At 63.1% G+C, this 56,489-nt stretch carries 57 protein-coding genes (2 of these 57 cut by a window edge); 26 read left to right on the plus strand and 31 right to left on the minus strand.

The window, feature by feature from the left end; all coding sequences use genetic code 11:
• From AB1555_04835 to AB1555_04850, 4 genes are all read left to right on the plus strand, one after another.
• Window positions 1-246, plus strand: the end of a protein-coding gene (locus AB1555_04835) for a hypothetical protein (protein ID MEW6246018.1). It extends 699 nt beyond the left edge of the window; 246 of the gene's 945 nt are visible here — the last part of the coding sequence; the start codon falls outside the window, past its left edge; its stop codon occupies window positions 244-246.
• 136 nt (window positions 247-382) lie between these two features.
• Window positions 383-1,177: an AAA family ATPase gene (locus AB1555_04840; GenBank protein MEW6246019.1), complete on the plus strand. Its 795-nt coding sequence runs from the start codon at window positions 383-385 to the stop codon at window positions 1,175-1,177.
• A gap of 28 nt (window positions 1,178-1,205) precedes the next feature.
• Window positions 1,206-3,410, plus strand: a complete 2,205-nt coding sequence (locus tag AB1555_04845; protein ID MEW6246020.1) for an HD domain-containing phosphohydrolase — start codon at window positions 1,206-1,208, stop codon at window positions 3,408-3,410.
• Between the two features lie 335 nt (window positions 3,411-3,745).
• Window positions 3,746-4,267: a hypothetical protein gene (locus AB1555_04850; GenBank protein ID MEW6246021.1), complete on the plus strand. Its 522-nt coding sequence runs from the start codon at window positions 3,746-3,748 to the stop codon at window positions 4,265-4,267.
• Window positions 4,268-4,296: 29 nt separating this feature from the next.
• Here the strand turns inward: AB1555_04850 and lpxD are convergent, their stop codons facing one another.
• From lpxD to lptF, 5 genes are all read right to left on the minus strand, one after another.
• Window positions 4,297-5,370, minus strand: a complete 1,074-nt coding sequence (gene lpxD, locus AB1555_04855; protein MEW6246022.1) for a UDP-3-O-(3-hydroxymyristoyl)glucosamine N-acyltransferase — start codon at window positions 5,368-5,370, stop codon at window positions 4,297-4,299.
• A 7-nt stretch (window positions 5,371-5,377) separates the two neighbouring features.
• Entirely contained in the window at window positions 5,378-5,683 is a 306-nt protein-coding gene (locus AB1555_04860; GenBank protein MEW6246023.1) for an acyl carrier protein, read from the minus strand.
• A 66-nt stretch (window positions 5,684-5,749) separates the two neighbouring features.
• Window positions 5,750-7,006, minus strand: a complete 1,257-nt coding sequence (gene fabF, locus AB1555_04865; protein MEW6246024.1) for a beta-ketoacyl-ACP synthase II — start codon at window positions 7,004-7,006, stop codon at window positions 5,750-5,752.
• Window positions 7,007-7,104: 98 nt separating this feature from the next.
• On the minus strand, window positions 7,105-8,199 hold the full coding sequence (gene lptG / locus AB1555_04870; protein ID MEW6246025.1) for an LPS export ABC transporter permease LptG: 1,095 nt from the start codon (window positions 8,197-8,199) through the stop codon (window positions 7,105-7,107).
• Between the two features lie 4 nt (window positions 8,200-8,203).
• Entirely contained in the window at window positions 8,204-9,292 is a 1,089-nt protein-coding gene (gene lptF / locus AB1555_04875) for an LPS export ABC transporter permease LptF (protein MEW6246026.1), read from the minus strand.
• Window positions 9,293-9,646: 354 nt separating this feature from the next.
• On the opposite strand from lptF, the gene AB1555_04880 reads away from it, so the two are divergent.
• The 3 genes from AB1555_04880 (at window position 9,647) to AB1555_04890 (ending at window position 13,337) form a co-directional block, all read left to right on the plus strand.
• Window positions 9,647-9,850 (plus strand): cold shock domain-containing protein, encoded by a 204-nt coding sequence (locus tag AB1555_04880; protein ID MEW6246027.1) that lies wholly within the window; start codon window positions 9,647-9,649, stop codon window positions 9,848-9,850.
• A 211-nt stretch (window positions 9,851-10,061) separates the two neighbouring features.
• On the plus strand, window positions 10,062-12,506 hold the full coding sequence (locus tag AB1555_04885) for a tetratricopeptide repeat protein (protein MEW6246028.1): 2,445 nt from the start codon (window positions 10,062-10,064) through the stop codon (window positions 12,504-12,506).
• A gap of 15 nt (window positions 12,507-12,521) precedes the next feature.
• Window positions 12,522-13,337, plus strand: coding sequence for an AAA family ATPase (locus tag AB1555_04890; GenBank protein MEW6246029.1), 816 nt, complete (start codon window positions 12,522-12,524; stop codon window positions 13,335-13,337).
• Window positions 13,338-13,345: 8 nt separating this feature from the next.
• Here AB1555_04890 and AB1555_04895 read toward each other — a convergent pair whose 3' ends face one another.
• Window positions 13,346-14,296 (minus strand): D-glycerate dehydrogenase, encoded by a 951-nt coding sequence (locus tag AB1555_04895; GenBank protein MEW6246030.1) that lies wholly within the window; start codon window positions 14,294-14,296, stop codon window positions 13,346-13,348.
• 95 nt (window positions 14,297-14,391) lie between these two features.
• On the opposite strand from AB1555_04895, the gene AB1555_04900 reads away from it, so the two are divergent.
• The 3 genes from AB1555_04900 to AB1555_04910 all read left to right on the plus strand — a co-directional run bounded on the left by AB1555_04900 (window position 14,392) and on the right by AB1555_04910 (window position 17,903).
• Window positions 14,392-17,226, plus strand: a complete 2,835-nt coding sequence (locus AB1555_04900) for an FAD-binding and (Fe-S)-binding domain-containing protein (protein MEW6246031.1) — start codon at window positions 14,392-14,394, stop codon at window positions 17,224-17,226.
• Entirely contained in the window at window positions 17,226-17,459 is a 234-nt protein-coding gene (locus AB1555_04905) for a hypothetical protein (protein MEW6246032.1), read from the plus strand. The genes AB1555_04900 and AB1555_04905 overlap by 1 nt, the downstream gene beginning before the upstream one ends.
• A gap of 165 nt (window positions 17,460-17,624) precedes the next feature.
• A complete protein-coding gene (locus AB1555_04910; GenBank protein ID MEW6246033.1) occupies window positions 17,625-17,903 on the plus strand; it encodes a MoaD/ThiS family protein in 279 nt (92 codons plus the stop codon).
• A 48-nt stretch (window positions 17,904-17,951) separates the two neighbouring features.
• On the opposite strand, the gene hrpB is transcribed toward AB1555_04910, so the two are convergent.
• From hrpB to AB1555_04955, 9 genes are all read right to left on the minus strand, one after another.
• The gene (hrpB, locus tag AB1555_04915; GenBank protein MEW6246034.1) at window positions 17,952-20,501 is read right to left on the minus strand and encodes an ATP-dependent helicase HrpB; all 2,550 of its coding nucleotides are present in this window, start codon (window positions 20,499-20,501) and stop codon (window positions 17,952-17,954) included.
• Window positions 20,502-20,713: 212 nt separating this feature from the next.
• Window positions 20,714-21,202: a peptidoglycan-binding domain-containing protein gene (locus AB1555_04920; GenBank protein ID MEW6246035.1), complete on the minus strand. Its 489-nt coding sequence runs from the start codon at window positions 21,200-21,202 to the stop codon at window positions 20,714-20,716.
• A gap of 145 nt (window positions 21,203-21,347) precedes the next feature.
• Window positions 21,348-21,668: a hypothetical protein gene (locus AB1555_04925; GenBank protein MEW6246036.1), complete on the minus strand. Its 321-nt coding sequence runs from the start codon at window positions 21,666-21,668 to the stop codon at window positions 21,348-21,350.
• Window positions 21,669-21,851: 183 nt separating this feature from the next.
• Window positions 21,852-22,337 (minus strand): FKBP-type peptidyl-prolyl cis-trans isomerase, encoded by a 486-nt coding sequence (locus AB1555_04930; protein ID MEW6246037.1) that lies wholly within the window; start codon window positions 22,335-22,337, stop codon window positions 21,852-21,854.
• 66 nt (window positions 22,338-22,403) lie between these two features.
• Window positions 22,404-22,625 carry a hypothetical protein gene (locus AB1555_04935; GenBank protein MEW6246038.1) on the minus strand — a complete coding sequence of 74 codons (222 nt, stop codon included), beginning with the start codon at window positions 22,623-22,625 and terminating at the stop codon, window positions 22,404-22,406.
• Between the two features lie 130 nt (window positions 22,626-22,755).
• Entirely contained in the window at window positions 22,756-23,382 is a 627-nt protein-coding gene (locus tag AB1555_04940; protein ID MEW6246039.1) for a response regulator transcription factor, read from the minus strand.
• A 126-nt stretch (window positions 23,383-23,508) separates the two neighbouring features.
• Window positions 23,509-24,150, minus strand: coding sequence for a response regulator transcription factor (locus tag AB1555_04945; GenBank protein MEW6246040.1), 642 nt, complete (start codon window positions 24,148-24,150; stop codon window positions 23,509-23,511).
• A complete protein-coding gene (locus AB1555_04950) occupies window positions 24,147-25,235 on the minus strand; it encodes an ATP-binding protein (protein ID MEW6246041.1) in 1,089 nt (362 codons plus the stop codon). The genes AB1555_04945 and AB1555_04950 overlap by 4 nt, the downstream gene beginning before the upstream one ends.
• 161 nt (window positions 25,236-25,396) lie before the next feature.
• Window positions 25,397-26,227 (minus strand): substrate-binding domain-containing protein, encoded by an 831-nt coding sequence (locus AB1555_04955; GenBank protein ID MEW6246042.1) that lies wholly within the window; start codon window positions 26,225-26,227, stop codon window positions 25,397-25,399.
• Between the two features lie 300 nt (window positions 26,228-26,527).
• On the opposite strand from AB1555_04955, the gene AB1555_04960 reads away from it, so the two are divergent.
• The 5 genes from AB1555_04960 to AB1555_04980 all read left to right on the plus strand — a co-directional run bounded on the left by AB1555_04960 (window position 26,528) and on the right by AB1555_04980 (window position 30,032).
• A complete protein-coding gene (locus AB1555_04960) occupies window positions 26,528-26,728 on the plus strand; it encodes a hypothetical protein (protein MEW6246043.1) in 201 nt (66 codons plus the stop codon).
• An 80-nt stretch (window positions 26,729-26,808) separates the two neighbouring features.
• Entirely contained in the window at window positions 26,809-28,095 is a 1,287-nt protein-coding gene (locus tag AB1555_04965; GenBank protein MEW6246044.1) for an MFS transporter, read from the plus strand.
• A 141-nt stretch (window positions 28,096-28,236) separates the two neighbouring features.
• Window positions 28,237-28,776: a cytochrome c gene (locus AB1555_04970; protein ID MEW6246045.1), complete on the plus strand. Its 540-nt coding sequence runs from the start codon at window positions 28,237-28,239 to the stop codon at window positions 28,774-28,776.
• An 18-nt stretch (window positions 28,777-28,794) separates the two neighbouring features.
• A complete protein-coding gene (locus AB1555_04975) occupies window positions 28,795-29,454 on the plus strand; it encodes a PIG-L family deacetylase (protein ID MEW6246046.1) in 660 nt (219 codons plus the stop codon).
• Window positions 29,455-29,627: 173 nt separating this feature from the next.
• Complete coding sequence (locus AB1555_04980; GenBank protein MEW6246047.1) at window positions 29,628-30,032, plus strand: hypothetical protein; 405 nt, start codon at window positions 29,628-29,630, stop codon at window positions 30,030-30,032.
• 58 nt (window positions 30,033-30,090) lie between these two features.
• Here AB1555_04980 and AB1555_04985 read toward each other — a convergent pair whose 3' ends face one another.
• Together AB1555_04985 and AB1555_04990 are read right to left on the minus strand one after the other, a co-directional pair.
• Window positions 30,091-30,762, minus strand: a complete 672-nt coding sequence (locus tag AB1555_04985) for a CPBP family intramembrane glutamic endopeptidase (protein ID MEW6246048.1) — start codon at window positions 30,760-30,762, stop codon at window positions 30,091-30,093.
• A gap of 149 nt (window positions 30,763-30,911) precedes the next feature.
• Window positions 30,912-31,520, minus strand: a complete 609-nt coding sequence (locus AB1555_04990) for a hypothetical protein (GenBank protein MEW6246049.1) — start codon at window positions 31,518-31,520, stop codon at window positions 30,912-30,914.
• Between the two features lie 355 nt (window positions 31,521-31,875).
• Between AB1555_04990 and AB1555_04995 the strand changes: the two genes are divergently transcribed.
• Both AB1555_04995 and AB1555_05000 read left to right on the plus strand, forming a co-directional pair.
• The gene (locus AB1555_04995) at window positions 31,876-32,037 is read left to right on the plus strand and encodes a hypothetical protein (GenBank protein ID MEW6246050.1); all 162 of its coding nucleotides are present in this window, start codon (window positions 31,876-31,878) and stop codon (window positions 32,035-32,037) included.
• Between the two features lie 43 nt (window positions 32,038-32,080).
• The gene (locus tag AB1555_05000; GenBank protein ID MEW6246051.1) at window positions 32,081-32,221 is read left to right on the plus strand and encodes a hypothetical protein; all 141 of its coding nucleotides are present in this window, start codon (window positions 32,081-32,083) and stop codon (window positions 32,219-32,221) included.
• Between the two features lie 532 nt (window positions 32,222-32,753).
• Here AB1555_05000 and AB1555_05005 read toward each other — a convergent pair.
• Complete coding sequence (locus tag AB1555_05005) at window positions 32,754-32,915, minus strand: hypothetical protein (protein MEW6246052.1); 162 nt, start codon at window positions 32,913-32,915, stop codon at window positions 32,754-32,756.
• A 96-nt stretch (window positions 32,916-33,011) separates the two neighbouring features.
• Window positions 33,012-33,422 (minus strand): hypothetical protein, encoded by a 411-nt coding sequence (locus AB1555_05010; protein MEW6246053.1) that lies wholly within the window; start codon window positions 33,420-33,422, stop codon window positions 33,012-33,014.
• Between the two features lie 376 nt (window positions 33,423-33,798).
• Here AB1555_05010 and AB1555_05015 point away from each other — a divergent pair, with 376 nt between their 5' ends.
• From AB1555_05015 to smbP, 3 genes are all read left to right on the plus strand, one after another.
• Complete coding sequence (locus AB1555_05015) at window positions 33,799-34,560, plus strand: BON domain-containing protein (protein ID MEW6246054.1); 762 nt, start codon at window positions 33,799-33,801, stop codon at window positions 34,558-34,560.
• Between the two features lie 184 nt (window positions 34,561-34,744).
• On the plus strand, window positions 34,745-35,440 hold the full coding sequence (locus tag AB1555_05020) for an HAD family hydrolase (GenBank protein MEW6246055.1): 696 nt from the start codon (window positions 34,745-34,747) through the stop codon (window positions 35,438-35,440).
• An 83-nt stretch (window positions 35,441-35,523) separates the two neighbouring features.
• Entirely contained in the window at window positions 35,524-35,904 is a 381-nt protein-coding gene (smbP, locus tag AB1555_05025) for a small metal-binding protein SmbP (protein ID MEW6246056.1), read from the plus strand.
• Between the two features lie 391 nt (window positions 35,905-36,295).
• Here the strand turns inward: smbP and AB1555_05030 are convergent, their stop codons facing one another.
• Both AB1555_05030 and AB1555_05035 read right to left on the minus strand, forming a co-directional pair.
• The gene (locus AB1555_05030; protein ID MEW6246057.1) at window positions 36,296-36,724 is read right to left on the minus strand and encodes a hypothetical protein; all 429 of its coding nucleotides are present in this window, start codon (window positions 36,722-36,724) and stop codon (window positions 36,296-36,298) included.
• A 351-nt stretch (window positions 36,725-37,075) separates the two neighbouring features.
• Entirely contained in the window at window positions 37,076-37,723 is a 648-nt protein-coding gene (locus AB1555_05035) for an acyloxyacyl hydrolase (protein MEW6246058.1), read from the minus strand.
• A 341-nt stretch (window positions 37,724-38,064) separates the two neighbouring features.
• Between AB1555_05035 and AB1555_05040 the strand changes: the two genes are divergently transcribed.
• Window positions 38,065-41,148 (plus strand): aminotransferase class III-fold pyridoxal phosphate-dependent enzyme, encoded by a 3,084-nt coding sequence (locus AB1555_05040; GenBank protein MEW6246059.1) that lies wholly within the window; start codon window positions 38,065-38,067, stop codon window positions 41,146-41,148.
• A 23-nt stretch (window positions 41,149-41,171) separates the two neighbouring features.
• Here the strand turns inward: AB1555_05040 and AB1555_05045 are convergent, their stop codons facing one another.
• The 4 genes from AB1555_05045 to AB1555_05060 form a co-directional block, all read right to left on the minus strand.
• On the minus strand, window positions 41,172-41,804 hold the full coding sequence (locus AB1555_05045; protein ID MEW6246060.1) for a hypothetical protein: 633 nt from the start codon (window positions 41,802-41,804) through the stop codon (window positions 41,172-41,174).
• A 348-nt stretch (window positions 41,805-42,152) separates the two neighbouring features.
• A complete protein-coding gene (locus tag AB1555_05050; GenBank protein MEW6246061.1) occupies window positions 42,153-42,875 on the minus strand; it encodes an iron-containing redox enzyme family protein in 723 nt (240 codons plus the stop codon).
• A 268-nt stretch (window positions 42,876-43,143) separates the two neighbouring features.
• Entirely contained in the window at window positions 43,144-43,605 is a 462-nt protein-coding gene (locus AB1555_05055) for a hypothetical protein (GenBank protein ID MEW6246062.1), read from the minus strand.
• A 105-nt stretch (window positions 43,606-43,710) separates the two neighbouring features.
• Entirely contained in the window at window positions 43,711-44,007 is a 297-nt protein-coding gene (locus AB1555_05060) for a GYD domain-containing protein (GenBank protein MEW6246063.1), read from the minus strand.
• Window positions 44,008-44,375: 368 nt separating this feature from the next.
• On the opposite strand from AB1555_05060, the gene AB1555_05065 reads away from it, so the two are divergent.
• Window positions 44,376-44,897 (plus strand): hypothetical protein, encoded by a 522-nt coding sequence (locus AB1555_05065; protein ID MEW6246064.1) that lies wholly within the window; start codon window positions 44,376-44,378, stop codon window positions 44,895-44,897.
• Between the two features lie 21 nt (window positions 44,898-44,918).
• Here AB1555_05065 and AB1555_05070 read toward each other — a convergent pair whose 3' ends face one another.
• The 4 genes from AB1555_05070 to AB1555_05085 form a co-directional block, all read right to left on the minus strand.
• Window positions 44,919-45,887, minus strand: a complete 969-nt coding sequence (locus AB1555_05070; protein ID MEW6246065.1) for an acetyl-CoA carboxylase carboxyltransferase subunit alpha — start codon at window positions 45,885-45,887, stop codon at window positions 44,919-44,921.
• A gap of 47 nt (window positions 45,888-45,934) precedes the next feature.
• Complete coding sequence (locus AB1555_05075) at window positions 45,935-49,390, minus strand: DNA polymerase III subunit alpha (GenBank protein MEW6246066.1); 3,456 nt, start codon at window positions 49,388-49,390, stop codon at window positions 45,935-45,937.
• Window positions 49,391-49,768: 378 nt separating this feature from the next.
• On the minus strand, window positions 49,769-50,203 hold the full coding sequence (locus AB1555_05080; GenBank protein ID MEW6246067.1) for a putative toxin-antitoxin system toxin component, PIN family: 435 nt from the start codon (window positions 50,201-50,203) through the stop codon (window positions 49,769-49,771).
• 2 nt (window positions 50,204-50,205) lie between these two features.
• Window positions 50,206-50,451, minus strand: coding sequence for a ribbon-helix-helix protein, CopG family (locus tag AB1555_05085; GenBank protein ID MEW6246068.1), 246 nt, complete (start codon window positions 50,449-50,451; stop codon window positions 50,206-50,208).
• A gap of 304 nt (window positions 50,452-50,755) precedes the next feature.
• Here AB1555_05085 and purH point away from each other — a divergent pair, with 304 nt between their 5' ends.
• From purH to AB1555_05105, 4 genes are all read left to right on the plus strand, one after another.
• Window positions 50,756-52,309, plus strand: a complete 1,554-nt coding sequence (gene purH / locus AB1555_05090; GenBank protein ID MEW6246069.1) for a bifunctional phosphoribosylaminoimidazolecarboxamide formyltransferase/IMP cyclohydrolase — start codon at window positions 50,756-50,758, stop codon at window positions 52,307-52,309.
• Window positions 52,310-52,414: 105 nt separating this feature from the next.
• Window positions 52,415-53,692 (plus strand): phosphoribosylamine--glycine ligase, encoded by a 1,278-nt coding sequence (gene purD / locus AB1555_05095; protein MEW6246070.1) that lies wholly within the window; start codon window positions 52,415-52,417, stop codon window positions 53,690-53,692.
• 18 nt (window positions 53,693-53,710) lie between these two features.
• Window positions 53,711-54,367: an L-threonylcarbamoyladenylate synthase gene (locus tag AB1555_05100; GenBank protein MEW6246071.1), complete on the plus strand. Its 657-nt coding sequence runs from the start codon at window positions 53,711-53,713 to the stop codon at window positions 54,365-54,367.
• Window positions 54,368-54,434: 67 nt separating this feature from the next.
• Window positions 54,435-54,854 (plus strand): hypothetical protein, encoded by a 420-nt coding sequence (locus AB1555_05105; GenBank protein ID MEW6246072.1) that lies wholly within the window; start codon window positions 54,435-54,437, stop codon window positions 54,852-54,854.
• Between the two features lie 14 nt (window positions 54,855-54,868).
• Here AB1555_05105 and AB1555_05110 read toward each other — a convergent pair whose 3' ends face one another.
• Window positions 54,869-55,234, minus strand: coding sequence for an FmdB family zinc ribbon protein (locus AB1555_05110; GenBank protein MEW6246073.1), 366 nt, complete (start codon window positions 55,232-55,234; stop codon window positions 54,869-54,871).
• Between the two features lie 146 nt (window positions 55,235-55,380).
• A protein-coding gene (locus tag AB1555_05115; protein MEW6246074.1) for a pyridoxal phosphate-dependent aminotransferase crosses the window boundary here: on the minus strand, window positions 55,381-56,489 show its 3' portion. The gene runs 85 nt beyond the window's last position; the window shows 1,109 of its 1,194 coding nt (coding positions 86-1,194); the start codon falls outside the window, past its right edge — the gene reads right to left on this strand; its stop codon occupies window positions 55,381-55,383.

Genomic DNA, 56,489 nt, shown 5'->3' on the forward strand with positions numbered 1-56,489 from the left:
GAGACGATTCGCCAAGTCCAAGACCTGCGTGAGGCCGCCAAGACCGCCAACGCTGACCCCATCGTGACATTTTTGACCGGATTGCATAGCTTTTTGACCGTGGTGGCGCAACGCCGGGTCGTACTCGCCGCGGAAAGAATCGAAGCCGTGGCATCCCGCCTGCCTGTGGTAGTGTCCATGGCTCAACAGTGGGTCGCCGTCGGACAAAATGAGCGGGCGGCGATCGACAAACTTCTGCCCGCGTGAGACTTGCTTTCCGTTCCGTCGATGGCGGCATCGGATTCCATCCACCTCAACTTTCGCAAGTTCTTGACTAATCGTCGGATTCGGACTAAGTGTTGACCAAGGATTGCTGCACAAGCGCAGCATGGATGGGTGCAACATGCACTACGAAGAGTATTGGGGTTTGCGGGAGGCGCCCTTCGAAAACGTACCGGATCCCCGGTACTATTTCCCTTCGGTCAAGCACGAGTCGGCACGGCAACGGCTGCGATATGGGATTCAGGCGCGCAAAGGAGCGGTCATGTTGACCGGAGAGATCGGGTGTGGAAAGACGCTGCTGAGCCGGGAGCTGATTGTGAACCTCCCGAGATTCCAATATGACATTGGGTTGGTCGCGAATCCGGCGCTGCAGGCGGGAGAGTTTCTCTCCGAGGTGCTCTACCAATTCGGGATCGAACCCGCCGGAAGCAAAGTGGAGCAGGTCCGCGGTCTGAACGATAGGCTGTTGACCAATCACGAACAGGGGCTCGATACTGTGCTGATCGTCGATGAAGCGCAGGCCATCGAAGACGACCACGTTTTCGAGGACCTCAGGCTTCTGCTCAACTTCCAACTAAACCATCGCTTCCTGCTGACGCTGGTACTGATGGGGCAACCGGAACTGAAGGAACGGGTCGAACGAAACCCACAACTCAATCAACGGATCAGCATCCGATATCACCTTGCGCCCTTCAACGCCGAGGAGACACGCGACTATATCGTCACCCGCATGACCGCGGCCGGCTGTCAACATGAGGTGTTTACCAAGGACGCCGCTTGCCAGATCTTTGAGCACACCCGCGGCGTGTGTCGGCTGATCAATTCGCTTTGCGATCTCTGCCTCTTGCTGGGGGCGATGGACAAGGCCGAGCGCATCGACGCCGGCCTGGTCGATCATGCCTGCCAGATGGCGTAACCGATCGGGGACACAAGGCATTCCGGTGATGGAGAGGCACGGTCAGAAGGCGAACGAGCGGCCCGGTTTGATTCCTCCCGGCGGCGCGCGATCCGATCGCCATGACGGTCCCGCTCGGTCCGATCCGCTGTCGAGCGAAAACTGGTACGGGCGCGCCGAGCAAGAGCTCTTGCGGATCGCTGCCGCAGTTCGACAGGAACGGGACTTCAGCCTGGACGAACTGTCCATCATCGCAACCGGCATTGTGTCGTCGATCCGGGCGAGCGATCGGCTCGTCGTGCAAGCGCTTTCCAGTCCAGCCGGAGATCCCCTCATTACCAACCTTGTCAACGTCGGGATCCTGGCGACCAAAGTCGGGATGGGGTTGGCCTATTACGGAGCGGAGCTGGAACGACTTGCCTTGGCCGGACTTACGCACGACATCGGAATCTTTGCCGTGCCTCCATCATTAGTGACCAAATCCGGGCGACTGACGCAGGAGGAGCGGGCGCTGATTGAGCGTCATCCGGAGCTGGGATTCCGCCTCATGAAGAAACTCGACCGCGAGTACGACTGGCTGGCGCAACTTGTGCTGCAAGCTCATGAACGCCTGACCGGGCAGGGGTATCCCAACAAACTCAAAGGGCGGCAGATCAGCGAAATGGCGCAGATTATCGGCGTCGTCGACGTGTTTGATGCGCTAGTCAGCCCGCGGCCCTACCGACGACGGCTGCTGCCGCATGAAGCGATACGAGAACTGCTGGTGACGGAAAGGACCTCCTTCCCGAGAGAAATCATGAAGGCGCTCGTCGAGCAATTATCCGTCTATCCGCTCGGGACCATCGTCCGGCTGAATACCGGTGAGACCGGAGTGGTTGTCCGCATCAATCCGCGGTATCCCATGCGGCCGATTGTACGGGTCAATGAAAAGCAAGGACCGGGGGACTCTACCTATTCCGACGAGATCGACTTGAGTATCGCGCCGTTGGTTTCCATCGTGGAAACGCTCGATCCTCCGGCCGTCGACCGGGTCTCTTTTGCATCCGGACCTTTCACTCCGCCGCCGCCTTCGCTGAAAGCGGGGTCGGCGTCCGAGCAGTTTTCCGTTCTCCTTGAAAGTCTCGACGCCATTGCCTCAGCAATCCAGACGGTCGTGGAGACGAAAGCCAGGAACGGTGCCGATGTCGAGGCGTCGTCCGTTCAGATCGACCAGGCGATTTCCCTGACGCCGGTGAGCGACACCGGAGACGCGCTTTTCCATAAAGAGGTGTTGGGGCTCTTCGCCTTGGAGGCGCGGGAATGGCTTTCGCAAATCCAAGGCGCGTTGGAGAAATTGCAAGGGGAACCGTCGCTCCACTTGCGCGCCAAGTTGGCGGATGTGATCCTCCACGGCATCACCAATTTGGGTAAGTCGGCCGCCACTGTGCGGCTGCCCGACATCGAGCGCATGGCGTTCAGTCTGGTGCCCATCCTGCAGTCGGTCGGAGGCCAAGAAGTCGTCGCGACAAGCGAACAATTTGCTTCCTTGCAAGAGGGGATTGACCGTATTACCGCCGCCGTACGGGATTTGACGGCAGGCAGCAACATCGTCGGAAACATCGCGGCTACAGGCTGTCGGGCCCCTACCGTAACCGACTCGGGGCGCGCTGAGCGGGTCCATCCCGAGATGCCGAAGCAGGAGCCGTCGCAAGCCGATGTCGAATCACGGAGGGTGACGGGTTCCGCCCCGATCCTGGACGTCCTGCGTGACTGGCGTCATGCGAAGACCCGATCCGTCGAGCCGACACGCGATGTGTTGGATACGGTCATCCGGTTGGCCGAACAAGAGATCGAGTGCGGAACCGGGGCGGTCGATGCGCGGGTCATTGAACGAATCTTGCAAGAGCTTGAGGGAATGGATGAGCAGTTCCTGGGCGAGGTGCAGACACGCGTTCCTATCATCATGCGTGCAGTGTCGGCTCTGCGGAGAAGCAGCGACGAGACGGCGATTTCCAGTGAAAGCCTGGAGCCGATCATCGCGGAGGTAGAGTTTCTTCATGAAGCGGCCAGAAAGGTCAATGCCTCGGCCATTATGCTGTTTCTGCAAGGACTGCGAACCTTTCTGACGGTCGCGTCCTATCGGAAGGTGGCACTGGCTCTACAGCGGCTCGAAGCCATTGAAGCCCGGCTCGACGCGCTGATTCCCATGGCCCAACAATGGGTCGACGTCGGACGCATCGAACGAGCGTCGATCGGTGAGATCCTCCCGACCTGATCCGTGTCGGTGGGGTAGGCTGTCTTGTCTCAAATCCCTGCAGCGGTTCAGACAAGAGACTCGCCGAGTCTATTGAAATCTCGACGGATACGTCGCGTAAAATCCGGGTAGTTCGTGCGCGGCATCGACCAGACGTCGCAACGCCTCTTCATTCACATCCTTACCCACCATCAGCCCACAGAATTTGTGGACAGGGCTTCCTTTTGAACATGCCGGAATGAACAGCAGTGCCATCCGTGCCAAGCACGGGCGAAGCGCGATATAATTCAGCGCGAATGCGTGCCGGCTAGAACGTTTCACCGGGCCATGAGAGACCAACGACGCTGTTGACGACGATGCCGAAATTAGTGACAGTCCGTCGGCTGGAAGGGAACGTCGAGAAAGCCAGGGATTATGTCAAAACGCACATTCTCTTTCCGTCCGGCCTTCTCGGGTTGATCTTCATGGTCGCTGGAACCGCAGCCTTGGGCTACCAGTTGCTCGCGACGGATAGCTATACCTGGGCGACATTCGTGCAGAGTATGGGATTGCTGGTGCTCGGAGCCGTATTAGGCTGGGGGCAAACGAAATATCATCAATACCTATTGCGCGAGCATCCAGATGTGTTTGCGTCCCGAATGAAGACCTTCACGCAGGCGGCTCGCGGCCGTGCGAAAAAAGAACCGTCGCCGTCGCCGGTCGTTCACCGGGGGCGCGAATTCGTGCCGTTGGCCTATCTGGCCGGTATGCTTGTATTGCTCTCGGCTTCGGCCGTGAGCGCGGTGCTCGGCCACGTGTATTACGTAGCGGCTTATCTCATGCCCTGGGCGGGGTTTTTCTGGGCCAAGCTGTTTTTTTGGCGGAATGTGATCCGGTAATGAGGGTCGAGCAGTGGTGGTCCGGCCGCTCACGAGCGCCGCTTTTTCTTCTTCGTCTGTGTCCGCGCTTCCAGGAGTCGGATCCGTTCCTCCAATTCACGCACTTTCTGGCGCAGTTCGGGCAGCCGGGGAATGACGGCCTGCGCCTTGATGAATGTCTCATGGGGCATGGCAGGGGCTCCGGACACGATCTGATTCGGCTCCAGGTTCCGCGTGACTCCGGCGCGGGCCGCGATCATGACTTGGTCGCCGATGCGGATGTGGTCCGCCAACCCGGCCTGACCGCCGACCATCACATGACGACCCAACGTTGTGCTGCCCGCGATGCCGACTTGTGCCACCAGAATGTTATCTTCTCCGACCGTCACGTTGTGGGCGATCTGGACGAGGTTGTCCACCTTGGTCCCCCGTTTGATCACGGTCTGGCCGAACGTGGCCCGGTCCACCGTGACGTTGGCGCCGAGTTCCACGTCGTCCTCGATGATCACCCCGCCCAGTTGCGGAATCTTGTGATGCCGGCCTTGATGCTGCACATATCCGAAGCCGTCGCTTCCGATCACCGTCCCGCTGTGGATGATGACGCGGGCCCCGATGACGCATCTTTCCCGGACGACGACGTTGGGGTAGAGCACGGAGTCGTCACCGACCGTTGAATCCTCGCCGATGAATACGCCCGGAAAGAGCGTCACACGGGCTCCGATCCGCACGCGATCTCCCAACGTCACGAACGGCCAGATAGAGGCGTCGGGTCCGATCTGCACGGCGGCTCCTCGAACGAGATCGGCTGCAATGCCGCGCGGCCGGTACGGCTCGGTGAAGAACCGCTGCGCGACGCAGACGAAGCTGTACGAGGGATCGGGCACCACGAGTTGAGGGCCGGCCAATTGCGCGATCTTGCGCCCGACGATGAATGCGCCGGCTTTCGAGGCCAAGGCCGCTTTTACGAAGCGGTCTGAGGCCACGAAGGTCAAGTCCTGCGGCCCGGCGTCTTCCAGACTGGAAATTCCGAAGACCATCGCGTCGCCGGGACCGAACAGCTCTCCTCCGATGAAGTCGCGGATCCGGGAGAGCGGAATGGACGAAGTGGACGGCGGGGATGACATGGTGCGGTTATTTCCTCGCGCGGCTGCGCTTGACGGGGCTCTTGGCCGCCTGTTTGGCGGAGGCCGCCGGCTTCAGCCGGCGTTCCACATAGCCGATTACATCGCCCACGGTGACCAGCCCTTGCAAGTCTTGATCGGGAATTTGCAGATCGAACGCTTCTTCGATCTTGAACAACAGTTCGATCGTCGCCATGGAGTCCAACCCTAGGTCGTCTCGAAGGCTGTAGTCCGTTCCGATCGACCGTTTGTCTCGTTTCAGATATTCGGCCAGCGCCGTCAAAATGCGATCGGCGATCGCTGAATCAGCAGCCATGGTCACTCCGGTTGCGCGATCTGCGTTGCGTTCGTCGACGATGAAAGGACAACGCCGCCCCTGGACTCAACGGGATAGTTTCTTCAACACGACGGCCGCGTTGTTGCTGCCGAATCCGAAGGCGTTCATGAGGGCGACGCGAATCCGCCGTTCCTGAATCGACTTCGAAATCCCGGGAAGGGCGCAGGCTGGGTCCGGGTCGTCATAATTGATGGTCGGATGGATCTGCCCGGTTTCGATCGCGAGGGCGGAGACGATCGTACCGATGGCTCCGGCGGCGCCCAAAGTGTGTCCGATCAGCGACTTGGTCGCGTTAATGAGAAGCCGATTCGCCCATGATTTGAAGACGTCCTTGACGGCTTTGATCTCCACGGCGTCGCCGATCGGCGTCGCGGTCGCGTGCGCGTTGACGTAATCCACCTGCGCCGGCGTAATGCCCGCGTCTTTCAACGCCAACCTGATCGTCGTCGCGACTTCCATCCCGTCCTCGCGGGGGATCACCATGTGATACGCTTCGCTGGTCGCGGCGTAACCGGCCACTTCGGCGTACATGCGCGCCTTACGTTTTTTTGCGTGGCTCAGCGATTCCAGGATCAACGCTCCGGCTCCTTCGCCCATCACAAAGCCGTCGCGATTCCGATCGAAAGGACGTGACGCGCTGGCCGGCCGGTCGTTGAAACGCGTGGAGAGGGCGCGCAGGGAACAGAAGCCGGCGAAGACCAGGGGGGTGATGCTGGCGTCGGCGCCCACGGTAATCACGACGTCGGCCTGACCGTTGCGAATGCAGTTCAACGCCTGGCCGACGGCGTGCGCGCTCGACGAACAGGCGGTCGAGATCGTCAGGTTCGGGCCTTTGGCGCCGAAATGCATGGCCACGATACCGGAGGCCGAATTCAAGGTGATGACGGGGATGAAATTGGGATGCACGCGATGCGGTTTCCGTTGCTGGTAGAGTTGGGTGATCTCGCGCTCGCCCATCACCATGCCGCCCATACCGGCTCCGACGATCACGCCGACGCGGTGCGGGCGTTCCATCTCCATCCGCAGGCCAGAATCCGCCATCGCTTCCTTCGCGGCCACCAGGGCGAATTGCGCATACCGATCTACCCGCTCGGCCTGGGTGGGAGCGAGGAATTGCGCCGGATCGAAATGGAGCACCTGTCCCGCCACCCGCGAACGGTACCCATCGATCGGAAACGGATCGAACGATTCGATGGCGGAAACGCCCGAGCGGCCCTCCAACGCGGACTTCCAAAACTGCCCGGTGCCGATTCCGATCGGGGACACCACGCCGAGGCCTGTAATCACGACCCGTTGAGTCATACGTCCCGATCACCTTTTACCGGAAGGCTGCCGAGCAGTCAACTTCCCTTTCCTGGATCGAAGAGATCGGACAGGCCCAAGTCCGTCGGCGGAGCGGGTCAATAGCGGACTTTCAGCAGCAGATAGAGACCGAACGAAAGGAAAACCAGGTTGGAGATCCAGCCGGCGATAATGGGCGCCAGCACGCCGCTTCGTCCCAAGGCGATCGCTATGGAATGCGTGGACCAGTAGCAAAAGCCGATCACCAGCGCTTGTCCGATCCCGATGGCCATGCTGCCTCCGCCGCGGGTGCCGCTCCGTCGCAGGCTCAATGCGATCCCGACAATGACCATGATGATCGTTACGAAGGGAAAAGCCACCCGTCCATAATAATCGGTGAGAAACCGGGCGAAACTATACCCGTCTTTGCTCAGACGCTCGATGTAGGCGCGGATGTCCCGAAAGGTCATCGTGTCGGATTCGACCGAGAGCCACGTGCTGAAGTCTTCCGGAATCTGCGAGAGCCCGATAGGCTCGCTCTCGAACTCCGTCGCCCGGACCGTCCCGTCCGGGAGGATTTTCCTGTGACGGCCGCTCTGCAGGATCCATCCGCCGGAAGCATAGCGGGCTTCCTTGGCCTCGGTAATTTCCGTCAGTTGAAAGCCGTGGCTGAGTTGGTACAGACGGAGTCCCCGGAGGACCGCTCCGCCCGGTTCGACCAACTCGAAATTCATCAACGTCCGAGTACCGATTCTGATCCAAGGTTGAGGCGCCTTCAACGACATGGACGGCGGTTTCTTTTCAATGTTGACGGTTTTCACATATTCGGCCCGTGCGTTCGACAGCGGGATCACGGTGGCGCTGAACGCCAGCAGGACAAGTCCGACAAGAAGGGCGAAGAAAAGAAAGGGCGAGGCGACCCGGAAGAGGCTGATCCCTGAGCTCCGCATCGCGGTAATCTCGTGGTTGCGCGACAGCATCCCCAAAGTCAGGAGCGTCGCCATCAGGACAGCCAGCGGAGCAATCTGGAAAGAAATGCCAGGTGTTCTGAGCAAAAAGAATACAGCAATATCAGTGGCTTCCGCGTCATAGCGAAGGAATCGCCGCAACTTTTCGAAAAAATCAACGACCAGGTAGACCGTCATCAACCCGGCGAAGCACATGGCGAAGATTTTGGCATATTCGCAGAGCAGATATCGAAACAGAATGCCCATGTCGTTACCGCCTGTTCATTCGATAGAAGGCCGCCACAGTGACCGCGAGAAATATTCCGTTCGGCAACCAGGCGCCTGCGAACGGCGGAAGCACGAGGGTCGTGACGAGAAACTCGCACATGACGTTGAGCACATAGTAGGCGATGATGACCATGACGCCGACGGCGAAGCCGCCGATTCGTCCCGACCGTTTGGAGACGATTCCGACCGGAATCCCCAGGATGCAAAACACGAGCGACGCGGTCGGAAACGCCAGATCCTTGTAGTATTCGGTCAGGCGACGCAAGGCGCCGGGATCGGTCCAGTTCGATTGCTCCAACTGCGCCAGCGTCGATTCCAGCGAGGGACGGTCATCGGCCGGCGCGTAGAGATGAGCGAAGCTCAACTTCAGGTCATAGGTGGAGAAGGACACTTGTCGATACTCGTTGAGCGAGTCCGGGCTGCTATGGATAACCCCGTCCTGCAGCCGAAGAGCGACCTGATTCGTGCGTCTGTCCGTCAGGACCAAGTACTCGCGGGCGACAATGATGCGCGGTTCGTCCGGGTTCCTCGAGTCGGAGACGAAAATGCCCGATCGACCGCCGTCGGCTTCTTTTTCGGGGATGAAGATCGTCATGCCCGGAATGGGTTCGTTAAACACGCCTCGATCCAGGGCCAAGACCAGTTGGTCTCGGAGCAGATTGAGCGCCACCTTCTTCAGGTTGACGCTGGTCCAGGGCTGTCCCCACTGGGAAAGGGTGAGGGTCAGCCCGCATACCACAACCGCGAACAGGAACACCGATCTGGAAAGCCGCAGGAGGCTCAAGCCTGCGGCCCGCATGGCGACTAATTCCTTGTCGTAGGAGAGTCGTCCGAAGGCGGTAATCGATGCGATGATACCCGCGATGGGCAGCGTGAGGACCAGGAATGAGGGCAGCAAATGAGCGAAGACCTTGAGCACCGCAAAAAATCCGACCCCCTTTGAAACGAGCAGCTCCACCAGCCGCAGCAACTCTCGAGTCAGCATGACGAAACAGAGGGCGCCCAGGCTGATAAAAAACGGCGGGACGAGTTCCAAGAAGATGTAGCGATCCAAGATGGTGCGTAGCAGCATTGGGCGGACTCTCCCCGTAAGCGGTGCGCAAGAAAATCCCAATAAGAATAAGGGACTGCGAAGACATTGTAAACACATCGCCGCCGATCGTTCCCTGACCTCCGTACGGAGTTTTCTGCAGGAAGGCCAAAGAACTGCTTGACAAGCTCAGGAGCGCTATGTTACATGCCAGCCCGAATTTTGCCCTGGGCAAATGTCTCACGTCACCGGAACAACCCCCCCGTACGAAGCCTGTTGCTCAGCGCGATTATTCCTATTCCATTTTCATGCCGTTTCTATTCGGACGCATGTGTCCGCAGCACTCGTGGGCCCAGCGACTCGATGTCGGGGAGCTGTAGAGGAAAGGAGGGTTCTGTGAAAACAAAGGGGACTGTTAAGTGGTTCAACGATCGGAAAGGATTTGGCTTTATTCGATTGGAAAGCGGGGAAGATGTGTTTGTGCACTATTCAGCCCTTCAAGGCGAGGGTTTCAAGACTCTCAAGGAAGGCGAAAACGTCGAATTCGACATTGTGCAGGGAGCCAAGGGGCCTCAGGCAGCCAATGTGATGAAAACCTGACCTGAGTCGCTGTTGGTTCCCCTTCGTTTCTAGCACCGACTCATTAGGAGACCCCGCTCGCCCGGGCGGGGTCTTTCCGTCTGTAGCACGAATTCGTTCGATCCGGCCCGCGCCATACTTAAGCTTTTTGCCCCCCTGAGGCCCTGTCATTCGGACCGTTTCCTTGACAAAACCCATTGAAACTGCTAGCGTTTGCGTATCGTGGAGGTCCGTGTTGGCGGCCGATCGCAGTACGATCCTGCAGAATGCGCAGCTCTTTGCCTCGCGGGGCCAGTTCGACGCCGCCATCGCCGAATGGAAGAAACTCACCGCTGAATCCTCCACCGACGGTACCATCTATAACACGATCGGCGATCTCCATCTCAAGCGCAACGCGCCGGGCGATGCGATTGTGGCCTATCTTCAGGCCGCCTCGGCGTTTCGAGCCGAAGGAGCGACGCTCAAGGCGATTGCCGCCTACAAGAAAGTCCTCAAAGTCGATCCCTCACGGTACGAAGTGTACCGCCATCTCGGCGATCTCAATGCGGAGCGAGGGCTGCTGAGCAGCGCGGTCGCCGATTACTTGACGCTCGGCAAATACTATCTCAAGGAACGCAAGACCAAGGAAGCGCTGGAGATTTACAAGAAAATCATCAGCCAGGACCCGTCCAACCTCGACGCGCAGCAGCGCGTCGCCGAGCTGTGCCTCCAAGAAAATCTGCAGGATGAAGCCGTCAAGGTGTACCTGCAGCTCGGGCGGGAACGGTCGGCGCAGCAGCGCTATGACGAGGCCCGGGACGCGTATCTGGCCGTCCTCCGAATCGATCCGACCAACAGCGAGGCGGCTCAATACGTTCAGAATTACGACAAAGACGCGGCCGAAGGGATGCGTGGGGTCCGGCCGAGCCCGGTTCAGTCGGCGCCGCCTGCAAAAAGTTCGGAACCGACGAATCTGCTGGCCGAGGCGACCAGGCGTATGGAAGAAGGGCAGTACGCGGGCGCCGAAGCGATCCTCACCCAACTCCTGACCCGCGAACCGGGCAATCCGCAAGTCTGCCAGTTGCTCGCCCGGCTCCATCTCCAACGAGGGGACCTTCAAGTCGCGCTCAACGAGTATCGGTTTCTCGCTGGGGCGGCCATGCGGGCGCAGGATTACACGTTGGCCGAGTCCCTCATCAACGAATACCTGAGCGTCGAACCGACTTGCGTGGCGTTGCTCGAGATGCTGGGTTCCCTGTACGAGGAAAAAGGCGACGGCGCCGCCGCGGCGATCCACTACGGCAAAGCCATCGAGGTTCTGTTGGAACATCCGGAGCCCGGTATGCCGATGTTGCCGGCCGAGCTTTACGCCAAGGTCAAACTCCTGGCACCTGCCAGCCCGGTGATTCAGAAATTCGCGCGTGTATTCGAGCCCGGAGCCGTCGCACCTCACCCGCAGGAGATCGAAGAATCTGCGAGCGAAGCCGACAGGGTCCCTTCTCAGCCGGGATCCGAGGTATCCGCTCACGTTGGGCCTCCGTCTGCTTCGCCGCAGGATGCGGCCGCGAGCGAGCCCGTCGCTTCGGAGGATACCCAAGGCGAACTCGCGGGTTCCGATGAGGCGAGCGTCGGCGGGTTTGCCATCCAGGGGGCGGAGCCGGACGATGCATGGAACACCACGTCCAAAGTCAATTTGAAACAAGATCGGCATTTCCCGTCTCAAAGCGCCAGGGCCGACAGCCAGTCGCCCGTGGAGTCTGCGCAGGCGAAGGGAACTTCTCGGTCCAAAGATCGTGATGCCGAGGACCGGCTGGATTTACTCGATCGGGTCCGGACGTTGATCCTCAATCGTCGGTATGTGGCGGCGGAAACGATTCTCTCCCAGTTGCTGGCCGAGCAGCCCGATGATTGGGAAGCGCTCCGACTGATCGGACGGTTGCTCGAAGAGAAGGGCGACGCGGCGGCCGCCGCGTTGCAGTATGCTAAGGCGTTGGACATTCTGCTTCAGCATCCCGATCGGGGAGCGGAATCGCTGCCGACTGAGTTGTATCACAAGGTGAAAGCGCTGGCGCCGGCCAGTCCTGTGGTCGCCGAGCTGGCGTCTCGATTCGAGCCGGTCATACAGGATGAAGCTCCCGTGGCGCCGCAAGGCGCTTCCGTTCAACCGTCCACGGCGGCCCAAAAACCGCAAGAAGAGCAAACCGGAGAAGAGGAGTATGAGGTCCGGTACACGCTCGGCGTCGCGTATCAAAACATGGGGTTGTTAGATGAAGCGATCGAGGAGTTTCGGCTGTCCATGCAGGGGCCAAAATCGTTTATGGATGCCTCGCTCATGCTGGCGCGCTGTCTGAAGGAACAAGGACAGCATAAAGCGGCCATCGCGCATTTGGAGCAGACCCTGGCCGATCCCCGCTGTGTCGACGAGAAGACGCCGGCGATCCGGTATGAATTGGGTCTCCTGTATGAAGCCGAGGGGCTTTTCGACAGCGCACTGAGGGTGTACGAAACGATTCCGCAGTTTCAGGACGTGCCGCAGCGGATCGAATGGATCAGAGGACAGGGTCGACCCGGAGCGTCGGTCGCCGACCCGTCCGGACAGGCGAAACCGCAGGCCCAGGGCGGGCGCGAGCAGCCGGTCCATGCCGCATCGGCGCCGCCTCAGCAGGAGCGGAAGAAACGCCGGATCTCCTATCTCTAGCCTACGCCTTACCCTATGAGCCTCCTGGAGTTCTTCCATCTGAAAGAAAGCCCCTTTTCCACCACTGTCGACAATCGATTCTTCTATAAGACGCAGCAGCATGCCGAAGCGCTCGTCCGGCTCAAGTACGCCGCCGAACATATGAAAGGTCTGGCGGTCCTGGTCGGTGACATCGGAACGGGCAAAACGACCCTGGCCACCCGGCTGCTGGAGGACTTGGAAACCGGGGACTATGACGCGGCCCTGCTCGTCGTGATCCACGCGGCGGTGACGTCGGAGTGGATGCTCCGCAAGATCGCGCTGCAGCTCGAAATTCCCTCCCCGGCCGACACCAAGACCGAGCTGCTGACGCAACTTTCCCGGCGGCTGCAGGAGATCTTCGAATCGGGGAAGAAAGCGGTGGTGCTGATCGACGAGGCGCAGATGTTGCGCAGCCGGGATCTCATGGAAGATTTTCGCGGGCTGCTCAATATCGAGCTCGACGGTCGAAAGGCGGTGACCTTCATTCTCTTCGGGCTCCCCGAGCTGGATCAGGTGTTGGCGCTGGACCCGCCGCTTCATCAGCGGGTCGCCATGCGGTATCAATTGGCGCCCCTGGACGCCGCCGGTACGGAAGCCTATGTCAACCATCGACTGCAGGTCGCCGGTGCGAAAAACGCCCTCTTTAAGCCCGCCACGTTCCCGTTGATCGCCAAGTATTCGCAGGGCATTCCGCGGCTAATCAACACCATCTGCGACAACGCCCTCCTGGAAGGCTACCTGCGCAAGCAGGAGCGCATCGAGCCGGACCTGATCAACGAAGTGGCGCGGGACCTCGTGCTCGCGAAGTGAGCGCTCGGTCAGGCCACCCGATTGGGAGCCGGCCGCCCTTCCAGCACGGCCCGCACGTTCTCCACGCAGATCATGCCCATCCGGATGCGCGTGTCCAGCGTCGCCGATCCCAGGTGGGGCAACAGCACGACATTAGGGAGTTCGCGGAGGCCGGGATGGAGTTCCGGTTCCCGTTCGTACACGTCAAGCCCCGCGCCGGCCGGCCGGCCGGCGCGGAGCGCCTCCACCAAGGCGGCTTCGTCCACCACCGGACCGCGCGAGGTGTTGATCAGGAAGGCGGTGGGCTTCATGCGCGCGAACGCCTGCTTGTCGAGCAGATGGTGCGTGTCGGGCGTCAGCGGGACATGGACGGTGATAAAATCCGATTCGGCCAGCACCTCGACGAACGGCCTGAAGTCCCACCGGGGATCGCCCGGCACCGGATGCCGACCGGCGTACAGCACCGGCATGTTGAAACCGGCGGCGCGGCGCGCTACGGCTTGCCCGATCCGGCCCATGCCGATCACTCCGAGCGTCTTGCCCCAGACGTCGGCGCCCAGCATGTGGGTCGGCGCCCAGCCGGTCCACTGACGCGCCCGCACCAGCCGATCGCCCTCGACGACGCGGCGAGCCGCAGCCAGCAACAGCGCCCAGGTCAAATCGGCGGTCGTGTCGGTCAGCACGTCCGGGGTGTTGGTGACGACGACGCCGTGAGCGCGCGCGGCGTCGAGGTCGATGTTGTTGTAGCCGACCGCGTAATTGGCCAGGATTTTCAACTGCGGCGCGCGGCTCAGCACCGCGCCGTCGATCGTTTCCGTCAAGGTGCAGATGGCCGCCTCCGCCTCCCGCATGCCGTCCAGCAGCGCGCGGGGAGACGGGGGCTCGACCGCGGGAACGGCCGTGAGCCGAAACCGCTCGCGGATCGCGGCCATGACCGGATCGGGAAGCAGGCGCGAGACATACAAGGCGGGCAACGGCATCGGCTCGCATCTTAGCGAATCATCCGGTCCGCGACAACGCCTCGACCGCCGGAGCCTTGTTCTCTTCTGATCGGTGCGTCTAGAATGGATTGCGCATGCCACTCATTCTTCCCGAACGAACACGGGCTGTCGCCGCGGACCTCAGGCGGCTGGTCGGAACCGACAAAGTCCGTGACGATTTTCCGACCCTGACCGCCTATGCGGTGGACGCCAGCATCTATCGCGTCACCCCGCAAGCCGTCGTCCTGGTCGACTCGGAAGACGATATTCAACGGGTCGTGGACTACGCGGTTGCCCGCGGCGTGCCGATCACCCCGCGCGCGGCCGGCACCAACCTGACCGGCTCGTCCATCGGCTCCGGCGTCATTCTGGATGTGTCCCGTTTGAACCGGGTGCTCGAAGTGAACCGGGAGGAGAAATGGGCCCGCGTCCAGCCCGGCATCGTCCTGGCCGAACTCAACCAGCATCTGGGGCGGCATGGGCTGCTGTTCGGTCCCGATCCCTCCAGCGGGGAGATGTGCAAGCTGGGGGGCATGCTGGCCAATAATTCCTCCGGACCCCATACGCTGCGGTACGGATCGGTCAAGGATAACGTCTTCAGCCTCAGAATATACCTCGAATCGGGCGGCTGGCTGGAGGCGCGCGCCTATCCGCTTGCGGATCCGGCATGGGAACGGGTCTGCTCAGGCCATCCAGCGCTCCGCGACGTGCTCGAAGTGGTGCGCCGCCACGCGACCGTGATTCAGGCCAAGCGCCCGACGGTGAGCAAGAACAGTTGCGGATACAATCTCTTCGGTCTGGCGGACGGATTGGAGCGGGGCCTGTTCGATCTGCCCAAATTATTCGTCGGGAGCGAAGGGACGTTGGGCGTCATCAGCGAAGCGACGATCCGGCTGGTGGACAAACCCAACGCGACGCTGACGGCGCTCATTCACTTCCGCTCGCTCGAGGATGTCGGAGAGGCGGTGCCGCAGTTGCTCGGTCTCTCGCCGAGCGCCTTGGAGGTCATGGATGCCAACACGCTCGACCTCATCGGCCGACGCGCTCACGGCATTCCGGCCGAGGCGGCCGCGACGCTACTGGCCGAGGTGGATGCGGACGGGGAGGCGACGGACCTGAAAGAGCAGGCCGAACGAATGGCCGCCATCTGCCGTCGCTGCCGGCTGGCGGCGGACCTGACCGTCGCCTTCGACCGCGACCAGCGCGATCAGCTCTGGAAGGCGAGAAAGGCGCTTTATCCGACGCTCTACCGTTTCGACGCCAAAAAGAAGCCGATCAACTTCGTGGACGACGTGGTCGTGCGGGCCGAGCGGATCGGCGAGCTGATCCGCTACCTGGAAGAGTTCTTCCAGGGCCAGCGCGTCCCGGTCGCGATTTTCGGTCATATCGGCAACGGCAACGCGCATATCGTGCCGCTGTTGGACGTGAACGACGAGCGCGATTTCGCGCGGATGGTCGAGGGTTACCACGAGATTCACCGGACCGTCCTCGCGCGGTTCAGCGGCTCGATTTGCGGCGAGCACGGCGATGGGCGCGTGCGTGCGGAATACGTCCGCGCGATGTTCGGCGAGGAGCTGTACGAGCTGTTCGTCCGGGTCAAACGTGCGCTGGATCCGGCCGGCGTGCTCAATCCCGGCGTCAAGATCAGCGATGTCCCGTTCACTGAGCATATCGATTACGTCCGCCTGTCGAAGCCCTGCGCGACCTGCGCCAAGTGCAATTCGGTCTGCCCCGTGTACGATGTCTTCCAGTCTGAGGACATGAGCTCACGGGGTTGGTTCGAGATCGTCACGTCGAAGGATTATAGTTACCTCAACTCCAAGCGGGTGGTCGAAGCCTGCCTCAACTGCAAGTCCTGCCGGACCATCTGCCCGGCCGGCGTGGACGTGGCCGACCTGATCCTCAAACGCCGAGCCGAGCATCCGAACCGGGCGGCCGGGTTGATCTTCAGGCTGCACGCGCGGCCCTGGTTGTTCGAGCCTCTCCTCAAACTGGCCGCCCGCACCCAATGGCTGTGGGATCGGCCGGCCATGCGGGCCTGGCTGGAGCGCCTCTCGCGCCCGTTCATGCGGCTGATCGCGGACCGCGCGCGGATTCCGCGCGAGATGGTCCTGCCGAAGCTCGCCGGCCGCCACCTGAGAGATCGATATCCGGAACTGGTCAAGAGAGGAAGCGGCGATCAGGGAGGCGTCGCCTACTTTCATGGCTGCGCGGCCAACTATTTCGACGACGGCGTGGGCGATGCCGTCATCGCCGTGCTTCGACGGCACGGCGTGGAACCGGCCCTGCCGCCGCAGCGCTGCTCAGGAACCCCGATTGAGACCTACGGCCATGTGGGGTTGGCCAAGGAAGGGGCGCGGTTCAACCTGCAATCCCTTGCGCCGTATGACACGATCGTCACCGGCTGCGCCTCCTGCACGCTCATGCTGAAGGATTATCCCAAGCTGTTCGCGGAAGAGCCGGAGCGGCAGGCGGCCGAGCAGTTGGCCGGGAAGGTCATGCACATCTCGGAGTTTGTGGCGAAGTCTCCGAAGGCGCCGGCGGTTCGCGCTCCATTAACCGAGCCGCGCCGGGTGACCTATCATTCTTCCTGCCACCTGCGGGCGGCCGGCGTGACCAAAGAGCCACGGCGGATTCTCGCGGCGTTGCCCGGCGTCGAGTTCGTCGAAATGCAGGACGCCGATCGCTGCGCGGGCGGGGCGGGCACGTATGTGCTCAAGGACTACGACACGGCCCAGAAGATTTTCGAACGTAAGCGCCGGGCGATCGAGGAGAGCGGCGCGGAGATCGTGGCGACCAGTTGTCCGGCCTGCATGATCCAGTTGAACAACGGATTGCGAGGACGGACCCAGGTCAAGCATATAGCCCAGGTGCTTGAGGAGACCTATGACGCGGCGCAGGCTGATGCAAGACGGGAATCAGGGACCTGATGTTCAAGAAAGCGGATTGGATCTTCGTCGCCCTGGCCGTCCTGATCGTCGTCGGTGTCTCGCTGTTGCCGTCGCCGCGCGACCAAAACCCTGCGGTGCCCGGCACGCCGGACCACCAGGCGCTGATCGCCGAACCGGATTGTCTCCGCTGCCACGTCGCCGGCGGTGTCCGACCCTTGCCCGCCCGGCATCCGAAGCGGCAAGATTGCTTTCGGTGCCACCGGCGGATGTGAGGAAGAAGGGTATCGGGGTAGCGGGATAATGAGAGGGATAGCGGGATAACTGGGTAACGGCGTTATGAGGAGGAGACGGTGATAGCGGTATCCCGGTAGCCCCTTACCCCGGTACCCTGTTATCCGACTACCCCGTTACGCCGATATCGTTGAAATGGAGTAGAGATGGTGACCGTGTTGTTGTTCGGGCTCACGCTGCGCGACAGCGTGGGAGAATCGGAACTGGAAGTGGAAATCAGCGGGCCGATGTCCGTGAAAAAGCTGATCGAGGCCAATCAGGAGCGGTTGGCCGGCCTTGTTCCCTTCATGAACAGAGGGGAACTGCTGGTCACCGTCAACAAGAAAGTCGGGACGCTCGATTCGACCGTGAAAGACGGGGACACCGTCAAGCTCACCCATCAATTCAATCCCTCCTACGAAGGCGCCCGCTGGCATAATCCCTAAAGAAAAGCCAGGCGAGAGGCGAAAGGCTAGAGGCTAGGGGCTGAGAAGCTACGCGCGGCGTGATGTCCGGCTCGTCGGCCGGGCAGCCAACGGATCGTCGGGCCAGTGGTGTTTGGGATACCTGCCGCGCAATTCTTTCCGCACGTCCCGATAGCCCGAAGCCCAGAAATTGCCGAGGTCCTGGGTGACCTGCACCGGCCGGCCGGCTGGCGAGAGCAAGTGCACCATGACAGGGACTTTGCCGTCCGCGATGCGGGGGGTCTCGCGGCAGCCGAACATCTCCTGCAGCCGGACCGGCAGCACAGGGACGTCGCCCGCTTCGTAGTCCAGCCGGATGCGGGACCCGCTCGGCACGACGAGATGGGTGGGCGCGAGCCGGTCGAGCCGTCGTTGTTGCTCCCGGGTCAGCAAAGCCTGCAAGGGACCGGCGAGATCGAGGCGCTGTAAGGCATCGAGCCGGGTCACGCCGTCCAGGAACGGTCCCAGCCAGTGTTCCAGGCCGTCAAACAGCGCCTCGTCGGAAACGTCGGGCCAGCCGGACGCGGCGCCCTCCACCCGGCGCAGAAAAGCGACCCGCGCCCGCCATTGCCGCAACTCCTTGGTCCAGGGCAAAGAGGCCAGGCCCATCCGGCGAAGACCCTGCAGCAGCGTCGCGGTGATCTGCGCAGGGGCGGGATGTGAAATCGGCTGGTCCGCCAGCACCAGTTCGCCGAGCCGGCGTTGCCGCCGGGCCTGCACCGCTTGTGTCCGATCGTCCCACCACAGGGTCTCCACGTCCCGAATCTGATCGCCGCAGGAGGTTTCGAGATCCTCCCGCGACACGGGCGCGGCCAGATCAATTCTCGCCCACTGGGCGCCGGCGTCCAAGTCGGCAATGACGAGATAGTCCTCCGACGCGAGGGGCTCCGGTTGCGGAAAAGAGGCGCCACGACCGTTGGCCAACAGGTATCGGCGATCGGTCCCGCGCTGGCGTTGCGCGATCCGGTCCGGGTAGGCGAAGGCCAGCAAGACGCCGAGCCGCTCGAGATCGCCGCTCTCAGAGGCCGGCACCCGGAGTTGTCGTCGCCACTGTTCCGCCACGCGCCGCACGCGTTGACAGGCCGACCGGTCAACGCCGGCGCCGGGCGGCCCTTCCAACTTCCTGTCCCCCCTTGCCCCTTGCCTCTCGCCCCTCGCTTGGACTTCATGCAACACATCCAGCCGCAGCCGAAGATCCGCGTTTCGCCACCCGGGCTGGCTCCGCAGAAGATCCCGCTCGCTGAGCAAGGCCGCCACCTCGCAGGCGAGGCCGCCGAGATCGAGGGGGATCGCGTTCAGGATCATGTGCGCGAGGCGCGGATGCAGCCCCAGCTCCGCCATCTGCCGGCCATGCGGCGTGATCCGCCCCCGGTCATCCAGCGCGCCCAGACGTGTGAGCAGGTCCTTCGCCTGAGCGACAGCTCCGGCCGGCGGAGAGTCCGGCCAGGACAGGGCGTAGGGATCGGCGGCGCCCCAGGCCGCGAGTTCCAGCAGCATCGGGGCGAGGTCGGCATCCAAGATCTCGGGCGGCCGCCGCGCGGCCAGCGTCTGCTGCTCTACGGCGGTCCACAGGCGGTAGCATACGCCGGGTTCCAGTCGTCCGGCTCGGCCGCGACGTTGCTCGGCCGAATCCTGGGTCACCCGGATGGTCTCCAGCCGGGTGAGACCGGTGCGTGGATCGAACCGCGGCGTGCGCAAGAAGCCGGCGTCGATGACGACCCGAATCCCGTCGATCGTCAGGCTGGTCTCCGCGATTGAGGTGGCCAGGACGATCTTGCGCGCGCCCGGCGCCGCCGGCCTGATCGCCAGGTCTTGCGCTTCTTGCGGCAGGTCGCCGTGCAACGGCGCAACGACGGCGGTGGGATCGAGGCGGGCTTCCTGCAGGCGCCGTTCCACCCGCCTGATTTCGGCCATGCCGGGTAGGAACACGAGGAGGCTGCCCTGCTCCTGCTGCAGGGCGCGCCGAATGATCCGAACCATCTCTTGGTCCAGCGGTCCGGAGACCGGACGGTCCAGGTAGCGGGTGTCCACCGGAAACAGGCGTCCTTCGCAGGCGATCACCGGAGCGTGGTCCAGCAGGTCTGCGACCTTTTCGCAATCCAACGTGGCCGACATGACGAGCAGGCGAAGGTCCGGACGAAAGAGGCGCTGCGCTTCGAGACACAGGGCGAGCCCGAGGTCCGCGTGCAGACTTCGCTCGTGGAACTCGTCGAAGATGACGATTCCATACTCGGCGAGGGACGGATCGTGCTGCAACAGACGGGTGAGGATGCCTTCGGTCACGACCTCGATGCGCGTCGTCGGCCCGACCTTCGTATCGAGGCGCATGCGATAGCCGACCGTCCGGCCGACTGTTTCGCCGAGCGTCACGGCCATAAAGTGCGCGGCCGCGCGCGCCGCGAGGCGGCGGGGTTCCAGCATGATGATCCGCCGGCCCTGCAGCCACGGCTCATCGAGCAAGGCCGGCGGCACGCGGGTCGTCTTCCCCGCGCCGGGCGGTGCGGTCAGGACCGCGGTTCGACCGTTTCCCAACGCGCGGCGGAGACTCGGGAGGCTGTTCTCGATCGGCAGCGGATCCATGAAGGGGATTCGGCCACGTCCAGGTCGTCACGGGAGACTGTACCAGAAGTGTCCGCCTTTCTGCTGCTGAATGAAGGGGCCGGCCGCCGGCACGACGCTGTCGGCGCTACCCTCACCCTTCTCCCGCCAGCGGAGAGGGAAAACATTCTACCCCTCGGGAGCGAGGGATGTATGGGTGGTGAAACGGATGGCTGGCGGCTGATGGCGGATGGCTATTTCCGCGATGTTCGGGCCAGGGAGGCCCAAGTCTTGGGACCGACAATGCCGTCGGGCTTGAGCCCGTGCGTCCGCTGGAATCGGATCACGGCGGCCCTGGTCGCCGCTCCATAAATTCCATCCGCCTGGACGGGCCTGTTGTGTTGGCGCAGCCGGGTCTGGACGGCGCGCACGTCGGTCCCGCGCATGGGCGGGGATTGGAGACGCAACAGGCGCGCTCCCGGGAACGCCGCAGCTATCCGGCCGGCCCTGATTCCGCCGGAACGAAAGCCGTCTGCGCGGGACGAGCGAAGAGAGGCGGGGCGGGTCACCGGGCGATCGGCTTTTGCAGCCGGCGCCTGTTCGAGGGCGGCCACGCGTCGTTGAAGGTCACGGTTGCGTTGCGCCAGCGTCGCGGCGTGGCGCGTAAGCTCTTTGTGGCGACGATCCGCTTCCCTGAGCCGCCGGTCCAGGTCGTCCCGCTCATCCCAGGCCTCCTCAACCATACTCCGCAGTTCTTCGATCTGCGCTTGGAGGGCGGGGGGCCAATAGTCACAGCCGGCAAACACGGTTAGGAGCGGGACGGCAACCGCCAGAGGAAGCCACGGGCGGGCGAACGATTGACGCGACGGCGATGGAAGGGGTCCTGTCCTAGGCATGGACCGGCCCTGTGCCGGACGGGTTCGCAGCGGTTGCGACGGCGTTCTTGGTCGGATGGGAGCGGGTCGTATAGCGGACAGCCAGGATGGAGGACAGAGGACAGGCGAACCATTCGTCGCCTGCCGGATTTCTCCAGGTCGCGCCGAGCTCGGAAAGCCGGGAGGCGGCGCCGCCGCCGAGCACGGTTCTGTCGCCCGCCTTGAACTGATAGGTGCCGATCTCGAACGAGGATGGTTCGACTGGATGCCAGTTTCCGTCCGCCAACAGCACGGCCGCAATCCGGTCCGCCTCGATCGCCAAACGCTCTCCCATTCTGTCTCTCCCTGACGTGTCGTCGTCATCGTTCCGACCGCCTCGATCTGCTCGGGAGCAAGCCGGTTCGTTGGGTGCCTGGTGAGCAACATGCCTGTTCAGGGGTCCCTGGTCGGCGCCCGGCTCTTCCGGCGGTACAGGATCAAGAGGAGCAAGGCCACGGTGACAACCACGATCACCATGTCAGGAGACCCGTGACGGAGACCGGCCGTTGCCGGGGGCTCCCGATACCGGCCTATCCGGGATGGCGAGCAATTCGACATGCAGGATCAGGTCCTGGCCCGCCAGCCGATGGTTGGCGTCAAGGGTCACGGTGTCTCCGTTCAGTTCCACGATCCTCATGTGGATCACTTCGCCGTCGGTTCGGCGGACCTCCAGACCCAGCCCGACCTCCGGCTTCACGTCCTGCGCCAGGAGCCACGAGCGTTCGACTCTGCATCGAAGCTCTTCCCGATACGGTCCGAACGCGAGTTGGCAGGGGACCTTTTCGGTTTTGGATTCACCCGGCGTCATGTCGAGCACCAGGTGTTCCAGGCCAGCAAGAACCTTCCCCTGTCCGACGGTAAAGAGCAAGGGACCGCTCAGCAAGGACGAATCGACGAGGGTGCCGTCTTCCAACCATCCGGTGTATTCGATTTGCACCGTGTCTCCCCAGTTCACGCGTTGCATGGCCTCCTCCTGCACTCTGGCGACGGCCCGGCCGGGATGAATGAACACGCAACGGGCGCGCCGGGCTCAGCATTCTTCTCCTTCGTCCAGGTGGTGCTCGAAACAGGTCTTGTGCCACAGGCGCGTAGAGGGCGATGGTCCCGAATCCCCTGTGTTCCGCTCCTCGATCTCTTCAACCTCTTCAACGGCCGATTGGTCGCCGGGGCTGACAGGCTTTCCGCAAAAGACACAGGATCGGAGACGCGCACGATCCTGGCGCGCGCTGCTGCGACGAGTGGTGATGGCCATCAGGATGCTCCTTCCCCTCCCGGACCGGTGGATTTCAATTGCCGTCTGTGTCGAGCGCCGGACCACGGCAGCGGCGACGCAGGCCGGATCACACGGCGGCGATCCGGGGCCGCGACGTCGAACGTTCAAGCTACCGTGACCTGCGTGCGAGGTATCGTGACAACCCTCGTCTGGTCTTGGCGCCGAGCTGTTTCATCAGACGCGCGATGTATTCGCCGACGGCTTCCGCCGAAAGGTGGAGTTTCTCCGCGATCGTCTTTGCGGAGTACCCCCGGCCGATCAGGCGAAGCAGTTCCTTCTCGCGCCCGGGGAACCGTCGCGGCGGCACGGTCTCCGGTTGAGCATGAACGATCAACCCGCGTCTCCGCCCGGCCAACGAGCTGAGATACCGCCGCCCGCGCAACACCGTCTGAACGGCGCAGGGCAACTCGGTCGGAACGGTCGGTTTGACGAGGTAGGCGGACGCTCCTGAGCGGAACGCATCGATGATAAACGCCGGGTCTGTCCGCCATGAGGCCACGATGACTTTGGTGTCGTGCGAAGCCGCTCTGAGCCGGCGCACGACGTCGAGACCGGCACGGGATTGCGCCGGGAGATCCAACACCACGGCGTCGGGGCGTGTTCGGCGCACGGTCGTCACCAGCGTGTTTCGATCCCCCGGCGCCGAGATCAGATCATACCGGTCCTCGAACTGAAGACGGACATCTTCCATCAGGAGCGGATGCAGACCGGCCAAGAGGATCTGTGCGTGTCCCATCGTCACGACCCACTGCTCGCATGGAACAGACGGGGGTCATTGTCTCAGTAACGAGGCCGAAGCGGAACTAGGAACGTCCCTGGAGGATGGTGATCGATTTCCCTAGCGCTCGTCAGAATGAGGCGGCTAGGTGGAGACCAATCCATGGGTCATCGCGTACTTCGTCAGCTCGGCGGTCGTGCGCAGGCCGAGCTGTTTCATGATCCGCGACTTGTGAAATTCCACGGTCTTGACGGACACGTTGAGCACGGCGGCGATTTCTTTCAGCGAGCGGCCCTCGGCGACGAGTTGAAGCACTTCGCGCTGTCGAAGCGTCAGCTCGCTGTGCAGGACCGGGGGCCGCCCGGTGCGCTGCAGCAACGGGTCGAGGATGTCTTTGGCCAGCAGCGGCGACACATAATACTGGTTCCGGAGCACCGTGCGGACCGCTTGGATCAGTTCCGCTGCCGTCGAGCGTTTGAGGACATAGGCGGACGCTCCGGCGCGGAACGCTTCCGTCACGTACGTCGGGTCGGCGTGCATGCTCAGGAACACCAGGCGCGTATCCGGCACCAGGCGGCGTAACTGCCGCGCGGCGTCGATCCCGTTCAGCAGCGGCATGGAGAGGTCCATCAGGATGACGTCTGGACGAAGGCGGGTGGCCGCGTCCAGGAGCGCGCGTCCGTCGGCGACCTGGCCGACGAGATCGAACTCCGGCTCCAGCACTTTCTGGATGGCCTCCAGAAACATCGTGTGATCGTCGGCGAGGAGAAGGCGGGCCCGTTTCATGGCTGATCCATCGTCAACGGAAGGCGGACCGACACTTCCGTCCCCTGCCCCGGCCGGGAACGAAGCTCGACCGAGCCGTTGAGGAGCCGCACGCGCTCCGTCATGCTGAGCAGTCCCAAGCCGCGACTTCGCTGGCGGACCGCCTCGACATCCATGCCGACGCCGGAATCGCGAACGGTCAGGCGGATTTCGTCGTCCGAGCCGATCAGCTCCAACGTCACATGGGAGGCCTTGGCGTGGGCCGCGACGTTCCCCAGGCTCTCCTGGGCGACCCGATACAGGCACGTGGCGACGTCCTGAGCGAGGAACTCTGGCACGCGGCGTTTGATGAACCGGGCCTTGACGCCGGTCCGCCGGACGAAGTCGTTCACATACCGCTGCAGGGCGACGACCAGCCCCAGGTCCTCCACGATGGTTTGATGAAATTGATAAGCCAGGTGGCGCAGATCGTCGGACAACCGGACGACTTGTTTGTGGATCGCGCGGAGTTGGCGCTTGAACGGCGAGGACGAAGACCGAAGGCTTCCGTACACCGCCTCCAGTTCCAGGCCGATGACGGCCAACCGTTGGCTGACATCGTCGTGGAGGTCGCGCGAGATCCGCCGGCGTTCCTCGTCCTGCACGGTCAGCAGTTTCCCCGCCAGCGCGCGCAATTCCTCCCGGCTCCGCTCCAGTTCGGCGCGACTGGCTTCCAACTCGGCCTCCGCGGCCTTGCGCTTGGTCACGTCCATCCAGAGTCCGGCGAGGCGGCGATCGCCGGCGCCGCTTTCCCGGGTGAAGACGGCCGTATCCAAAAACCAGCGGTAGGTTTGGTCCGCCATGAGCCACCGGTACTCGACCGTGCACGCGCCGTCAGGGGGAAGCTTGAGGAACTCGGCCAGCACGCGCTCCCGGTCATCGGGATGGAGCCGGGAGACCCAGAGCCCGGGGTCCGAGGCAAATGCCTCGGGGGTGAAGCCGGTGATGCGCGCCGAATTCTGGCTGACCCAGGGACGGTCAAGACGTTCGTCGGGCGCGGCGGCGTAGAACACCACGGGAAGCGCGGTCAAGATCAGATCCTGATGCTTGTCGGCTCCGGCGATCATGTCATGCCGCTTGGCGAGAGCATAGAAGGGCCCGGCGCGAGCCGGGTTCGTGTTTACGGTACTCCCCGGGCGGCGCTTACACAAGTGCCGATGGGGGTGGTGTTGATGGAGACGGGACGGACAAGCGGGGAAACGGAGCGTCTCATGGGTTGGGTGGATCGTTACGGAGAGAGCGGGGTGAACGATTCCTGAAGGATGCGCTGGCCCTCCCGTGAAACAGCGAACCGGACGAAGGCCTCGGCGACCGGGATCGGCTGCTTGCCGAGCAACAGAAAGACGGGACGGCGGAGCGGGTACTGTCCGTTCCGCACCGTCGGATGGCCCGCTTCGACCCCGTCGATCAACAGGATCTTGATCGGGGTGCCGTACTCGGTCGCGTCGAGCGCGGCGCGCAACGACAGATAGCTCACGGCGCCGATCCGCCCCGAGACGCGCCTGAGTACGCGCTGATCCGAACGGATGACCGTCGCGGCCTTCGGGATCTGTCCGTTGATGCCGAGGGCCCGCTCAAACCCTTCATTGAGATGTTGGTCGGCGGGCCGTCGAATCAGTTCGACGTTGCCGGCGCCGCGCTCGTGCAAGGCGGACCAGTTCGCGATCCGACCCGAAAACAACTGCGCCACCTGTTGCGAGGTGACTTCGGTGACGGGATTCGTAAAGTTCACGATCACCGCGATGCCGTCCCAGGCGATCTGCGTCGCGGTGAGGCCGGGATATTCCTGGGCGCTCACGGCGACATCGGCTTCCCCGGCCTGGAGCATCTGCGCGGCGTGGAAATTCCGATTCCAGCGGATCTCGATCGCCGTCCCGAGGTAGGCTTTCTCAAACGCGCGGGCGAGGCGCTCGATGACGCGCCGTTCGGGGCCGGTGCCGATCACGGTGATCGCGCCGGTCACGCCGGCCGGCGGCGCCGGGCAGACACTCGTGGGCGCTGCGAGGAGAAGACAGAGCGAGAGCGGTCCTGCAGGCCCGCGTCCCGGTAATCGTTTCACAACAGCGCTCATGAACCTGCGGCTTGCCCTGTAGAACAGAACATAGCTAACAGCCGGCAGCGAATCGCTCACAGCTATTAGCTCGTGAGCGCCGGCTGCTCGCTATTTTCTCGCAGAAGTCGGTGTAGGCCGATTCACCGTGCCTTGTCAACTATCGGAAGGGTCGTCCGCGACCAAAACGTATTCAATTGCCAACCTGGTCGTGGTAGGGTTCGGTGTCGGCCCGCTGTGCGACGGGAATGCGATCGCACGGCTTGGGCGTTTCAGGCTGCGGAGCGGAAAAAAAGCGGAGATCGACCCATGGCCAGACTCACATGGGCAAAGACACACCCGACGGCAGCAGGCTGGTATTGGTACCGAGGCGAAGCCCACGAAGCGGATCCGTTCATCGTTCTGGTGGACGAACTCGGCCAATTCCAGTGGCCGGACGGCGGCTTTCAGGAAGTCACGCTCGTCCAAGGGGAATGGGCCGGCCCGATCGAGCCGCCGGAAGAGCCGTGATGACTCTCCGTCATCCACGGTCCGGCGAACGGCCGGCGCGTCAGCCGGGGTATTGAATCTGTCGATCGGAACGCGGCGTCATGGGCGCTCGGCTGCACAAGATTCTGATCGCGGGCTCGGTGGGCAACATCCTGGAGTGGTACGACTTCGCCCTCTACGGTTACTTCGCCCCGGTCCTCGCTTCGCTGTTTTTCCCCGGTGACAATGCGGTGGCGTCGCTGCTCTCGACATTCGGTGTCTTCGCCGTCGGATTCCTCGCGCGGCCGCTGGGCGCTATCCTGTTCGGGCATGTGGGGGACACGCTCGGCCGAAAGACGGCGCTCGTGCGGTCCGTCATGCTGATGGCGGTGCCGACCTGTCTGCTGGGCTTGCTGCCCACGCACGAAGACATCGGCGTCGCCGCGCCGCTCTTGCTGACGCTCCTGCGACTGCTGCAGGGCCTCTCAGTCGGCGGCGAGTTTGCGGGGTCCATGGCGTTTCTGGTCGAACACGCTCCGGTCGGCCTGCGCGGCTACGCAGGGAGCTGGAGCGAATTCAGCGCCCAAGTGGGCATTTTGCTCGGCTCCGGCACGAGCGCCCTCCTCACCGCGACGCTGTCTCAAGAGGCGCTCTATACCTGGGGCTGGCGCGTGCCGTTTCTCCTGGGCGTGCTTGTCGCGCTGGTGGCCGTGTACATGCGGACCGGTATCGAGGAGTCGCCGGAATTTGAACGGCTCACGAAGGTCGGAGCGGTGCCGCGGTTTCCCCTCCGCGAGGTGATGCTCCGTCGGCGGACCGAACTCGCGCAGGCCGTAGGGATCATCCTGCTCTATGCCGCCTCGTTCTACCTCGCGTTCGTCTACCTGATCACCTACGTGTCGCGCGTACTGGACTATCCGCTCGGCCCCGCCATGGTGAGCAACACCATCGGGCTTGCGGCCTTCACGATCCTCGTCCCCGTCATGGGCGCGCTGTCGGACCGCATCGGCCGGCGCGCACCGCTGCTGGCCGGAGCCGCCGGGCTTGCGCTGCTGGCCTATCCGCTGTTCACGTTGCTGGGCCGGCAAACCTTCGCCCCGATCCTGGCGGCCCAACTGGTTTTCGCGGTGCTGGTGGCCTGTTACGCCGGTCCGATGTGCGCCACCGTGGTGGAACTATTTCCCCCGCAAGGGCGCTATACAGGCGTCTCGGTCGCCTACAACCTGGCGCTGGCGCTGTTCGGCGGCACGGCCCCCTTGGTCGCGACCTTCCTGATCAAGCACAGCGGCAGCGTGACGGCGCCAAGCTGGTATCTGGCCGCCTGCGCGCTGGTGTCCGGCGCGACCGTGCTTTATGCGGTGCAACCCTCCCTGCGCCGGGAGATGGCCAAAAAGCCTGTGCCGGAGTGAGGTGAAGAGAGCGGCGACCCCTCCTGGACTCTGGTCTCAAGTTGAGTCCCTCTCCCGCCGGCCGTAGAATTTGATGCGAGCAGAAGCCTTCTCTCCGAAACGGACCGATGTTTCAGGCTGTGGAGCGAAGGAGGTGGGCGTATGATACGGGTGAGAGCATGGAGAGGCTGTCTCTTCTGGTTGAGCGCATTGAGCATCGCGACCGTCTGCCTCGCCGGATGGGGGAGCGCCGAGATGGCCGGTGGAACGGGCCTGGCGCTCGATCCGTGGCCCGCGGCGAACCTCCAGAACGGATGGCGCATCTTCATGTACGGCGTCACGGCGCAGGGTCGGATCGTTCAGAACAGTCACGGCATGGAGGGGGTCGGCTGCGCGATGTGCCACGGGGAGGACGGCCGAGGCGGCAGTATGCACGGCATGTTCGCGCCGAACATCACGTTTGCGTTTCTCAGCGATCCGCGGGGCTACCAAGACCCGCGCGGACGCCGGCGGCCGGCCTATAACGAAGAATCGGTCAAAGCGGCCATCGTGGCGGGGATCGATGCCGGGGGCAATACACTCGATCCTGAAATGCCGCGCTGGACGGGTCTGACGGCCACGGATCTGGAGGACCTGATCGACTACCTCAAACGACTGGGTCCGCCGAGCAGAGATCAGGGTTTCGGGTCGGAGGGAATCTAACATGGAAGCGCCCAGGCCGTGAGCCGCACGATCCTCATTGTCAGCGCGCACCCCGACGACATGGAAATCGGCATGGGCGGGACGGTCGCGATGCTGGCCGAAGCACAGGCCGTCATCACGTCGGTCGTCGTGACCAATGGCGGGCGGGCGTCGAATCCCTTCGGATGGACCGAGCAACGGATGGCCGAGGTGCGAAGGGAAGAAGCCCTGCGGTCGGCGCGCATTCTCGGTGTCAAGGATGTCCTGTTCTTCGACCAGCCGGATTCGGCGGACGAGATCAACATCAACACGGTCAAGCGGAAACTGAAAGAGTTTTTTCAGCGACTCGGGCCGGTTGAAGTCTATACGTTGCATCCGGAACAGGATCGGCATCCGGCGCACCGCTTAACCGGCAAACTGGTGCGCGAAAGCCTCGTCGAGGTCGGTTTTACACCGAGCGGCGGCCTCTGGGCCTACGAAGTCTGGGGGCCGTTCGCCGCGTGGGATCGCCTCGAATACATTGACGCTACCGTGGCCAAGAAGATGCTGGCGATCGCCGAGCATCGGAGCCAAGTGGCGACCATTCCGTATGGGGAAGGCGTCCTGGGATTGGACCGCTGGCGCGCCGTGTTCGCCGATCCCAAGGCCAGCGCGCCGGCCGGCGCATACGCGGAGGTCTTCCTCAGGGTCACGCTCTAACCGAACGAGCCACTATCCCATGCTGACTCATTAATTGTCTGGTGGGAGGTTCGTTTGGGAAGTTCTTGTTCGGCCCATCGCTGCCCGGGGAACTACGCTTCGTCTGGTCGGATGGTCTGATTCGGTTCTCTGAGGGCTGAATATTGTTTCAATAGTGGGAGGACGCCATGGCCATGAATCTCACGAGTACCCTCATCGGCGTTTCTTTTGGCATTATCTTCTGTGCCGGGCCAGGCCTGGCCGCGGAGCCGGCTGAGGTGGAAAAATTCGTGAACGCCCGCGTCGAGATCGGCGAGATGATGACGAATTATTTCCAGGGCGGGGAGCGGTTTGGGCAAGGGCAGCGGCCGTCGCCTGAGCAAATGCGCGAGATGGGCGCGGACATCAACGCGAAACTCAGCAAGCTCTTGGCGAAGTACGGTTTGACGGTCGAAGAGTACCGGCGCCGCAGCCCGGAGGTGTTCGCCGATGACGCGGCCGTCAAGCGGTATCTCGACCAACATCCTGACCTGAAGCGAAGATATGAGGCGCTGCCACTGGATCGGATGGGACGCGGCGGCAGCGGGAGGGGGTACTGAACAGGATGTGTTTGCTGATTTTGATCGGTGATAAGTCGGAAGTGGCTTTGAGGGAATTCTACAGGCTTCCGAGGAAGGCGCTCCATCGGCTTGCCAGGTCGTGGCCGTACACCCAATAGTAAAACGTGGTGCCTACGAGGGCGTGCGACACGGCCAGAGGCCAGAGCCGGCGGTAGCGGAGATACAGCAAGCTCCACATGGTCCCGCCCAGCGCCGCCAGAAACACGATCTCGAGATCGGTGGTGTGGACCGCGCCGAAGGCCAACCCATTCAGCGCGGACGATGCGAGCGGATGGAGCGACGGGCAGAGCGTGCGCACGCGGCCGAGCAAGTAGAACTGAAAGAGGGTTTGCTGGAGCAAGGCCCAGGGTAAGTACAACAGGACGGCGGTGGGAATGTAGGGATGGAGAATTCTCGCCCTTGCTCCGGGCCAGCTTGCTCCCTGATAGCCGATCGCCATTCCCACAAACAAAAAGAGGAATATCGCCGGCGTCGTGAGGGCCATCGTCGCCGCCGCGCACCGCCACCACTCTAGCTGTTTCCCTTCGACCGGCCACTGTCCCCAGATTTGGGTTCTGGTGTAGTTGGCATTAAGGAGAACGAGACTCAACGCAAAGAGGGCGAGGCCGAGATCCACGGAGATGGGTCTTCGTGGAAACAGCATCAGGAAGCCGCTCGACAGGACCCCCAAGACCAACAGCTCAGCCGCCACCCTTCGCCGTTGAGGCATACGACCGCCTTCGCCCGCTCGAAAAACAGAATAGCCCTCCTTGCCCTTTGGGCCGCCCCGCAGCATGAAAATCATGGCTGAGCGAGAGGCAAGGGGCTCAGGGCGAGGGGGAAGCAACTCCGGCCTCTAGCCTCGCGCCTATTTTTCCCCTACTCCTGACCATCGACCTGATCAGCCTGCTTCAGTCGCTGTCCTTTTTTCTCCGCCATGTCTTTACCTTTTTCTTGGAACTGATGCACCAGACTGCCCTGACTCTTCTCGCCGGCACGGGCGGCCACCTTATCGCTGAGATCCGACACGAACATGAAGTAGATGGTGGCGACGGCCAGAAAGCCGATCGCCCACGGCATGAACATCCGCCAGAACGGACTGCCGGTCAGCTTGCCGGCGCCATAGACCAGCAGGATGGCGAGGAAGCCGGCGCCTAGCGTGACCGTCTGATAGGCGGTGAGTCCCGGAATCATGGTGCTCGGCACCCGGTCAATCAGGCGAACGAGCAGGTCTTTGCCGAACGCCGGCGGCGGAGAACCCCGGCGTGAACGAGGAGTCTCAGGCTGAACCAGGCTTTCGGTGACTTTGACCCGGCTGCGATAGCGAGCTGGAATGTCCTCCAAGCGGTCCGTGGCCACGAGATTTCCCCGCTCATCCAAGTAGGAATAGATGGGCTTGCCGGCCCACGAGTCCGGCTGCCCTCCCGGCACAGAGGCGGCGGCGAGGACGGTCATCACGAGCCAGACGCCGATACGATATCGAGCCATAGGTAGGCGCCTCCGGTGCGGCTTTCCCGCGCCCCTCTCAAGGATAGCACCCGGCATTCTGCAAGCCGCGTAGGTCAGACGTGATCGCCCAAGACATCGGTAAGGACCTTCGTATCGAAATCGATCATCTTGCGTATCCTTTTCGATAACGCTCAGGACCCTACGCTCGGGCACGGCACGCCCTCTTAGCTTCTTTACACGCGCGCCCTTCCGTTTTCGCTCTGTAAATCCATCAGTTCCTGATCTGCACGCGCGGCCGCTCGTCGTTACACAACTTGGCATATCCGTTGCTCATGCTGGTGTGTGGGCGCGCAGGTGCTGCAACGACTCACCACCAATCCAGGAGGGAAAGGTCATGGAAGCATGGGGTATCGCGATGGCGGCATTCTCATTGTTCGGTATGCTGGCGCTGTGGGTCGCGTGTGAAAACATGGAGGACCAGCCGACGGCCACTTCTTCGAAGCGTACGTCCTGCGAAGGCTCGGAAGAGCGCGTCGAGTACAGGAAAGCCGCGTGATCGGTTGAACCGGCCGTTCACAAAACAGTCACAGGGAGAGGTCATGACAAAGCTACTCGACCGGTTCAACTACCAGAGTCGGCTCAGCCAACGCGTCGGAGTGCTGATTCTCTTGCTGATTTTGCCGTTGCCCCTCGGCCTTGCAGCCGCCGTGTGGATGACAAGGCCGGAGAGATTCCGGTGAGGTCGTCTTGAATCGGCGAGAGGGCGCAGGAGACCAGGAACTTGCTTGACTCACTCGGACCAAAGGGCTATGGTCGAAGCGTGGGAGGAGTGAAACGCCCCGAGGGAATATGGTCCATCAGGGGGTCGAGCGCTGAGGATGGTGTGCAGGCCCAGCTTCGACTGGGAAGCCTAAAGTCCTCCCGAGACCTCCGCCGTACCTAACCGCTCTCGGTAGGTGCGTGCTCCTCCCACCCTAACTTTCCGTTCTCAATGCCGGCCCCATAGCCGCTCGCGAAGACTCACGGCACAACGTTCCCAGTAGTGGCTCATCTCCTGCGCGAGCGACCTCAGCTTGCCGGTGCCCAAACGGAAAACGTCGCGCAATCGCACCAGGACCCGTTCCGTCGCGACCTCCGTAGTTCGAATGATGAACAGCGGGGAGAGCGCTCCATTCCGAGACGACACTCAGCGGCGAAACCGTCGAAACGCGGTGGGACCACGAGGGTATTTCCCCACTCTGATTTGCCGGTCCATCTCGAAGACGCCTTCGCCTATGCCGCCTTGGAGAGATCGGTTCCTGTAGCCTTCTCCTCTGCCCGAGTCTTCACGCTTGTCCGCGACGAGAAGAAGGATGCACTCATGACGATCAGCGTCGCCAGGACGATGAACCCGATCGTGCTGTCCATGATGAAGCCGAGAACGTCCCCGCTCATCTTCCGGTCACCTCCCTTCAAGCGGGCTGAGCGATGGACAACCGCACACGCCGCCGCTTCAGCGGCGCTCTGAGCGACACTTCCCACGCCTGTTGCTTAGGCGGCCGGTTTCACCGGGACCGTGTTTTTGATGAACGCGATGATCGGGTTGATGTCGTCCCGCGAGTAATAGCTTTTCCGCACGCCGACTTCCAGGACCTCGATCGCTTCACGCACGAGTTCGGAGGCCAGCGTCTCGTTTTTGTCATTGTAAGCTCTTGCGGCCCGATCGAGCAGACGAAGTACGGACGCTTGAGGCGTTCGAGGATCATTGAGGAACACGGCCCGATATTCCTTCTTGTTCAACTCCTGCTCGATTTGCTTGACCCACTGCGCTTGGTAACTGTCGTCTCCGGCGACCCAACCGATCCAATCGGCAGCCCAAGCACTCGACGAGATCAATGACGGCGCGGCCAGCAGCAATGACAACCCGCACCACACCGCGACCGCCTGAACCGTTCTCGACATACAGATCCCTCCTTTCTCCTGGGCCGTTCCTCGCGCTCCGGCCAATGGCCTGGGGACGAGAAACACGTGCAGGTTCTGCAGTACGGATAAATACCCGTGACGAAAAGTCAAGCGTCGGCGCCTGAGCGCGCGCCATGCGCCTGCCGCGCCAGCCCGTTGACAAGACAAGCGGGGGTGTTAATGCCCATATCACATATGGGTCGAGGGCATTCGCGCCTCGACGGGCGACGCGTGTGCTGTGGTCGTCCGGCGGAGGCGCACGTTCCGAATTGCCTCGGAAACTCCGGCGGAGCGGTTCGGCGACATCGAGTCGCGCGCTGTGTGAGCCGGGGCATTCCTGTTCGAAGTCGATAGCAAAGGAGGAGGTGAGGAGACCATGATTCGCAATTCTCGAATACTCATGATCGCCGCCTTGTTGGGCGCCGCGGTCGGCCTTGTGGGCTTTCGAGGGGACGTGACGCAGTTGAGCGACCAGCAGATCGAAGCGGCGATTCGGCAACGATTGGCCATGGACGGGCGTCTCGACGCCAAAAGCGTGTTGGTGAAGGTAGAGCAGGGGGCGGTGACGCTCAGCGGGACGGTGATGAATCTGGATGATAAGTTACTGGCGGAGGCCATCGTCAGCGGCACGATGGTCGGCATCAGATCCTTGAAAAACGACATCACGGTCGTTCGCCCCTCGACTAAAGACGACGATATCCGAAAGGCGGTCGAGGCCGCGTTACGGTCGGTGCCGGTGCTGCATGAGAGCAAATTGAACAGAATCGTTGTCCTCGTCCATGAAGGCGACGTGGTGCTGAAGGGCGCGGTGGAAAAGCCGCTGTATAGCCGCGTGGCGCAGAAGGCGGCGGAAGCCGTCCGCGGAGTCGTCTCAGTGGCGAACTTGCTGAAAGTGGTCGGCAAGCCGCGTCCCGATAGCGCGATCGAGAAGGATGTGGTGACCTATCTCGAGTGGGCTCCCTATGCGGACTTGGACCGGATCGAATATAAGGTCGAGGAAGGGATCGTGAAGCTCAAGGGGACGGTCCACCACCTCGCGGACAAGTATGCGCTCGCCAACGATATCGAAAAAATCCAGGGGGTGACCGGGGTGGACGTGTCCCAGGTTGTGGTGACTAAGGTTCAGCAGAAGGGATGAGCCTGATCGAGGCGAGCGACCGGCACATGGCGGGCGATGGTCGCTCTACAGCCGTTCACGGAGACTCATGGGGTACCGTCCTCGGCTGTGGTTCACCTCCCTGCGGAAGACCGAACGGGTGGATCCCTCGCCGCAACGAGGGCATTGGTTCCGCGGTCGGATTCAGCTAGACTCGCGGTAGACCATGGAGGCGAGCGGAGCCTCAACGAGCCGATTGGCGTTCGTCTTTGATTTGGACGGGACGCTGGTGGACAGCGTCTATCAGCACGTTCTGGCATGGCGGGAAGCCTTTCAGGCCGCCGGGATCGAGTTGGCGGTCTGGCGCATTCATCGGCAGATCGGCATGAGCGGCGGACTGCTCCTCAACGCGCTGTTGAGAGAGATCGGACGTCCGGTCACTCAGGACGAGGTCGAGCGGATCCAGCAGCGGCACGCGGAGGCCTATGCGCGGCAGGTTGGGTCGATTCGTCCGCTTCCGGGCGTGCGCGAACTGCTGGACACCCTGTCGCGGTACGACGTGCCGTTTGCGATCGCCACGAGCGGGCGCATGGAGAGCGCGGGGAGGACCCTAACGCTTCTCAACCTTGACGCTCGCGTGCCCGTCGTCACCCGAGACCAAGTCCTCCACGCGAAACCGGATCCGGACGTCTTTATCGCCGCGGCGCAACGCCTCGGCGTTCCCGTCAATCACTGTGTGGTCGTCGGAGACAGCGTCTGGGACATGCTCGCCGCCCGGCGGGCTTGGGCCTTGGGCGTGGGTCTGCTGTCGGGGGGCTATGGGCAGGACGAACTGGAACGCGCGGGCGCCTACCGGGTGTACCAGGATCCCGCCGATCTCCTCCACCATCTCGATGAAGTCGGGGTGCGGCTCGTTCGATAAGCGGGAAACCGCATAGCGATACCCAGAGCCGTCCGTTCACGCCGGAAGGATGACGAGTGCTTCAGAAAGGAGGGACCCCGTATATGAGGTGCGAATATGTCTTGACGGTCGGGGGAACCGTGCTCCTGTTCGCAACTACGGTGGCGCTGGGCCAAAGCCGGCATTTGACCGATGCCATCACCCATACCCAAGCGGCGATCGCGCAAGGTAAGCAGGGATATCCGGATGCGCTTGCGGCACAGGCGCGCGAGGCGCTCAGACATGCGGAGGCGGCGAAGAAGGAGGCTGCGGCTCCGCACCTGGATGAGGGCATTCGCTGGTTGAAGCAGGCGATCGAGCAGAGCACGCAAGGGCAGGGGGAAGCGGCGACCCAAGCGGCGGAACGCGCACTCGTGCAGTTTTCCGGGGACGGTCCGCCTCCGGCCCAATCCGCCCAGTCCCCACAGGAAGAAGGCGGATATTAGCACTGGTATGAAAATGCGGGTCCTGTCACCGACCAGCCGGGTACCCGTTGCTCCTCTCCGTTTGCAACGGGTGCAAGCTCGCACCCCGCCCACACCCGCCAGGCGGGTACCCGAGGGACCCCGCTGCGCGCGGACAGGCGCCCAGGTCGGTGCCACCCGCATTTTCATGCTCCAGGGTGGCCACTTGGTGGCCATGAATTACTGCTTTGAAAATAGGCGCGAGGCTAGAGGCCCGCGGCTAGAGGTCTGAGTCTCTCCCCTTTGCCCCGAGCTCCTTGCTTCTTGCCCGTTCATGATGTTCATCGTGCGCGGGTGAGCCATCGCTCATGAGCACTGTGGTGGACAAGACGACGGAATAACCGAAAGAGACAACCGCTTCGCGTGATTCGGATCAGGGGACGGAAACGGCGGTCACGATCCGGAGCCCTCCGGGGGGCGGCGGAGGTGCAGGCGCAACCGGCGGTCCCGATGTGGGCGGAGAGGGTGGTGGAGTGGGCGGCGGTGATGCGGCGGAAGGCGTGTAGGTCGCGATGTTGCTTTCGCTCGATTCGTTCCCAGCGTCGTCGAAAGCGGTGACCACATAATGCTGCACGACGGCCGGGGTGCCGATATTGAACGAAGTCGTGGTTCGGCCGACCGTGGTCAACAGCAAGGCGCCGGCCGACCCTTTCGTGCAGGGCAGTTGGCTGCATCGATAGATGTGGTACCCGGCCAGATCCGGCTCGGTATTGGCGTTCCAGAGCAAGGTGGCCCCTAGGCTCACGGCATGCCAAAAGACTGTGACCGCAACCAGCATGACCGACCGTCCGCGGCGCATCATCGCACGAGGCTCCCACTCGCTCGTGTTTGTAGCAACGTCCGGGCCGGAGCGCTTACGGATGACAACACGGCGATGTCCGGCGTGGACGACTGAGGTGAGCTCGGCCTTGTGTTGGCCTTCGCGGCCGGCGAGTGTAGGGTTTGAGCAGCAACCGCACCCTGTGCCAAACCGCCAACGCTAGGTCAGGGAGGGAATTTTCGGCCTGTCGGGCTCCGGATGGTCTAACCTACAGCCCAGACAGTTTCTTGGAAAAGTCCGCGGCTTGGATGTCGGCCCCATGCAGGCAGTCGGCGCTGTTGATCTGACCGCTTTCTGTTGGGCGGTCGGAAGGGGGCTCGCCGCACGGCACGTTCAGAACCGGTACCCAAGTTCGATGATGTGCAGATCGACGCCCAGGCTGGTGGGACCGTACACGCCGGCATCGGAGAAGTGCTGGAATCGGTAGCCGGCATGGAACATCGGAAACGGGTCGAGGCCGATGCCGGCCGTGCCGATGATCTGCGCCGGGCCGCCGAAGTTCTGGACGCCGAATTTGTGATTGGTGAAAAAGGCGAGGCCGGGTCCGGCGTCCACGGAAAGCAGGCCGTTGGGGCTGCTCACGGCGAGGGCCGGAACCACCGTCGCCATGAGGCCGCTGGTGCCTGCCGCCACAAGCTGCCCCGCGCTGGCGATCAATCTCGTTTCGAACGTCCAATCCGAGGGCCGATGCCGCCATCCCCAAGGAAGCCTTAGATGCGCCGCGACGTCGTACATCTGGAAATTTTCCTTTTGTTCCTCGCCTAATGGCGAGTTGCCTCCCAAACCGTACCGCGGGCCGACCCACAGCAGAGCCATCGGCTTGGCATATTCGTCCGCAAACGGTGTCTCGACCTTGGTCCCGGTTCGGGGACCAGCACCGACAAAGGCCATGGGGTCCGCCCAACCGGGAACCGAGACGAGCGTGGCAAGCAAAAGGGTGATCGGCAGAGCGTAAGCGAAGGAAGGCCGGTAGGCTTTCATATGGCCTTTTGACCCTTTCTGCTGGTGCCCACGGGTACGACGAGGCCGGGGATTGAAGGCACGGTCACCGGATGGAGTGGTGACGGCTCAATCGCAGTCTGAGTCAAACGTGGGGAAGCACGGGGAAATGAGCATTGAGCATGCCAGGGCGTTCCAGGAAGAGCGATCGTTCGATTCCTGGGGAAGACCGGATGTTTGCGTAGCGCCGAGGCCGGCTGTGGGAATGTTGGGCGTCAAGGATTGGTCAAAAATGTTCATGCCCGTCAGAATTCTGGCTGCTCCACCGCCTGAGCCTTCCCTCTTGAACGGGAAGAGGAGGGTGGAGGAAGATGCAGCTTGTTATGAGCGCTGCCATCCCTGAGACTCCGCCGCCGCGGTTTACGGCCCAGGAAGCTCGCGTGATCGCGCGCGAGCGCTTCGGCGTGAGCGCGACCCCTATCGCCCTGCCCAGCGAACGTGATCAGAACTTTTTGCTGGAGACCGAAACCGGGCCGGCGTTCGTGCTCAAGATCGCAAACGCCGCCGAAGCACGGGCGGTCCTCGAGGCGCAGCAGGCGGCGTTGGAGTTTCTGGCGGAGAAGGCGCCGGCTCTGCGCTGTCCGCGGGTGCAACGGACCACGACGGGCGAGACGATCACGGTTGTACAATCGTCCGACGGGACTTCGCACTTCGTTCGACTGGCGACCTATCTGCCCGGCCATCTGCTGGTGGAGGCCGCCCCGCATTCGCCCGAACTGCTGCGGAGTCTGGGCGCCTTCTTCGGCCGACTGGACCGGATCCTGACGGGCTTTACCCATCCGGCGCTCAAGCGCACGCATCTCTGGGATCTCCGACGCGCTGGGGCTGTCGTAGCCGAGCACGCGTCCTACATTGCTGATGGGTCGCGCCGCGCCCTGGTCGAGCGCTTCGTGGCGCGGTTCCGTGAGTGCGTCGAACCGGTGCTGCCGGATCTGCGGGTCAGCGTCATTCATCACGACGGCAACGACTACAACATCCTCGTTACCGGCATCGAGACCGGGGGCGAGGTCACCGGCCTCCTCGATTTCGGCGACCTGATCGAGTCGTGCACGGTCTTCGAGCCGGCCGTCTGTGCGGCCTATACGATCCTCGGCAAGCCGGATCCGGTGTATGCGGCGGCGCAAGTCATCGGCGGATATCATACCGCCTTTCCGCTGACCGACCAGGAACTGGGGCTGCTCTACGATCTGGTCGCCGTGCGCCTCTGCACGAGCCTGGCGCTGGCATCGTACCGGAAGATGCGGTTCCCCGAAAACGCCTACCTGACCGTCTCGGAAACGCCGGCGTGGGCGGCACTGGAACGGCTGGCCGGGATCAGCCCGCGGCTCTTCCAGTATGCGGTGCGGGACGCCTGCGGCCTGCCCGCCTGCCCGCGGACCGTTACGGTGGTGCGATGGCTGGAGACGAACGCGGAGACCTTCGCCCCGGTGGTCGAACCGGATCTCCGCAAGGGCGACTACACGGTCGTGGACTTGGCTGCCGGATCCCCCGACTTCGCCGAGATCGGGGATCTGACGGATACGCCGCGGTGGACCGATGCCATCTTCGGGCGGATGACGGCCGCGGGTGTCGGCGCCGGCATAGGACGCTACGGCGAATCCCGGCGGAGCTACACGAGCGCGGCCTATCGGCCGGCCGGGACCGAAGTCGAGGCGTGGCGCACCGTGCACCTCGGCGTAGACGTGTTTCTCGCGCCCGGCTCGCCCGTGTTCGCCCCGCTGGACGGGACGGTCCACAGTGTCGCCGACAACACGCAACCGCAAGACTATGGGCCGACGATCATCCTGCGACACGCCGCGCCGGGCGCGGGCGAGTTCTTTACCTTGTACGGCCACTTGAGCCGGGCGTCGCTCGAGGGGCTCGCGCCCGGCCGACGGATCGCCAAAGGCGAACGAATCGGGTGGATCGGCGACTCATCCGCCAACGGCAATTGGCCGCCGCACGTGCATGTTCAGCTTATCGTGGACCTGCTCGATCAGGCCGGCAACTTCCCCGGTGTCTGCGCCGCGCGCGACCGCCGGCTCTGGCAGAGTCTCTGCCCGGATCCCAACCTGGTACTGCGGATTCCCGATCTGCCGCCGCCGGACTCCGGGCGGAGCATCGGGGCGCTCGTTGACGCGCGGCGGCGCCGTCTCGGCCCGAACCTGAGCCTCAGCTACCGGCGTCCGCTCAAGCTCGTCCAGGGGTGGAAGCAGTATCTTTATGACCACCTGGGTCGCGAATACCTCGACTGCGCGAACAATGTGGCGCACGTGGGGCATGGCCATCCGGCGGTGGTCCGGGCGGCGGCGCGGCAGATGGCCCTGCTTAATACGAACACGCGCTACCTGCACGATCTGCTGGTGGAGTACGGGGAGCGTTTGTGCGCAACCCTGCCGGAGCCGCTGCGCGTCTGCTATTTTGTCTGCTCCGGCAGCGAAGCGAACGAGCTGGCGTTACGCCTGGCGCGAGCCCACACGCGGGGCACCGACGTGATCGTGCTGGAAGATGCCTACCACGGCAATACCACGTCGCTCGTGGACATCAGCCCCTACAAGTTCAACGGTCCCGGCGGCGCAGGCGCGCCGTCGCACGTCCACACGGTGCCGATGCCGGATGTCTATCGGGGACCCTACCGAGCCGGCCCGGATGCCGGCAAACAGTACGCCGCGCATGTGCGGGCGTCCCTGGAGCGGATCAAGCGGGGAAACCGGCGCCTCGCGGCGTTCGTCTGTGAGTCGCTGCCGAGTTGCGGCGGGCAGATCGTCCCGCCCTCCGGCTATCTGCAGGAAGCCTATCGCTTCGTCCGAAAGGCCGGCGGGGTCTGCATTGCCGACGAGATCCAGGTCGGGTTCGGGCGGGTCGGCTCGCACTTCTGGGGCTTTCAACTGCAAGGCGTCGTGCCCGACATCGTGACCCTGGGCAAGCCGATCGGCAACGGCCATCCGATCGGCGCGGTGGTGACGACAGCGGAGATCGCGGCCTCGTTCGCCAACGGGATGGAATATTTCAACACGTTCGGCGGCAACCCTGTGTCCTGCGCCGTGGGATTGGCAGTATTGGATGTGATCGCGCGGGAAGGATTACAGGAACACGCGCGGTCCGTCGGGGCCTCGCTGAAGGAAGGGCTGGCCGCGTTGATGGCCCGGCACGCGTTGGTCGGGGATGTCCGGGGCGAGGGGCTGTTTCTGGGCGTCGAGTTCGTCCGTGACCGGGACACTCGTGAGCCGGCCGGTCCGGAAACGGCGTACATTGCGGAGCGGCTGAAGGACCTGGGAGTGCTGACCGGCACCGACGGGCCGTTCCGCAACGTGCTGAAGATCAAACCCCCGATGGTCTTGACGATTGCGGATGCCGATCGACTGATTACCTGCCTTGACCGGGTCCTGGCCGAGCCGCGGCTCGGGCTCCTCCGCAGACCGCTCTAACCGCGCGACGCCGCCCGACGTGCTCAGGAAAAGATCCAGTCCCAGAGCGACGAGAACCAGTTCAGAATGGACGACAGCCAGGACTCATCGGCTTCCGCCGGGGGCGGCTGCGGTTGAGCCGGTGGCGCCGGCTGTGCGGAAGGTTGGACTTGAGGAGGCGGCTGCGGCGGGGGCGAGGGCGCTACGGCGACCGTTTCCGGTGGCGGGGTCGCGGCCGGCGGAGCTGTCGCGGCAGGTCCTGGGCCAGAGCTCAGATCAGGCTGCGGGGGCGTTTGCGCCGGAGTCGGCTCGGAAGCAGGCTCCGGCGTTCTGAGTTCTTTCTGGTAGCGGGCGACGAGGGCCTGGAGGGCGCTGCGTTGTTTTTTCGCCTCGGTGACCTCCCGGACCAGCGCCCGGTGATCGTTCTGCAACGCGGCGAGCTTCGCTTGGAGCGACGTCACCCTGGTCCGAAATTCGTGCTGGAAACGGTCGGCGGCATCTTTTTCGGCCTGGAGCTTCGCCAGGAGCTCTTTGAGTCGTCGGTCTTCCTGGTCGTTGAGCGCTTGCAACGCCTCCGCCTGCTGCGCCAACGCCTTGACCTCGGCTTGTGCGCGTTCCAGTTCGGCCTGGAATCTGTCGCGTTCCGCCGTCGCCAGTTCGTAGGTGCTTTGTGTCACGCATCCAACCGTTGTGAAAAGCAGGCTGCAGAGCAGTCCGGTGAGGACGTTCAGACCGCAGCAAGGAGCAAACGGGAATGCCTGCGCAGAACTCTTCGTCATGTCAGTCCTCGTCTTTTCGATCATCGGCACCCTCGTGGACCGCGTCCTTTCTCCGCATGACCACACATCCGCTTCGCCATGCTCCGTGATCCGCCACCGGCTGGGTTCCACCTCGCATGCCGGCTGGAGGACCAACCATAACCGCGCCGGGAACTGCTTACGTGAAGGTTCGAATCACCGGCGAGGATATGCCGTGATCACGCAGAAGTCAACGAACGGCTGAAACGGCGCGGGATGTGAGAGCGATTACCTGGTCGCGGGATCGGCGCCTAGCACCAAGCGATGCATGCCGAGCCAGAGACCGTGCCATTTCTCCATCGCCATCAGCGCGGCCGCGCGAATCGTTTCGCGGTGCTCCTCCAGCTCCGCGTACCCGGCCAGGGCGGCGCGGAGCCAGTCGCCGTGCTGCAGTTCCTCGAAAAGATGGGTTTCGAAAAACTTGATGTCCCGCAGCGAGAGCTGGGGAAAGGCGAGCAGGCCGCTGTAGAGATAGCGATAGGTGAGGCCGGCCGTCGTCTCGATGCCGAACGAGGCGCCCAACGCCGACGGCATGTCGCCGTGCAGGAACATCTCACCGACGCGGTCAATATACTCCTGCGCCTCCGGGCACAGCCGTTCCTGCGCGAGGACTTGGCGATCGATGCCCAAGCGATCGGTCAAGCGCAGCATCTGCGCGGCATGAACGTCCTCCGGCACCCCGTTTCCGTATTCCGAAAAGAGCACCCGCGCCAATTCCAGCCCGATCGTTTCGTCCTTGTCCGACAGGTTGTAGAGCAGGCCGATCAGAATCTTGCGGAATTGAATCCCGAACCGGTACCACTGGCGGACGAACCGCCGAAGTTGCGCCTCCGTGACGCCGCGCTGGAACGCTCGGAAGAACGGATTCGTGTGGGCGGGATGGGCTTGTAGCTCTCGCTCCAATGCGTCAAGGAAGGCCGAACCGGACCGATGCGTCACGGAGTGCGACATGGTTTCTGGTTCCTGCTCCTTAAGAACAGCTATCAGCCACCAGCCATTAGCCGCCGGCTTCACCCTCACCCGCCCCTCCCCCTTCAAGGGGGAGGGTCTCGGGGAGGGGGGTTACATCCTGCACAGGTAAGCCGCCGGCTCATCACGACCGGAAGGGGATCTTTCCCGCCGCGTCAATGGCGCCGATCAGCGGACAGTTGCGGGCAGAGACGCCACGCGTGACCGCTTGCCTCGCCGCTCGGAGGAAGAGAGCCTAGCGCGTACCCCCTCAGGCCGCTCGGCGTGCCGCCCCGGCTGTGCCCGGCAGCGGTTCTTGATACAACCAGGCACCCGCTACGGTGGCGGCCACCATTTCAATCAATCCGATCAGCATGGCGACGGACACCAGGCCGGCAGGGAACAAGCCCATGGGCATCCACGTGAGCGTCGGCAGGCAGTAGCCCAGCAACCAGACGGCGGCGCCTGCGTACAAGGCCGTGACCGGGCCGGCTCCGTACCGCGGCCGAATGGACGCGTAGAACCAGACCGCAAGAATCCCGTACACCAACCCCAGCAGCACATAGAACAAACTTCTGGCCGGGTTCTCTTGGACGGGTTTTCCCAGGGCCTGCATGGCGTCGCGCCACTCCGAGCCCAGCAGCACTCCGTTGATCAGCCACTGGACCACGTCGATGATCAGCCCGGCGACCAGGCCCCCCAAGAGAAGGCGATTCCAATTGATCTCTTTCATGGCCGTCCTCCTTTCCTCACTTGTGTGGCGACGCGCCCATCCAGATGTTCTTGGCGCGTCGAGAAGCACCGTCATGCGAGTCTTGTTCGATTTCGGACGATCACCTCACACTTCTTTGGCGAGTTGGACATAGCGGTGATAGGGAAGCAGCGTCCAGGTTTCCGCGGACAGCGCGCCCAGCGACAGGCTGATCATCGCCACCTTCGCGGCTTCCTCTTCGTTCGCCGCCTCGTAAAGGTCCAGGAAGTCGTGCGGCCCCAGCACTAAGTAATGGGAGAGCCACTTGACGCCGGGGCACTTCACCTTGACCTGATTCATCCACTGTTTCCCGTGTTCTTCCCGGAATTTGGGATCACGCGCCTCGTCCGGCGCCAGCTTGGTGAGTAACGCAAAGGTCGGCATGGCGTCCTCCCTGCTCAGAACACAGCCGTCAGCGGTCGGCCATCAGCCGTCAGTTCCCCTCATGACTCTCCTCTCCCACTCCCAGGGGGAGGATTAAGGTGAGGGGGTGAGCGCTTCAGCGAAAGCAAATAAAGAACAGCGCTAGCTGGTGGTTTTCTTTCTTGCTTCAGGGAACGGTACGAGTATGCTACGCCGGATCGCTGCGGAAGCCAAGAGGCGCATGCTGTGGACCGTGTCGGCGGCGGCCTGACGGGCAAACGGGAAGGTTGGTTCCGACCGCTCGGTTCAGCTAGACTGGCCCTATGTCCCTTGTGCTTCCTCAGTCCTGTGAACGCGCGCTACTGGAACGCTTCCTCAGAGCCGAGGCCATGGCTCTCCGGTCGGTCCGATCCGCGCAGGCCCAGGCTGTGCCGCCGCATGTGCTGGCGTTCCTGCGGCGGCACGAGGAGGATGAACAGGCGCACCTCCGACGGTTCGAAGCGCTGTTGGGTACGTCGTCGTGGGACCGGATGGCGCCGCCGCAGGTGCCGAGCCAATGGTGGGCGTTGGCGGTGCATCTCTATGGATACGAAGCGCTGGGACTGGAGTTCGCTAAGCTCCTGGCCGGTGTCCGTCCGGATTTAGCGTCGATTCTGGCGGACGAGGAAACGCACGTCGGGTTTTTTGAGCGGGAGATCCGTGCCATCCTGGCCGGCGGGGGCGGGGTGGCGACGGGCGCTCGCCTGGCCGCTCGGGCGTGGTGGAAGCGGCTGCCGCGGACGGTGGACCGCTATCTGGGAGACGAGAGCCTGGCCCCGTTTCGGGCCGATCTCCGCCGCGTGATTCTCCATTCCATCGAACGGCGTTTTGTTGCGCTCGGATTGCTGGCAGGGTCCTTCGAGTGGTCCTGAGACAGAGACGGTACGATCGAACTACGCGCTCGCCGGCGTGAGTCCGCTCACCGCGCCCATCTTGCGATATTTCTGTTCTCGTTGGGCCAGAAGCTGATCGACGGGGATCGTCTCGAGTTCGCTGAGGCAGGCGGTGAGGGCTTTGGCGATACGGTCGGCGACGAAGCGGGGGTCCCGATGGGCGCCGCCCAGCGGTTCCGGAACGATGCCGTCGATCACGCCCAGTTGCATCAGATCGGCGGCCGTCATCTTCAAGGCGGCGGCCGCATCGGGCACCTTGGCCGGATCGTCCCACAGGATGGCCGCGCAGCCTTCCGGCGAGATCACCGAATAGACGGCGTGCTCCAGCATCAGCACCCGGTCGGCGACGCCGAGCGCCAACGCTCCGCCGCTCCCGCCTTCGCCGATGACGATGGAGACGATCGGGACCGCCAGTCGCGACATCACGTACAGGTTTCGGGCGATGGCCTCGGCCTGGCCCCGTTCCTCGGCCCCGATCCCGGGATAGGCGCCGGGCGTGTCGATGAACGTGACGATCGGGCGCCCGAATTTCCCGGCCATCTTCATCAGACGCAACGCCTTCCGATAGCCCTCCGGGTTCGGCATCCCGAAATTGCGCTGCATCCGTTCTTTCAGCGTCTTGCCCTTCTGGTGTCCGATGACCATGACGGAACGGCCGTTGAACCGCGCGAAGCCGCCCACGATGGCGCGGTCGTCGCCGAAGAGCCGGTCGCCGTGGAATTCCACGAATTCCCGGCAGAGGTCGTTCACATAGTCGAGGGTGGTCGGGCGCTGGGGATGGCGGGCGAGCTGGGTCCGCTGCCAGGGGGTGAGATGGCCGTACAGCTCGTGCTCGACCTGGGCCAGCTTGGCCCGGAGTTTGCGGACCTCTTCCTGCGTCGAGGACTTCGGCCCGTTGGCCGCGGCCAGCTTTTCGATCCGTTCTTCGATCTCGCGGATCGGCTTTTCAAATTCGAGATAGTCTCTCATAGGCCCTCGGGGGATTTGAGAAGGATCACTGAGGGCAAGAAGCCTGCTCAGGATAGCAGAGCCACCGCCCCTTTGCCTAGCACTTCTTCAACTTCCAACACGAAATGCTCGCTGGGAAGGACCGTGACGTTCGGGAGCGGAGCCGTGTCCGCTTCCAGGTGTGGCGCCATTCGGAAGGTAAAGTAGACGGCGGTGGATCCCGGATGCCGCGACAACACTTGCTGTAACTTCGGTAACCGGCTCGCGACGTCCGGTGAGTCGCCCAGCCGGATATTGACCTTGGTGATGGCCTTGGCTTGCAGCTCCGCCAAGGCCTCGATCTTGCTGCCGCGGAGTTTCGTCCCCTTGTCTCCGCGATCGACGGTGCCGGTCACGCGGACGATCTGCTCCGGCGCGATGAGGTCGCTGGCCGCTTTGTAGAGATCGGGGAAGGCGATGACTTCCACCATCCCGTGCAAGTCTTCGAGCGTTAGATAGGCCATCCGGTCGCCCTTCTTGGTCAGCATGGTCTTGACGGTCGTGATGATCCCGCACAGCTTCACCTCCTTCCCGTCGGCCACGTCCGCCAAGCCCTCGGTGGTCGCCGTGGCCAGCGTTCGCACCGCGGCTTCATACCGGGCCAGAGGATGGGCCGAAATATAGAAGCCCGTCAGCTCGCGCTCGTATTTCACCCGCTCGCCCTGGTCCCATTCCGGGATGTCCGGCAGCTCGGGGTCATGAAGCTCGGTCGCCGACCCGTTTTCCAGGTCGCCGCCGAAGATGCTCGTTTGGCCCAGCGCTCGCTCCCGCTGCACGGTCGCGCCTTCCTCCACCGCCCGGTCGAGCACGGCCATGAGCTGCGACCGCCTGGCGCCGGTCGAGTCGAACGCCCCGGCCTTGATCAGGCCCTCCAGCATCCGTTTGTTGACCTTGTGGAGATCGACGCGGCGGCAGAAATCGAAGAACGATCGGAATCGGCCGGTCTCATTGCGAATCGCGATGATGGACTCGACCGCCCCTGCGCCGACGTTCTTGATCGCCGCCAGGCCGAATCGGATGCCGCCGTCCACCACCGCAAAGGTTTTCTGGCTCTCGTTGACGTCGGGCGGGAGGACCTTGATGCCCAAATCCCGGCACTCCGTGAAATAGCTCACGATCTTGTCGGCGTTGCCCATGTCGCAGGTCATGAGGGCGGCCATGAACTCGGTCGGGTAGTGGGTCTTGAGGTATGCGGTCTGATAACAGACGACCGCATAGGCGGCGGCGTGGGACTTGTTGAAGCCGTAGCCGGCGAACTTCTGAATCAGTTCGTACAGTTTCTCCGCTTTCTTCTCGGAAATCTTCTTCTTCCTCGCCCCCTCGAGAAACTGCGCCCGCAATTTCTCCATCTCCTCGGGCTTCTTCTTGCCCATCGCGCGCCGTAGGATGTCGGCTTGGCCGAGGGAGAAGCCGGCGACCTTGTTGGCGATCGCCATCACCTGCTCCTGGTAGACGATGACCCCGTAGGTGTCCTTGAGGATCGGCTCCAATTCGGGGACTTCATAGGTGATCGGGATCTTGCCCTGCTTGCGCTTGATGAAGTCGGGGATCAGGTCCATCGGCCCCGGCCGGTACAGGGCGATGATTGCGATGATGTCTTCAAACCGGTCCGGCCGGAGCCCGACCAGCAGGTCGCGCATCCCGGCGCTTTCCAATTGGAAGAGCCCGGTCGTCTTCCCGGAGGAAAGCAGCGCGAAGGTGTGGGGATCGTCGAACGGAATCCGGTCGATGACGAAGGGCGGGTTGTCGGGGCGCGCGGCGTTGATCAGTGTCACGGCGTGGTGAATCATCGTCAAGGTCTTGAGGCCGAGGAAGTCGAACTTGACCAGGCCGATCTTCTCCACGTCGCCCATCGAGTACTGGGTGACGATTTCGTCGTTGGTGCCTTTGTAAAGCGGCACATGCTCCGTGAGCGGCTGGTCGGAGATCACGACGCCGGCGGCGTGCGTGGAGGCGTGACGCGCCAGCCCTTCCAAGGACTGGGCGATGGACATCAGCTCGCGGACCTTGGGGTCCTTGTCCACCAGATCGCGGAGCCGCGGCTCCTGCTCCAGCGCCTTGTCGAGCGTCATTTTCAGATCGTCCGGCACGAGCTTGGCGATCCGGTCCACGTCCGCGTAGGGCATTTCCAGCACGCGCCCGACGTCGCGGATCGCCGCCTTGGCCTTCATGGTGCCGAACGTGATGATCTGGGCGACGTGGTCTTGCCCGAACTTCTCCACCACGTAGTTGATGACCTCGTTCCGGCGGTCCATGCAGAAGTCCATGTCGATATCGGGGAGCGAGACGCGCTCGGGGTTGAGGAACCGTTCGAAAAGGAGGCTGTAGACGAGCGGATCGAGGTCTGTGATCCGCAGCGCGTAGGCGACGAGACTGCCGGCGGCGGAGCCCCGGCCCGGCCCGACCGGAATGCCGCGCGAACGGGCGAACTTGATGATGTCCCATACGATCAGGAAGTAGCCGGCGAACCCCATTGTACAGATGACCGTCAACTCTTCCTTCAGCCGCAGCTCGTAGGCTTCGCGCGGGATGGCACTGGGCCGCTCACGCAACCGGGCGGCGAGGCCTTCGTGAGCCAGGTGCTCCAGGTACGTTTCGCGGGTGTAGCCGTCCGGGACTTTGTACTGGGGCAGATGGGTCTTGTTCAGCGGCAGGTGCAAGTCGCACTGTTCCGCGATGCGACAGGTGTTCAGCACGGCCTGCGGCAGTTCCGCGAACTCGGCGACCATCTCGTCGGTCGACTTGACGTAGAGCTGGTCCGTGTCGAACTTCAGCCGGTTGGGATCGTTGATCGTCTTGCCGGTCTGCAGGCACAGCATCAGGTCATGCGGCCTGGCGTCTTCCTTCTTGAGGTAGTGGCAATCATTGGTGCCGGCGAGCGGGATACCAAGCTTCTGGTGAATCTCGATCAGCCCGCGGTTGGCGATGCGCTGATGCTCCAAGCCGTTGGCCTGGACCTCCAGATAGTAATGGTCCTTCCCGAAGATCTCTCGATATTCCCCAGCGACCCGGATGGCGCTCTCCATGTCTTTCTGTCCGATGAGATACGGCACCTCGCCGCTGAGGCAGCCCGACAGGGCGATCAATCCCTCATGATGTTGCTGCAGTAAGTCCTTATCCATCCGTGGCTTGTAATAGAAGCCTTCAAGATACGCTTTACTGACGAGCTTGATGAGGTTTTGATAGCCCGTGAGGTTCGTCGCGAGCAGAATCAGGTGATAGTAGTCGTTGTGGGCGAGGGCGCTGTCCTTGGCGAACCGGCTGCCCGGCGCCATGTAGGCCTCGCACCCGATGATGGGTTTGATCCCCGCATCCTTGGCCTTCCGGTAGAACTCGACCGCTCCGAACATGTTGCCGTGGTCGGTCATGGCCACGGCCGGTTGGCCGAACCCCTTCACCTGCTGGACGAGCGGATCGATTTGATTCGCGCCATCCAACAAACTGTACTGGGTGTGGAGGTGGAGGTGGACGAATTGGGATGACATGGGGTGACTCAGCGGCGGATTCTAGTCGGGAGGGTGGGGGATGTCAAATTGAGGGGAAGGGGGATAAGAAACTTGCGGGTCCTGTCGCTGACCAGCCCAGCCGTGCTCGCACCCCGCCCGGTGTAGGGACCCCGCTGCGCGCAGCTGAGCGCCCTGGTCAGCGCCACCCGCAAGTCGCAGAACACGCCGACGCCTTCAGTTTGATGGAGAGGTGGAGGATGCCCCGTGTACTCTCTGGGGAAAAGGAAAAGGGGTCGGGGAAAAGGAAAAGGGGTCGGGAGTCGTTTCGTTACGTATGACATGATAGGCGAGAGCACCAGCGGCCACGCGGGGACGACAGCGCCCGGATGCGCTCCTACGGGAATCGCGGACCTTCTGTCAAGAATCGACTCCCGACCCCTTTTCTTGCTCGTTACCCGTAAGAAGCTCGAGGAAGTCGGTCAACCGGATCAGCCGCACACCTTTGTAAGTCCCAAGTATCAGGAGATGCCGATCGCCTGTGACAATGGAGTCCGCATGGGCGTGAACCGCGCACTCGAGGATGCGATTGTCGGGTTCATCTTCTACGACACGGAGACGGGAAGTGGTCCTGACGACGATGGCCACGCGGCTGATCGCTTGCACGAATTCCCGCGTCTTCTCCTCCGCCCAGTCGAACTTGCTCTGGAGGACCGTCGCCGTCTCGGTGAGGATCGGGACTGAAGTGAAGAGTTCGAATCTTCCGCGGAGGGCGCCGAGGTAGGCTTCTTCCGCCCGGCCGCCGGGAATCCCCAAGGCTGACACATAGATGTTCGTGTCGAAGACGACGCGCACGGTCAGCGGTCCTGGAAGACCAGGGCTTCGACATCGGCTTCCGTCAGCACCCCTTTCTTGCGCGCCTGTCTGGCACCATAGCGCTGAAGTGCGAGAAACTCCTCCTCCCGCCGGCGCTGCTCGTACACGGAGACCATCTCACGGAAGAGCTGGCTCTTGTTCTTCGCCTCAGCCTTGGCCAGCTTCTCGAACTTGGTCGCCAACTCGGAGGGGACCGAGACTGTGAGTGGCACGCGTCCACGCTTCATTTTCTCCTCCTCACTGTATGACAAAATTATACAGTCGCTCGGGGCATCGGTCAACGTTTAACTGTGAGGGAATTTAACGGGGAGGGAATTTAAGGAGACATTCTGCTTTTCTTGCCGTACGACGTGAATCACCGGCTGCGGAAGTTCGGATCGACAGGACAGGACCTGCCAGACCGCTCGGCACTCCTTTCTGCGCCCGGCGTTGCCTTGAACTTCATAGAGGCATCTGTTATTCTGCGCCCGCTTTTTCATCGTGCGTATTATTTTTCGAACCCCATCCAACGCGCAGCACAAGGAGCAGGCCATGGCCGGCATCGAGCGGGCATTGATCAGCGTGTCGGATAAGACCGGTGTCGTCGAGATGGCGAAAGGTCTGGCCGCGCTGGGCGCGGAGATTCTGTCCACCGGCGGGACGGCCAAAGCCCTGCGGGAGGCCGGCGTGGCGGTGACGGACGTGGCGGCCTACACCGGGTCGCCGGAAATTCTGGACGGCCGGGTCAAGACGCTCCATCCGAAGATTCACGGCGGGTTGCTCGGTCGCCGCAGCGTGCCGGCGCACGTGGCGCAGATGCAGGAACATGGGATCGGGCCGATCGATGTCGTCGTCGTGAATCTCTACCCCTTCGAGGCCACGATCTCCAAACCCGACTGTTCCTTCGACGACGCGATCGAGAACATCGACATCGGCGGGCCGTCGATGCTGCGCTCGGCGGCGAAGAATCACGAAGATGTCGTGGTGGTCGTCGATCCGTCCGACTATACGCGCGTGTTGGAGGCGCTCAAGGCGGGGGCCGTGACGCGGGAACTCCGGCGCGAGTTGGCGATGAAGGTCTTCCAACATACGGCGCGCTACGACAGCCTCATCGCCGACTATCTGGAAAAACAGGTGCAGGGGAACGAGGTCAAGTTCCCCGCGATCCTCTCGCTCCAGTTCGAACGGGTGGAATCCCTCCGCTACGGGGAGAATCCACATCAGCAGGGGGCGTTCTACCGCGAGCTCCTTTCGCGGGAACCGTCCGTGTCGCGCGCCAAGGTGCTGCACGGCAAGGCAATGTCGTACAACAACTATCTCGATGCGAACTCCGCGCTGGAGCTGGTGAAGGAGTTCGACGAGACAGCCGTCGTCATCATCAAACACAACAACCCCTGCGGCGCGGCGCTCGGGGCGACGCCTGTGGAGGCCTATGTGAAGGCGCGGGAGACCGACCCTGTGTCGGCCTTCGGCGGGGTGATCGCGTTCAATCGGTCGGTCGATCTGGCAGCGGCGAAAGAGATCACCTCGACCTTCGTCGAAGTGGTGGTGGCGCCGGGCTATGCGGACGATGCGCTGGTGGAGCTGAAGCGGAAGAAGGATTTGCGCTTGCTCGATGTAGGGCCGTTGGCGAAAGCCATGCAGGAGGGGCTGGATCTCAAAAAGCTGGTCGGCGGGTTGATCGTGCAGGATCGGGACCTTGGCAGTCTCGGCGACCTCCTGGCGTTGAACGTGCCGACGATGCGGAAGCCGACGGACGAGGAGTATGCGGCCTGCGCCTTCGCCTGGAAAGTCTGCAAGCACGTTAAATCGAATGCCATCGTCTACGCGAGGCCGGGCCAGACGGTCGGCATCGGAGCCGGCCAGATGAGCCGGGTGGATTCCGTGAAGCTCGCCGGCATGAAGGCGGTCCTGCCGGTGAAGGGCTGCGTGATGGCCTCGGATGCGTTCTTTCCGTTCCGTGACGGCATCGACGCGGCTGCCCAGGCCGGCATTACGGCGGTCATCCAACCCGGCGGCTCGATCCGGGATCAGGAAGTGATCAAGGCGGCGGATGAACATCAGATGGCGATGATTCTCACGGGGATGCGCCACTTCCGCCACTGAGCACGCCGTTGGGGATTGGAGCATTTTCCCATGTGATCATTGCCGCATTGATTGATTACTCTCGTCTTCGTCCCAACTTGTTTCACTCACGCAATCCTTCAATTTATGAAAGTTTTGGTCATCGGTAGCGGCGGGCGCGAACATGCGCTGGTGTGGAAGCTTGCGCAGAGCCGGCGCGTGGCCCAGCTCTACTGCGCGCCGGGCAATGCCGGCATCGAAACGCTGGCGACCTGTGTGCCGATCAAAGCCGAGGCGATCGCCGAGTTGAAGGCGTTCGTCCAATCCGAACGGATCGATCTGACCATTGTCGGCCCCGAAGCGCCGCTCGCGATGGGGATCGCGGATGAATTCCGGAAGGCCAAGCTGAAGATCTTCGGCCCCACCAAAGGCGCGGCCCGCATCGAGTCCAGCAAGGTTTTTGCGAAAGAGGTGATGGCGGCGGCCGGCATTCCCACGGCGGCCGCGCGGAGCTTCGACAAGGCCGGCCCGGCGCTGGAGTATCTTGACCGGCATGCGCTTCCGGTTGTCGTGAAGGCGGACGGGTTAGCGCAGGGCAAAGGCGTGGTGGTGGCCGCCACGCGCGAGCAGGCGCAACAAGCGGTGACGGATATCCTGGAGAAACGGGTCTTCGGCGAGGCGTGCCGGCAAGCGCTGATCGAAGAGTTCCTGGACGGCGAAGAGCTCACCATCATGGCCTTTACCGACGGCAAGACGGTCGTCCCTATGCTACCGGCACAGGATCATAAACGGGTCGGCGATGGCGACACGGGTCCGAACACCGGCGGCATGGGCGCCTATGCGCCGGCGCCGCTCGGCACTCCGACGCTGCGGGATGCGGTGATAAAGCAGGTCCTGCTGCCGGCCGTGGAGGCGTTGCTACGCACGGGCTGTCCGTTTCAAGGCGTGCTCTATGCCGGACTCATGATCGTCAACGGCCGGCCGTATGTGCTGGAGTTCAACGCCCGGATGGGCGATCCGGAAACGCAAGCGGTGCTGCCGCTGCTGAAAACCGATCTGGTGGATGTCGCGGAAGCGGTGGTCGAACACCGCCTGGATCAACTCGCCGTCCAGTGGCATGACGACGCGGCGGTCTGCGTGGTGCTGACGTCGGCCGGCTATCCCGGTTCCTATCGGATCGGGTTCCCGATTCGTGGATTGCCGGGGCGCAGCGCCTCTGACGAAACCATCGTGTTCCACGCCGGAACCAAACGGCAGGGGCAGGAGATCGTCACGGCGGGAGGACGTGTCCTCGGTGTGACCGGCAGGGGAACGAGCTTAGCGCAGGCTCGGGATCGGGCCTATTGCACGGCCCGCGCTATCTCGTTTGAAGGCTGTCATTTCCGGACGGACATCGCCGCGCGCGCGTTGCCGGCCGGCGTGTGAGCAACCATGATCGGTTCCATGGCAACCAAGGCTCGCGTGCTTCCGTGCCCGCAAGACTGTCCCGAAGAGATTGCGCGGGAGGTCGCGCGGGTCGTCCGAGCCGGCGGTGTCGTGGCCGTTCCGACCGAGAGTTTTTATGGTCTCGGCGTCGTTCCGACCGATGCGACGGCGGTCGCCCGCGTCTGCCGGATCAAGGGCGAGCGGGACCATAAGCCGATTCTCGTGCTGATCGCCGACCGCGCGCAGTTGGACGGGCTGGCCGCCGATATTCCCCCGGCCGCCCAAGTGCTGATGGACCGGTTCTGGCCGGGGCCCTTGACGATTATTTTTCCCGCGTTGCCGTCCCTGCCGGCGTTCCTGACGGCGGGCACAGGCTCGGTCGGCATCCGGTTGACGGCCTATCCGCTCTTGGCTGCGCTGCTGCGTCGAGTCGGCCCGTTGACGGGCACCAGCGCCAATCGCTCCGGTCAGTCGCCGTTTGAGACGGCACAGGCGGTGCGCAATGAACTAGGCGCAGACGTCGACCTGATTCTCGACGGCGGGCCGACGCCGGGCGGATTGCCGTCCACGGTCGTGGATGCGCGCGGCCCGATCAGCGTGGTGCGGGAGGGACGAGTTCCCCGGGCCGAGCTGGTGGCGGCGCTGGAACGTGCCGGCTTTCAGTTGAACGGATAGCGGTCCGCGCGGAGGGAGGGGCGAGAGGCGCTCTTCTTCAACCGGCTCTGATGAACAGGAGGTGCCAATGCACGCGATGATGTCATGGAGGTTCGCGGCGAGTGTGATGCTCGCCGTGGTGGTGGGAGGAGGGTTGAGCGGGTGCGATTACTGGCCGCCCGCGCTCCAAACCCAGATCGAACAGCTCAAGACCGAGCTGCAAACCGTGACCATGGAACGAGCGCAATTGCAGAGCCAGTTGTCCGCCGCCGCGAAGGCCCGTGAGGAGTTGCAAGCTCGGGTGGACGAACTCACCCGCCTGAATCGAGAAAAGACCGCGATGATCGCCACACTCGAGCACGGCCTGGCCGCCGAGCGCGACAAGCTAGCTAAATTGACCAAGGCCGGTGCAACCAAGGCTGCCGCAAAGGCGACGGCGAAATCCGCCGGCAAGAGCACGACGACTAAGAAGAAGACCACGAAGTCCTCAGGGACCAAGCGCAACTGAAGTCCTGGTCGGAGTTATGACGAAGAGGACGTGGAAGAAGGTGAGGCGGGGTTCGCCGATCCCGCCGCTGCCGGGGCGGCGCTTGTGCTTTGGCCCGCGGGGGCCGGGGCTGATGCACCGGTGGTCTGGGTCGCCGGCGCGCCGTCTTTCTTGCCGTCGGCCGCCCCGTTGCCGGATTCGGGTGAGGCGGGGGGCTTGAGCTTGTCGGAGTAATCGGTAATGTACCACCCGCTGCCTTTGAACATGATCGCCGGCGCGGAGATGACCTTGCTTACCCCGTTGCCGCAACGGCTGCAGGTCGTCAGCGGGGGGTCGCTGACTTTCTGTTGCACTTCAAATCGATAATCGCAGGTTCCGCAGAGGTATTCATAAATCGGCACGGGTTTTGTCCTCCTTTTCCTCGCCCCACCTCTCGGCAATCGCGTGTCAGCCCGAATGCAGATACTACTAACACAGCGTTCGGCGAAATCAAGGCCGGCGAGCGTTTCGATCGGGTGACAAACAGCGCTCCGCCAGCGGATCGCGCTCAGCCGAGTTGCCGCAGGGCGGCTTCCATGCGGTCCAGTCCGCGGAGAATGGCGTCCATCCCGGTGGCGTAGGACAGGCGGATATGGGCCATGCTGCCAAAGGGCTCCCCCGGCACCACCGCGACCTTGGCTTCCTCCAGCAGGTAGGTGGCGAGGTCCGAGGCGCTGGCGATGCGCCTGTCTTTCCAACGGCGAGGGAACAGGCCGCTGACGTTGGGGAAGGCGTAGAAGGCGCCGGTCGGGACCCGACAACTCACGCCCGGCATTTTATTGAGTCGTTCGACCATGACCCGCCGCCGCCGGTCGAATTCCGCGACCATCTGCGTGGTGAATGAGTCATCCAAGCGGAGCGCAGCCACCGCGGCTTTCTGCGAAATCGAGCAGGGGTTGGACGTGCTTTGGCTCTGGATGTTGGCCATCGCGGTGATCAGCTCTTTGGGGCCGGCCGCATACCCGATGCGCCATCCGGTCATGGCATACGCTTTGGACACGCCGTTGATGATCACCGTCCGCGCGGCGACGTCCTCGCCGAGCGTCGCGATGCTGCAATGCCGGACGCCGTCGTATACGATCTTGCCGTAAATCTCGTCGGAGATGACCACGAGGTCGTGGCGAAGCGCCACCGATGCGATGCCTTCGAGCGCGGCGCGGTCATAGGTGGCGCCCGTGGGGTTGCAGGGGCTGTTGACGATGATGGCCTTGGTCCTCGGCGTGATGCGCCGTTCCAATTCGGCCGGGTCAATCGCATAGCCTTCCTCTTCGCGCGTCTCCAGCAGGACCGGTGTCGCGTCGTTGAGCAGCAACTGATCCTGGTAGGAGACCCAGAAGGGCACCGGGATGACGATTTCGTCGCCGGCTTCGAACAGCGCCTCCGCGAGGTTGTAGAGCGAATGTTTGGCGCCGCAAGAGACCAGGATCTGCGACTTGTCGTACCGCAGCCCTGCTTCGGTTCGGAGTTTCTCGGCGATGGCGGTCCGTAGCTCGTCGATCCCGGACGACGGCGTGTATTTCGTGAAGCCGGCTCGAATGGCGGCTTCCGCCGCGGCCTTGATCGGCTCCGGGGTGTCGAAATCGGGCTCGCCCGAGGCGAAATCGATCACGTCGATCC

This window comes from Nitrospirota bacterium, from assembly GCA_040755395.1.
Lineage (GTDB): Bacteria > Nitrospirota > Nitrospiria > Nitrospirales > Nitrospiraceae > DATLZU01.

Coding starts and splice junctions, on each gene's coding strand:
- AB1555_04840 (MEW6246019.1), top strand. CDS start 383: ATGCACTACGAAGAGTATTGGGGTTTGCGGGAGGCGCCCTTCGAAAAC.
- AB1555_04845 (MEW6246020.1), top strand. CDS start 1,206: ATGGAGAGGCACGGTCAGAAGGCGAACGAGCGGCCCGGTTTGATTCCT.
- AB1555_04850 (MEW6246021.1), top strand. CDS start 3,746: ATGCCGAAATTAGTGACAGTCCGTCGGCTGGAAGGGAACGTCGAGAAA.
- lpxD (MEW6246022.1), bottom strand. CDS start 5,370: ATGTCATCCCCGCCGTCCACTTCGTCCATTCCGCTCTCCCGGATCCGC.
- AB1555_04860 (MEW6246023.1), bottom strand. CDS start 5,683: ATGGCTGCTGATTCAGCGATCGCCGATCGCATTTTGACGGCGCTGGCC.
- fabF (MEW6246024.1), bottom strand. CDS start 7,006: ATGACTCAACGGGTCGTGATTACAGGCCTCGGCGTGGTGTCCCCGATC.
- lptG (MEW6246025.1), bottom strand. CDS start 8,199: ATGGGCATTCTGTTTCGATATCTGCTCTGCGAATATGCCAAAATCTTC.
- lptF (MEW6246026.1), bottom strand. CDS start 9,292: ATGCTGCTACGCACCATCTTGGATCGCTACATCTTCTTGGAACTCGTC.
- AB1555_04890 (MEW6246029.1), top strand. CDS start 12,522: ATGAGCCTCCTGGAGTTCTTCCATCTGAAAGAAAGCCCCTTTTCCACC.
- AB1555_04895 (MEW6246030.1), bottom strand. CDS start 14,296: ATGCCGTTGCCCGCCTTGTATGTCTCGCGCCTGCTTCCCGATCCGGTC.
- AB1555_04900 (MEW6246031.1), top strand. CDS start 14,392: ATGCCACTCATTCTTCCCGAACGAACACGGGCTGTCGCCGCGGACCTC.
- AB1555_04905 (MEW6246032.1), top strand. CDS start 17,226: ATGTTCAAGAAAGCGGATTGGATCTTCGTCGCCCTGGCCGTCCTGATC.
- AB1555_04910 (MEW6246033.1), top strand. CDS start 17,625: ATGGTGACCGTGTTGTTGTTCGGGCTCACGCTGCGCGACAGCGTGGGA.
- hrpB (MEW6246034.1), bottom strand. CDS start 20,501: ATGGATCCGCTGCCGATCGAGAACAGCCTCCCGAGTCTCCGCCGCGCG.
- AB1555_04920 (MEW6246035.1), bottom strand. CDS start 21,202: ATGGTTGAGGAGGCCTGGGATGAGCGGGACGACCTGGACCGGCGGCTC.
- AB1555_04925 (MEW6246036.1), bottom strand. CDS start 21,668: ATGGGAGAGCGTTTGGCGATCGAGGCGGACCGGATTGCGGCCGTGCTG.
- AB1555_04930 (MEW6246037.1), bottom strand. CDS start 22,337: ATGCAACGCGTGAACTGGGGAGACACGGTGCAAATCGAATACACCGGA.
- AB1555_04935 (MEW6246038.1), bottom strand. CDS start 22,625: ATGGCCATCACCACTCGTCGCAGCAGCGCGCGCCAGGATCGTGCGCGT.
- AB1555_04940 (MEW6246039.1), bottom strand. CDS start 23,382: ATGGGACACGCACAGATCCTCTTGGCCGGTCTGCATCCGCTCCTGATG.
- AB1555_04945 (MEW6246040.1), bottom strand. CDS start 24,150: ATGAAACGGGCCCGCCTTCTCCTCGCCGACGATCACACGATGTTTCTG.
- AB1555_04950 (MEW6246041.1), bottom strand. CDS start 25,235: ATGATCGCCGGAGCCGACAAGCATCAGGATCTGATCTTGACCGCGCTT.
- AB1555_04960 (MEW6246043.1), top strand. CDS start 26,528: ATGGCCAGACTCACATGGGCAAAGACACACCCGACGGCAGCAGGCTGG.
- AB1555_04965 (MEW6246044.1), top strand. CDS start 26,809: ATGGGCGCTCGGCTGCACAAGATTCTGATCGCGGGCTCGGTGGGCAAC.
- AB1555_04970 (MEW6246045.1), top strand. CDS start 28,237: ATGATACGGGTGAGAGCATGGAGAGGCTGTCTCTTCTGGTTGAGCGCA.
- AB1555_04980 (MEW6246047.1), top strand. CDS start 29,628: ATGAATCTCACGAGTACCCTCATCGGCGTTTCTTTTGGCATTATCTTC.
- AB1555_04985 (MEW6246048.1), bottom strand. CDS start 30,762: ATGCCTCAACGGCGAAGGGTGGCGGCTGAGCTGTTGGTCTTGGGGGTC.
- AB1555_04990 (MEW6246049.1), bottom strand. CDS start 31,520: ATGGCTCGATATCGTATCGGCGTCTGGCTCGTGATGACCGTCCTCGCC.
- AB1555_04995 (MEW6246050.1), top strand. CDS start 31,876: ATGGAAGCATGGGGTATCGCGATGGCGGCATTCTCATTGTTCGGTATG.
- AB1555_05000 (MEW6246051.1), top strand. CDS start 32,081: ATGACAAAGCTACTCGACCGGTTCAACTACCAGAGTCGGCTCAGCCAA.
- AB1555_05005 (MEW6246052.1), bottom strand. CDS start 32,915: ATGAGCGGGGACGTTCTCGGCTTCATCATGGACAGCACGATCGGGTTC.
- AB1555_05010 (MEW6246053.1), bottom strand. CDS start 33,422: ATGTCGAGAACGGTTCAGGCGGTCGCGGTGTGGTGCGGGTTGTCATTG.
- AB1555_05015 (MEW6246054.1), top strand. CDS start 33,799: ATGATTCGCAATTCTCGAATACTCATGATCGCCGCCTTGTTGGGCGCC.
- AB1555_05020 (MEW6246055.1), top strand. CDS start 34,745: ATGGAGGCGAGCGGAGCCTCAACGAGCCGATTGGCGTTCGTCTTTGAT.
- smbP (MEW6246056.1), top strand. CDS start 35,524: ATGAGGTGCGAATATGTCTTGACGGTCGGGGGAACCGTGCTCCTGTTC.
- AB1555_05030 (MEW6246057.1), bottom strand. CDS start 36,724: ATGATGCGCCGCGGACGGTCGGTCATGCTGGTTGCGGTCACAGTCTTT.
- AB1555_05035 (MEW6246058.1), bottom strand. CDS start 37,723: ATGAAAGCCTACCGGCCTTCCTTCGCTTACGCTCTGCCGATCACCCTT.
- AB1555_05040 (MEW6246059.1), top strand. CDS start 38,065: ATGAGCGCTGCCATCCCTGAGACTCCGCCGCCGCGGTTTACGGCCCAG.
- AB1555_05050 (MEW6246061.1), bottom strand. CDS start 42,875: ATGTCGCACTCCGTGACGCATCGGTCCGGTTCGGCCTTCCTTGACGCA.
- AB1555_05055 (MEW6246062.1), bottom strand. CDS start 43,605: ATGAAAGAGATCAATTGGAATCGCCTTCTCTTGGGGGGCCTGGTCGCC.
- AB1555_05060 (MEW6246063.1), bottom strand. CDS start 44,007: ATGCCGACCTTTGCGTTACTCACCAAGCTGGCGCCGGACGAGGCGCGT.
- AB1555_05065 (MEW6246064.1), top strand. CDS start 44,376: ATGGCTCTCCGGTCGGTCCGATCCGCGCAGGCCCAGGCTGTGCCGCCG.
- AB1555_05070 (MEW6246065.1), bottom strand. CDS start 45,887: ATGAGAGACTATCTCGAATTTGAAAAGCCGATCCGCGAGATCGAAGAA.
- AB1555_05075 (MEW6246066.1), bottom strand. CDS start 49,390: ATGTCATCCCAATTCGTCCACCTCCACCTCCACACCCAGTACAGTTTG.
- AB1555_05085 (MEW6246068.1), bottom strand. CDS start 50,451: ATGAAGCGTGGACGCGTGCCACTCACAGTCTCGGTCCCCTCCGAGTTG.
- purH (MEW6246069.1), top strand. CDS start 50,756: ATGGCCGGCATCGAGCGGGCATTGATCAGCGTGTCGGATAAGACCGGT.
- purD (MEW6246070.1), top strand. CDS start 52,415: ATGAAAGTTTTGGTCATCGGTAGCGGCGGGCGCGAACATGCGCTGGTG.
- AB1555_05100 (MEW6246071.1), top strand. CDS start 53,711: ATGGCAACCAAGGCTCGCGTGCTTCCGTGCCCGCAAGACTGTCCCGAA.
- AB1555_05105 (MEW6246072.1), top strand. CDS start 54,435: ATGCACGCGATGATGTCATGGAGGTTCGCGGCGAGTGTGATGCTCGCC.